Annotated in this window: 41 protein-coding genes, 1 tRNA gene and 1 pseudogene; 23 read left to right on the forward strand and 20 right to left on the reverse strand. The window is 63.6% G+C overall.

The genetic code is table 11. The features are described 5' to 3' along the window. Positions 1 to 145: 145 nt before the first annotated feature. Complete coding sequence (sciP, locus tag HNQ95_RS29160; RefSeq protein ID WP_013529904.1) at positions 146 to 421, reverse strand: CtrA inhibitor SciP; 276 nt, start codon at positions 419 to 421, stop codon at positions 146 to 148. A 268-nt stretch (positions 422 to 689) separates the two neighbouring features. Between sciP and mnmA the strand changes: the two genes are divergently transcribed. Further along, complete coding sequence (mnmA, locus tag HNQ95_RS29165) at positions 690 to 1,880, forward strand: tRNA 2-thiouridine(34) synthase MnmA (RefSeq protein WP_067959147.1); 1,191 nt, start codon at positions 690 to 692, stop codon at positions 1,878 to 1,880. Positions 1,881 to 1,891: 11 nt separating this feature from the next. Further along, on the forward strand, positions 1,892 to 2,266 hold the full coding sequence (locus HNQ95_RS29170; RefSeq protein WP_154386842.1) for a YkvA family protein: 375 nt from the start codon (positions 1,892 to 1,894) through the stop codon (positions 2,264 to 2,266). Between the two features lie 138 nt (positions 2,267 to 2,404). Here HNQ95_RS29170 and HNQ95_RS29175 read toward each other — a convergent pair whose 3' ends face one another. Further along, positions 2,405 to 3,358: a Gfo/Idh/MocA family protein gene (locus tag HNQ95_RS29175; protein WP_182575869.1), complete on the reverse strand. Its 954-nt coding sequence runs from the start codon at positions 3,356 to 3,358 to the stop codon at positions 2,405 to 2,407. A gap of 285 nt (positions 3,359 to 3,643) precedes the next feature. Between HNQ95_RS29175 and HNQ95_RS29180 the strand changes: the two genes are divergently transcribed. Beyond that, positions 3,644 to 3,720 (forward strand) — tRNA-Met (locus HNQ95_RS29180). Positions 3,721 to 3,888: 168 nt separating this feature from the next. Here HNQ95_RS29180 and HNQ95_RS29185 read toward each other — a convergent pair. Beyond that, positions 3,889 to 4,818, reverse strand: a complete 930-nt coding sequence (locus HNQ95_RS29185; RefSeq protein WP_182575868.1) for a sugar phosphate isomerase/epimerase family protein — start codon at positions 4,816 to 4,818, stop codon at positions 3,889 to 3,891. Positions 4,819 to 5,040: 222 nt separating this feature from the next. Here HNQ95_RS29185 and HNQ95_RS29190 point away from each other — a divergent pair, with 222 nt between their 5' ends. From HNQ95_RS29190 to ugpC, 5 genes are all read left to right on the forward strand, one after another. After that, positions 5,041 to 5,388 (forward strand): hypothetical protein, encoded by a 348-nt coding sequence (locus HNQ95_RS29190; RefSeq protein WP_154386845.1) that lies wholly within the window; start codon positions 5,041 to 5,043, stop codon positions 5,386 to 5,388. Positions 5,389 to 5,548: 160 nt separating this feature from the next. Beyond that, complete coding sequence (locus HNQ95_RS29195) at positions 5,549 to 6,880, forward strand: extracellular solute-binding protein (RefSeq protein ID WP_182575867.1); 1,332 nt, start codon at positions 5,549 to 5,551, stop codon at positions 6,878 to 6,880. Positions 6,881 to 6,956: 76 nt separating this feature from the next. Beyond that, a complete protein-coding gene (locus HNQ95_RS29200; protein WP_067958858.1) occupies positions 6,957 to 7,841 on the forward strand; it encodes a carbohydrate ABC transporter permease in 885 nt (294 codons plus the stop codon). A gap of 14 nt (positions 7,842 to 7,855) precedes the next feature. Beyond that, on the forward strand, positions 7,856 to 8,752 hold the full coding sequence (gene ugpE, locus HNQ95_RS29205) for a sn-glycerol-3-phosphate ABC transporter permease UgpE (protein WP_067958855.1): 897 nt from the start codon (positions 7,856 to 7,858) through the stop codon (positions 8,750 to 8,752). A gap of 12 nt (positions 8,753 to 8,764) precedes the next feature. Further along, on the forward strand, positions 8,765 to 9,904 hold the full coding sequence (ugpC, locus tag HNQ95_RS29210; protein WP_182575866.1) for a sn-glycerol-3-phosphate ABC transporter ATP-binding protein UgpC: 1,140 nt from the start codon (positions 8,765 to 8,767) through the stop codon (positions 9,902 to 9,904). A gap of 181 nt (positions 9,905 to 10,085) precedes the next feature. On the opposite strand, the gene HNQ95_RS29215 is transcribed toward ugpC, so the two are convergent. The 4 genes and pseudogenes from HNQ95_RS29215 to HNQ95_RS29230 all read right to left on the reverse strand — a co-directional run bounded on the left by HNQ95_RS29215 (position 10,086) and on the right by HNQ95_RS29230 (position 17,123). After that, positions 10,086 to 11,012, reverse strand: coding sequence for a LysR family transcriptional regulator (locus tag HNQ95_RS29215; protein ID WP_182575865.1), 927 nt, complete (start codon positions 11,010 to 11,012; stop codon positions 10,086 to 10,088). Between the two features lie 282 nt (positions 11,013 to 11,294). Next, entirely contained in the window at positions 11,295 to 12,914 is a 1,620-nt protein-coding gene (locus HNQ95_RS29220; protein ID WP_246787040.1) for a TadE/TadG family type IV pilus assembly protein, read from the reverse strand. 97 nt (positions 12,915 to 13,011) lie between these two features. Continuing rightward, positions 13,012 to 14,634: a peptidoglycan D,D-transpeptidase FtsI family protein gene (locus HNQ95_RS29225; protein ID WP_182575872.1), complete on the reverse strand. Its 1,623-nt coding sequence runs from the start codon at positions 14,632 to 14,634 to the stop codon at positions 13,012 to 13,014. A 49-nt stretch (positions 14,635 to 14,683) separates the two neighbouring features. After that, positions 14,684 to 17,123: pseudogene (locus HNQ95_RS29230) on the reverse strand (penicillin-binding protein 1A). 205 nt (positions 17,124 to 17,328) lie between these two features. Here HNQ95_RS29230 and HNQ95_RS29235 point away from each other — a divergent pair. Next, positions 17,329 to 18,210, forward strand: a complete 882-nt coding sequence (locus HNQ95_RS29235) for a LysR family transcriptional regulator (RefSeq protein WP_067958837.1) — start codon at positions 17,329 to 17,331, stop codon at positions 18,208 to 18,210. 93 nt (positions 18,211 to 18,303) lie between these two features. Here HNQ95_RS29235 and HNQ95_RS29240 read toward each other — a convergent pair whose 3' ends face one another. From HNQ95_RS29240 to phnF, 10 genes are all read right to left on the reverse strand, one after another. Further along, the gene (locus HNQ95_RS29240; protein ID WP_182575864.1) at positions 18,304 to 19,383 is read right to left on the reverse strand and encodes an NAD/NADP-dependent octopine/nopaline dehydrogenase family protein; all 1,080 of its coding nucleotides are present in this window, start codon (positions 19,381 to 19,383) and stop codon (positions 18,304 to 18,306) included. A 70-nt stretch (positions 19,384 to 19,453) separates the two neighbouring features. Beyond that, positions 19,454 to 20,068 carry a helix-turn-helix domain-containing protein gene (locus HNQ95_RS29245; RefSeq protein WP_067958831.1) on the reverse strand — a complete coding sequence of 205 codons (615 nt, stop codon included), beginning with the start codon at positions 20,066 to 20,068 and terminating at the stop codon, positions 19,454 to 19,456. 30 nt (positions 20,069 to 20,098) lie between these two features. Next, positions 20,099 to 20,674 carry a peroxidase-related enzyme gene (locus tag HNQ95_RS29250; RefSeq protein ID WP_067958829.1) on the reverse strand — a complete coding sequence of 192 codons (576 nt, stop codon included), beginning with the start codon at positions 20,672 to 20,674 and terminating at the stop codon, positions 20,099 to 20,101. Continuing rightward, positions 20,671 to 21,171: a CMD domain-containing protein gene (locus HNQ95_RS29255; RefSeq protein WP_067958823.1), complete on the reverse strand. Its 501-nt coding sequence runs from the start codon at positions 21,169 to 21,171 to the stop codon at positions 20,671 to 20,673. Before HNQ95_RS29255 ends, HNQ95_RS29250 begins: the two co-directional genes overlap by 4 nt. A 10-nt stretch (positions 21,172 to 21,181) precedes the next feature. Beyond that, positions 21,182 to 22,681 carry an NAD(P)-binding domain-containing protein gene (locus HNQ95_RS29260; RefSeq protein WP_182575863.1) on the reverse strand — a complete coding sequence of 500 codons (1,500 nt, stop codon included), beginning with the start codon at positions 22,679 to 22,681 and terminating at the stop codon, positions 21,182 to 21,184. Positions 22,682 to 22,791: 110 nt separating this feature from the next. Beyond that, a complete protein-coding gene (locus tag HNQ95_RS29265) occupies positions 22,792 to 23,877 on the reverse strand; it encodes an ABC transporter ATP-binding protein (RefSeq protein WP_067958817.1) in 1,086 nt (361 codons plus the stop codon). Beyond that, positions 23,877 to 24,671 (reverse strand): ABC transporter permease, encoded by a 795-nt coding sequence (locus tag HNQ95_RS29270; RefSeq protein ID WP_067958813.1) that lies wholly within the window; start codon positions 24,669 to 24,671, stop codon positions 23,877 to 23,879. Before HNQ95_RS29270 ends, HNQ95_RS29265 begins: the two co-directional genes overlap by 1 nt. Further along, positions 24,671 to 25,660, reverse strand: coding sequence for an ABC transporter permease (locus tag HNQ95_RS29275; RefSeq protein ID WP_115731047.1), 990 nt, complete (start codon positions 25,658 to 25,660; stop codon positions 24,671 to 24,673). The genes HNQ95_RS29270 and HNQ95_RS29275 overlap by 1 nt, the downstream gene beginning before the upstream one ends. Positions 25,661 to 25,904: 244 nt before the next feature. Beyond that, a complete protein-coding gene (locus HNQ95_RS29280) occupies positions 25,905 to 27,014 on the reverse strand; it encodes an extracellular solute-binding protein (protein ID WP_067958797.1) in 1,110 nt (369 codons plus the stop codon). A gap of 418 nt (positions 27,015 to 27,432) precedes the next feature. Beyond that, positions 27,433 to 28,218: a phosphonate metabolism transcriptional regulator PhnF gene (phnF, locus tag HNQ95_RS29285; RefSeq protein WP_154386853.1), complete on the reverse strand. Its 786-nt coding sequence runs from the start codon at positions 28,216 to 28,218 to the stop codon at positions 27,433 to 27,435. An 86-nt stretch (positions 28,219 to 28,304) separates the two neighbouring features. Between phnF and phnG the strand changes: the two genes are divergently transcribed. From phnG to HNQ95_RS29320, 7 genes are all read left to right on the forward strand, one after another. Then, positions 28,305 to 28,769 carry a phosphonate C-P lyase system protein PhnG gene (gene phnG / locus HNQ95_RS29290; RefSeq protein WP_067958793.1) on the forward strand — a complete coding sequence of 155 codons (465 nt, stop codon included), beginning with the start codon at positions 28,305 to 28,307 and terminating at the stop codon, positions 28,767 to 28,769. Beyond that, positions 28,769 to 29,374: a phosphonate C-P lyase system protein PhnH gene (gene phnH, locus HNQ95_RS29295; protein WP_154386854.1), complete on the forward strand. Its 606-nt coding sequence runs from the start codon at positions 28,769 to 28,771 to the stop codon at positions 29,372 to 29,374. Before phnG ends, phnH begins: the two co-directional genes overlap by 1 nt. A 1-nt stretch (position 29,375) precedes the next feature. Beyond that, the gene (locus HNQ95_RS29300; protein WP_067958786.1) at positions 29,376 to 30,485 is read left to right on the forward strand and encodes a carbon-phosphorus lyase complex subunit; all 1,110 of its coding nucleotides are present in this window, start codon (positions 29,376 to 29,378) and stop codon (positions 30,483 to 30,485) included. A gap of 234 nt (positions 30,486 to 30,719) precedes the next feature. Beyond that, positions 30,720 to 31,601: an alpha-D-ribose 1-methylphosphonate 5-phosphate C-P-lyase PhnJ gene (locus HNQ95_RS29305; protein ID WP_154386855.1), complete on the forward strand. Its 882-nt coding sequence runs from the start codon at positions 30,720 to 30,722 to the stop codon at positions 31,599 to 31,601. Further along, positions 31,598 to 32,374 carry a phosphonate C-P lyase system protein PhnK gene (phnK, locus tag HNQ95_RS29310; RefSeq protein WP_182575862.1) on the forward strand — a complete coding sequence of 259 codons (777 nt, stop codon included), beginning with the start codon at positions 31,598 to 31,600 and terminating at the stop codon, positions 32,372 to 32,374. The genes HNQ95_RS29305 and phnK overlap by 4 nt, the downstream gene beginning before the upstream one ends. Before the next feature lie 66 nt (positions 32,375 to 32,440). Beyond that, on the forward strand, positions 32,441 to 33,148 hold the full coding sequence (gene phnL / locus HNQ95_RS29315) for a phosphonate C-P lyase system protein PhnL (protein WP_067958777.1): 708 nt from the start codon (positions 32,441 to 32,443) through the stop codon (positions 33,146 to 33,148). After that, complete coding sequence (locus HNQ95_RS29320; RefSeq protein WP_067958773.1) at positions 33,145 to 33,762, forward strand: DapH/DapD/GlmU-related protein; 618 nt, start codon at positions 33,145 to 33,147, stop codon at positions 33,760 to 33,762. Before phnL ends, HNQ95_RS29320 begins: the two co-directional genes overlap by 4 nt. 7 nt (positions 33,763 to 33,769) lie before the next feature. On the opposite strand, the gene gltS is transcribed toward HNQ95_RS29320, so the two are convergent. From gltS to HNQ95_RS29335, 3 genes are all read right to left on the reverse strand, one after another. Continuing rightward, positions 33,770 to 34,975, reverse strand: a complete 1,206-nt coding sequence (gltS, locus tag HNQ95_RS29325) for a sodium/glutamate symporter (RefSeq protein ID WP_376769279.1) — start codon at positions 34,973 to 34,975, stop codon at positions 33,770 to 33,772. Between the two features lie 200 nt (positions 34,976 to 35,175). Continuing rightward, the gene (locus HNQ95_RS29330; RefSeq protein WP_182575860.1) at positions 35,176 to 36,198 is read right to left on the reverse strand and encodes a Tim44 domain-containing protein; all 1,023 of its coding nucleotides are present in this window, start codon (positions 36,196 to 36,198) and stop codon (positions 35,176 to 35,178) included. Between the two features lie 227 nt (positions 36,199 to 36,425). After that, positions 36,426 to 36,860 carry a GFA family protein gene (locus HNQ95_RS29335; protein WP_182575859.1) on the reverse strand — a complete coding sequence of 145 codons (435 nt, stop codon included), beginning with the start codon at positions 36,858 to 36,860 and terminating at the stop codon, positions 36,426 to 36,428. A 227-nt stretch (positions 36,861 to 37,087) separates the two neighbouring features. On the opposite strand from HNQ95_RS29335, the gene HNQ95_RS29340 reads away from it, so the two are divergent. The 7 genes from HNQ95_RS29340 (at position 37,088) to HNQ95_RS29370 (ending at position 43,863) form a co-directional block, all read left to right on the forward strand. Next, positions 37,088 to 37,426, forward strand: coding sequence for a winged helix-turn-helix transcriptional regulator (locus tag HNQ95_RS29340; protein WP_182575858.1), 339 nt, complete (start codon positions 37,088 to 37,090; stop codon positions 37,424 to 37,426). Positions 37,427 to 37,647: 221 nt separating this feature from the next. Beyond that, positions 37,648 to 38,490: a phosphonate ABC transporter ATP-binding protein gene (gene phnC / locus HNQ95_RS29345; RefSeq protein ID WP_182575857.1), complete on the forward strand. Its 843-nt coding sequence runs from the start codon at positions 37,648 to 37,650 to the stop codon at positions 38,488 to 38,490. A 91-nt stretch (positions 38,491 to 38,581) separates the two neighbouring features. Further along, positions 38,582 to 39,493 (forward strand): phosphonate ABC transporter substrate-binding protein, encoded by a 912-nt coding sequence (gene phnD / locus HNQ95_RS29350; protein ID WP_182575856.1) that lies wholly within the window; start codon positions 38,582 to 38,584, stop codon positions 39,491 to 39,493. 75 nt (positions 39,494 to 39,568) lie between these two features. Further along, positions 39,569 to 40,522, forward strand: coding sequence for a phosphonate ABC transporter, permease protein PhnE (gene phnE, locus HNQ95_RS29355; protein ID WP_246341037.1), 954 nt, complete (start codon positions 39,569 to 39,571; stop codon positions 40,520 to 40,522). A 4-nt stretch (positions 40,523 to 40,526) separates the two neighbouring features. Continuing rightward, the gene (gene phnE, locus HNQ95_RS29360; protein ID WP_182575855.1) at positions 40,527 to 41,918 is read left to right on the forward strand and encodes a phosphonate ABC transporter, permease protein PhnE; all 1,392 of its coding nucleotides are present in this window, start codon (positions 40,527 to 40,529) and stop codon (positions 41,916 to 41,918) included. Between the two features lie 99 nt (positions 41,919 to 42,017). Next, a complete protein-coding gene (locus tag HNQ95_RS29365) occupies positions 42,018 to 42,725 on the forward strand; it encodes a DUF1045 domain-containing protein (RefSeq protein WP_182575854.1) in 708 nt (235 codons plus the stop codon). Between the two features lies 1 nt (position 42,726). Further along, a complete protein-coding gene (locus HNQ95_RS29370) occupies positions 42,727 to 43,863 on the forward strand; it encodes an alpha-D-ribose 1-methylphosphonate 5-triphosphate diphosphatase (protein WP_182575853.1) in 1,137 nt (378 codons plus the stop codon). The last annotated feature ends 95 nt before the right edge of the window (positions 43,864 to 43,958 follow it).

The raw sequence follows: 43,958 nt of genomic DNA on the forward strand, positions 1-43,958 counted from the left end.
TCTCAAGTGCGGTTTGTTCAGGGCCGGCTCGCTTCAACATCACCCACTGAATCACAAACCCCCAACTCTCGCCAGGGGTTTGTCAGCAGTCTGAAGGGTGCGGCAAGCCGCACCCTTTTCTGTTGGTTGGCCGCAACGGCCGGTGTCAGTGGCGGTATTGCTGGATGCGCGTGGTGCGCAGGCCGGCAAGGCCGTATTCGTCAATGGAAGCCTGCCAGGACAGGAACTCCTCGGTCGTCAACTTGTAGCGTTGGCACGCTTCGTCAAGACTGAGCAGTCCTCCCCTGACCGCGGCGACCACTTCCGCCTTGCGGCGGATAACCCACCGGCGCGTGTTGGTCGGGGGCAGATCGGCAATCGTAAGCGGGCTGCCGTCCGGCCCGATAACATATTTGACACGCGGTCTAACCAGATCGGTCATCGTACTCTCTACTAAAAACTCAAAGACCCAATCACCTGTCACACTAGCGCCACAGCTTTAAAAATTGCCTAAGCGTACACTAAGAGCTAAGTAACGAACGTGAACAGAACGTTAGACTCTCAATCCGCAATTTAACCACCTGCCCAGTTGGCTGGTTTCTCGCCGAAAAAGGTGGGCCAGCGCGCTCCGGGTGGCACTGCGATGAGGCTTGACCTATATTGCAGCCATTGGCATGCAGCCGACCTATAGACAGCGGAACGCAATCCCGATGAACAGCCTGGACCTGCCCGGACGCCCCGAAGACACCCGCGTGGTTGTTGCCATGTCGGGCGGTGTCGATTCTTCAGTCGTGGCCGGCCTGCTGAAACAGGAAGGCTATGACGTCGTCGGCGTCACGCTGCAGCTCTACGACCATGGTGCCGCAACCCACCGCGCTGGCTCCTGCTGCGCCGGTCAGGACATCGCCGACGCTCGCCGCGTCTCCGAGACGCTCGGCATTCCACATTACGTGCTCGACTATGAAGAGCGCTTCCGCAAGGCCGTCATCGACCCCTTCGCCGAAAGCTATGTCGCGGGCGAGACGCCGATCCCCTGCGTTTCGTGCAACCAGACGGTCAAGTTCGCCGACCTGCTCGCCACCGCGCGCGAGCTCGGCGCCGATGCGCTCGCCACCGGCCACTACATCCGCTCCAAGCAGAACGGTGCCCACCGCTCCCTGTACCGCCCCGTCGACGCCGATCGCGACCAGAGCTATTTCCTGTTCGCCACCACCCAGGAGCAGATCGACTATCTGCGTTTTCCCCTTGGCGGCATGTCCAAGCCAGACGTGCGCGCCGCTGCCGAGCGCATGGGCCTGACGGTTGCCGCCAAGCAGGACAGCCAGGACATCTGCTTTGTGCCGCAGGGCAAATATTCCGACATCATCGCCAAGCTCAGACCTTCGGCCGCCAATCCCGGCGACATCGTCCATATCGACGGCCGTGTGCTTGGCCGCCATGAAGGCATCCTGCGCTATACCATCGGCCAGCGCCGCGGCATCGGCATCGCCTCGGGCGAGCCGCTCTACGTCGTCCATATCGACGCCGAGCGCGCGCGTGTCGTCGTCGGCCCGCGCGAGGCGCTGGAGACGCACAAGATCTTCCTGCGCGGCATGAATTGGCTCGGCGATGACGCCCTGTCGGCGGTGCCGGCCAGCGGCCTCGAGCTTTATGCCAAGGTGCGTTCGTCGCGTCCGCCCCGCCCCGTCGTGCTGCATCACAAGGACGGCACCACCTGGGTCGAACTCGTCGATGGCGAGTCGGGCATAGCACCGGGTCAGGCCTGCGTGCTCTATTCCGATGAAGGCAACGAAGCCCGCGTCTTCGGCGGCGGCTTCATCGAGCGTTCCGAGCGCCACGCCGACGCCGAGGCGATGCTGTCGCGGCTGGCGGCAACGCCGGGGTCGATCGCGGCAGAATAACCGCCACTTCGATGCTGGAAGCGGCCAAGCGCTGGGCCCGACTTCTGAAGCGCGACGTCGTGGCGCTGTACCTGGCAGCGCGCAGCCCGCTGACGCCGTGGCTTGCCCGCGTGGCTGCTGCCTGCGTCGCAGCCTACGCGCTGAGCCCCATCGACCTCATTCCCGATTTTGTACCGGTGCTCGGTTATCTCGATGACCTGCTGATCGTGCCCCTGGGCATCTGGGTGGTGATCCGCATGATCCCGGCCGAGCTGATGGCAGGCTTCCGCGCCCAGGCGGCCGAAATCACAGCCAAGCCGCGCAGCATGGCTGGTCTGGTGTTCATCATTGCTGTGTGGCTGGCCGTCCTGGCTCTCGCGGGATGGTGGGTGCTGCGAAGGGAGTAAGGGAGTAAGGGAGTAAGGGAGTAAGGGAGTAAGGGAGTAAGGGAGTAAGGGAGTAAGGGAGTAAGGGACGGAGCAGACGTCGCCAACGGCGGGCAAGCCCTTTTTCCCCTACTCCCTTACTCCCTTATTCCCCTATCCTCAGTCGTGCGTGACAGTACCTGCCCTGAGAATCCTGAGCACGCCGAGCGCTTCCTCGGCACCGGTGCGCGGCTCTTGGCGCGTCTGGATGCAGTGGATGAAGTGCTCGAGCTCGCGCGTCAGCGGCATGGCGTTCTCGATCGGAATGTAGGTCGGCTCGTTCATCGTCGACGTCCACTGCCCCTCGTCCTGCCAAACGGCGTGGCGATAGAGCGCCAGTTTGCGCTCCTGCGGCTCGACGTCGTCGAACACCGCCATGCCCTTGGTGCCGACGACGGTCAGCCGCCGCTCGCGGTAAGGGTTGAGCCGCGAGGCGAACAGGTGCCCGCGCAGGCCGTTGGGGAAGCGCATGTGCAGATGGGCGAAATCGCTGAGGTGGTTGAGCACGGCAGCCCCCTCGCCGCGCACCTCGATCGGCGCCGTGCCGGTGATCGCCAGGATCATCGACAGGTCGTGAGGGGCCAGATCCCACAACGCGTCGTTCTCGGCGTGGAATTTGCCAAGGCCGAGGCGGTGCGAATGGATGTAGCCGACATCGCCGAGCTCGCCCTTGTCGACAAGCGCCTTGAGCCCTTCGAAGGCCGGGTGAAAACGCAGCACGTGGCCAGTCATGAAGACGCGGCCATTGTCGCGCGCGGCCTTCACGGCGCGCTCGGCATCAGGCACGGTTAGCGCGATCGGCTTTTCGACCAGCACGTCCTTGCCGGCCGAGACGGCACGCACGGCAAAGTCGGCGTGGAACTGCGGCGGCAACGCCATGACGATCGCATCAACATCGTCGCGGGCGAACAATTCGTCTGGGGTCAGCGCGATGCAGCCATGTTCGCCGGCAAAGCGTTCGGCCCGCGCCGAATCGACGTCGGAAACGGCATGGAGGGCGCCAAGCGACTTCAGGGTGCGGATGTGGTTACCGCCCCAATAGCCGCATCCAAGGACTGCAATACGCGGTTTCATCAGGCTCTTTCCAAGGAGAATTACGCCGGCAGACATAGTCCCGGCACCTCGCCAACTCAACCCCGCGTGTTGCGCCATAAGCGCCCGGCGCGTCCGCGAAGGCGGTGGAATGGCGCTTTCCGCGAGCTGCCCAAGGGTCAGCCGATGCGTCAGACATTTATCCTGAAACGCCCGATCTCACTGCTTGACAGGCTCGCCATCGAGACATTATATCCGCCCAACCTTGGCGAACGCATCGACGCCTGCCTCTCACAGAGACAGTGATTTCGGGCCTTCTCCAACCCTGGCGGGATAGCTCAGTTGGTTAGAGCACGGGAATCATAATCCTGGGGTCGGTGGTTCGAATCCACTTCCCGCTACCACTTCCTCACCTCAAGACAGCATGCAGCCGGCGTAGCAGATGCCGCTTTCGGGGTTCGTCCCCACGAGCGCTCGTCGTTGTTGAGGCATTTTGCTGCCTGCCAGACGCGCCTCATTGACGCGCGGCGCCGGGAAGCTCGGCGCCGCAGAGATGGATGTTGGACGCTCGATCAGGCGGCGCGGGCCTGACCGATGACCTGGGCCTTGTCGGCCAGCGCCTTGGTCGCATCGACGGTTTCCTGAGCGGCGTACCAGTAGCGTTGCTTGAGCTCGATATTGAACAGCACGCCCTCCGGGAAGCTGCATTCGGCCATCAGCGTTTCCCAGGGGATGTCGCCCCAACCGACCGGCAGGTGCAGGTCGCCATGGCCGTAGGCGAGGCGCTCACCCTCGGTAAACATCCAGATGTCGTCCTGGCGGCCGAAGCTGTCATGCATGTGGAGATGGCGGGCATACGGCGCCAGCGCCTTGATCTCCCCGACGAAATCATCGCGGCGGCCGTCGAAGTCGAGCTTGAGATAGGCGTGGCTGAAGTCGAGGGTCGCGACGACATTGGGGTGGGCGATGGCCTCCAGTTCGCGGGCGAGGCGCGACGGCGACGAAGCATGGATCTTGCCGTCATAGCCTGCAAACAGCGTCTCGACGCAGAGAAAAAGGCCGTGCTGGCGGGCTATCTCGCCAGCCTTGGCCAGCCATTCGCGCTGGCGGCCATAGGCGGCCTCGATGCCATGGCCCTGCTGCAGCGGTGTCAGGCCGGAGTGCATGACATAGTTTTCGGCGCCGACCTCAGCCGCTATTTCAAGCGAGGCCTCGAGCACCTCGAGGTGGCGCGGCAAGCGAAATACCTCGTCCATGAAGTTGATCGCCAGCGGGCCATGTACCGAGAAGCCGACGTCGCGGCCGGCAGTGGCGCGCTTCAGCGCCTCGAGCTGCGGCCTGCGGATCCTGCCACCGACCACGAGGTCCATGTCATATGTGGGCAGCTCGATCGACTCGACGCCCAAGGCTTCAATCATGTCGAGCTCGTCGCTGAAGTCGGAAAGGTCGTCGGCGCGCTTGTGCGCTGAAATGCCGGTGCCGGCGGTGCCATTGGCAAGCATGGTCTGTTCCTAGTCTTGGAGAATGGCGGGGCATCGCCCCTCGGGTGAAAACCGTGGGCAGACTGGCCCGGCTACGTGTCAGCCGTTTTGCGTGAGCGTGACGCTTTGCTGACAGTGCACGGGCGCCATCGGCCATGGACATTGGCCGGCAAATGTCATTGAATCGTCATCGCAACGTCATGAACGGGTACCGCGATACGACGCTTCCTGCAGGTGCTGTTGATGCTGTCGGCCGCGTTTCCGCCGATGTCGGCCGCTCTCGCGGGCGAGCTCAGTTCGGGCGAAATCCGCAGCGAACTCGTCGGCCGTTCGATCTCGTGGTGGGAACAGGGCGGCTGGTTCAGTGGACAGATGATGCTTTTGCCCGACGGCCGCGCCGAGATCAGCATCGATGCGCCGAAGCGGGCCGGCGATAGCGGCCGCTGGATGGTGCGCGGCGACCAGCTCTGTACCGTCTGGGGCGATTTCCGCTCCGGCCAGGAGAAATGCTACTCGCTCCAGCGCGGCGCGGCCGGCCGCTTCGAGACCAGCGGCGGCAACGTCTTCGAAGTCAGGGAAGCCGGCGTCTGACAGACTGCGTTCTTGGATGAGAGCAGCTGCGCGGCCGCCATTCCACGCTGTCGTTGATTGTCGTCATTCTGTCACCGGATCAAGACGTGCCTGTCATCCCGTCAGGGTACGGGCTGCAGCGAGCATTGTGCTCGCACCAGCTTCCTGAGGGAGACGACGGATGAAACGACTGTTCCTGCTTGCAACTGCGGCAAGCGCCATTGCGACGGCCGCCGGTGCGGCCGAGCGCACCAAATTCGATTTCTGGTACGGCCTGACCGGCGACCTCGGTGAGGTCGTAGCCAAGCACTGCCAGCTGTTCAATGAATCGCAGGACAAGTACGAGGCGGTCTGCACCGGTCAGGGCGGCTACGACAAGGCCGAGCAGAACACGATCGCCGCTTATCGCGCCAAGCAGCAGCCGACGATCGTCCAGATCTATGACGCCGGTACCGTCAACTTCATGCTGTCGGGCGCCATCTATCCGGCCAATAAGTTTACCGAGGAGCACAAGCTCGACATCGACTGGAAGGGCTATTTCCCCGGCATCGCCAACTATTATGCCACCTCCGGCGGCGACATGTGGTCGTTCCCCTACAATTCGTCGACGGCCGTGTTCTACTGGAACAAGGATGCCTGGGCGAAGATCAACAAGACCAGCGCCCCCCAGACCTGGGCCGAGCTCGGCGAGGACCTCAAGGCCATGAAGGCCGCCGGTGTCGAGTGTGGCTTCGCCTTCGACTTCGACACCTGGATGAACCTCGAGCAGTTCTCCGCCACCAACAACCTCCCCGTTGCCTCGATGGACAACGGTTACGGCGGCCTCGGCGCCGAGCTGGTCTTCAACAAGACCGCCTTCGTCGACCACATGAAGGACTTCAAGATCTGGCTCGACGCCGGCTACGCCAAGATCCAGACCACCCAGGTGGGCAAGAACCTTGTGCAATCCTTCGCCGACGGCAGCTGCGCCTCGACAATCACCTCGATCGCCAACCACGGCACGGTCAAGAACACCCAGGTCGCCGGTCTCAACTGGGACGTGGCGATGCTGCCGGTGATCGACACCACCAAGCGCACCAACTCGCTGGTCGGCGGCGCCTCGCTGTGGCTGATGCAGGGCAAGACGGATAAGGAATACGAAGCTGCCGCCGCATTCCTGAAATATGTGACGGCTGCCGACACCGGCGAGAAGTACATCGCCGAGAACACCGGCTACATCCCTGTTACCACCAAGGGATTCGACCTGCTCAAGCAGGAAGGCTTCTACAGCGACCCCAAGCATACCGGCCGTGAGGTCGCCATCGCCTCGCTGACCGCTTCCGACGTCGGCCCGCTGTCGCGCGGCATTCGCCTCGGCAACTTCACCTCGATCCGCGCCGAAGTCCGCGCCGAACTCGAGGCCGCCTTCACCGGCCAGAAGGACATGCAGACGGCCATCGACGCGGCCGTCGAACGCGGCAACCAGATCCTGCGCCGCTACGAGCAGACCTACAAGGGCGCTGCCCTGCCCTGATCCTCAGGCTCGGGACCAGTCGGGCGCCGCTCTCCGCGGCGCCCATTTTTCAGCATAGCGGACCGGGAGACGTTGCTTGGAAAAGCGCGCCACTTTCTCCAACCTGTGGCTGGCGGCAGCCTTCATCGCGCCGCAGATGCTGCTCATCTTCGTCTTCTTCTACTGGCCTTCGGGCGAGGCGCTCTACTGGGCGGTCACACTCGAGCCGCCATTCGGCGGCAGCAACGACTGGGTCGGCCTGCTCAATTTCCAGACCGTCTTCGCCGATCCCAAATATTGGAGCTCGGTGCGGATATCGCTCGCCTTTGCCGGCATAGCCACCGCGCTGTCGTTGGTCATCGCCGTTATCCTCGCGCTGTTCGTCGACAGACGGTTGCCCGGACACCAGGTCTACAAGTTCACCTTCTTCCTGCCCTACGCGCTGGCAGCACCCGCCGTCGGCCTTGCCTTCCGCTTCATCTTCTCGCCGGATGCGGGCTTCGTCTCGGCCATCAACCGGGTCTTTCCCGACATCTGGAATCCGGCGCTCGATGGCTATGACGCCTTTGCCCTGATTGTCTTTGCCCAGAGCTGGAAGATGGTCGGCTACAACTTCATTTTCTTCCTGGCTGCACTCCAGTCGATACCGCGCTCGGTGATCGAGGCTTGCGCCATGGACGGCGCCGGCGTGATGCGCCGTATGCGCGACGTGCAATTGCCGCTGATCGCGCCGACGCTGTTCTTCCTGATCGTCATCAACATCACCGACAGCTTCGTCGACAGCTTCGGCATCGTCGACATCACCACCGGCGGCGGCCCGGCCCGCGCGACCGACCTGATGGTCTACAAGATCTATGCCGACGGCTTTCAGGGCAAGGACTACTCGCTCGCTGCCGCCCAGTCGATCGTGCTGATGCTGCTGGTCATCGCCCTCACAGTCATCCAGTTCCGCTACGTCGAGCGGCGCATCCACTACAGCTGACCGGAGCGCCAACCGTGATCGAACGTACTCCCATCCTCGACTTCGCCACCCACGCGCTGCTGATCTTCAGCCTGGTCGCACTGCTGATCCCGCTGTGGATCGTGTTCGTGGCGGCGAGCCACGACTTTCACACCGTCAACCAGGTGCCGATGCCGCTCTGGCCCGGCGGCCACCTGTTCGAGAATCTGTCCGCCGCCTGGGAGCGGGGTAACTTCGACCGGGTGATGCTGAATTCGCTGATCGTCGCAGGCGGCGTCACCATCGGCAAGATCTCCATCTCGGCGATCTCGGCCTTCTCGATCGTCTACTTCAACTACCGCCTGCGCATGGTTTTCTTCTGGCTGATCTTCATCACACTGATGCTGCCGCTGGAGGTGCGCATCGTGCCGACCTACGCGGTTGCAGCCGATGCGCTGAGGCCGTTCCAGTCGATGCTCGATTTCGTCGGCATCAGCGTCAATCTGCCGGAGTGGAACCTGCTCAACTCCTATTCGGGTCTGATCCTGCCGCTGATTGCCACCGCCACCGGCACGTTCCTCTACCGCCAGTTCTTCCTCACCGTGCCCGACGAGTTGACCGAAGCCGCCAAGATGGACGGCGCAGGCCCGGTACGCTTCTTCTTCGAGGTGCTGTTGCCACTGTCGCGAACCAACATGGCAGCGCTCGCCACCATCATGTTCGTGTGGTCTTGGAACCAATATCTCTGGCCGCTGCTCGTCGTCACCGACCACCAGAACTACGCCACCGCCACCATGCAGTTGCAGAAGGTCGTGCCCGGTCCGTTGTTTGGCGAGCCGCCGGTCTGGAACATCGCCATGGCGGCCAACCTGATCGTCCTGGCCCCGCCGGTGCTGGTGACCATTCTTCTGCAGCGCTGGTTCGTGCGCGGCCTCATCCAGACCGACAAGTAAGGAGACCAGACCATGGCCCAGATCGCCATTCGCGGCGTGCGCAAGACCTACGGCAAGAACGAGGTCGTGCACGGCATCGACCTAGACATCTCCAGCGGAGAGCTGGTCGTCATCCTCGGCCCGTCCGGTTGCGGCAAGTCCACGCTGCTGCGTATGGTCGCCGGACTTGAAGCGATCTCCGACGGGGACATCTCGATCGCGGGCAAGATCGTCAACAAGCTCGAGCCGCGCGAACGCGGCTGCGCCATGGTGTTCCAGAACTACGCGCTCTATCCGCACATGACGGTCGCTGACAACATCGGCTACGCGCTCAAGATCGCCGGTATCTCGAAGACCGACCGCCGCGAGCGTGTGAAGGCGGTGGCGACATCGCTCGGCCTTGGCGAGTTCCTTGACCGCAAGCCGGGCCAGCTGTCCGGTGGCCAGCGCCAGCGCGTGGCCATGGGCCGGGCGATGATCCGCGAACCCAAGGTGTTCCTCTACGACGAACCGCTGTCGAACCTTGACGCGCGGCTGCGCGTGGCGATGCGCGTCGAGATCCGCAAGCTGCACCAGCGCCTGGGCGCAACCACCCTGTTCGTCACCCACGACCAGATCGAGGCGATGACCTTGGCCGACCGCATCGTTGTCATGAACAAGGGCGTCATCGAGCAGGTCGGCGCGCCTGTGGAAATCTACCAGCGCCCGGCGACAACCTATGTCGCCGGCTTCATCGGCACGCCCGGTCTCAACCTGCTGCCCGGCACCATCGATCCGGCCAAGGGCATCGTCACGCTCGAGGACGGGCAGGAACTGGCCTATGACCGTGGCCGCTGGCCCGCGGCGGTTCCTGGGCCGATCACCGCCGGCTTCCGCGCCGAGGCAGTGGAACTCGGCTCGGGCGGACTGTCGGGAACCTACGAATTCTCGGAAGAACTCGGCGCCGCCCAACTGGTCCACGGTACGGTGGCGAAGTCGATCGTCATCGCCCACATCGTCGGCAGCAGCCGGCGCAAGGCGGGAGAGCCGCTGTCGTTCCGGGTCGCGCCGCAGCATCTCCAGCTGTTTGACCAGCGCAGCGGCCGCCGGTTGAGCGGCGAAAAGTGCCCTGAAGTTTCGCTGGACGCCGCGTCCGACATCGTTGCCGAGCGACCGATGCTGATGCCCGCCTGACAGGTGAGAACGACGAAGCCATTGAGCCCAAGCCATTGGCTTGACTTGTGCCTCTGTGAGGCCGGCCCCGCCCCCTCTCGCCAGGCCTTTTTTTGCTTGGACTTACGGATGCGCGTATCCAACTTCCGCTACCGGTTCCTCACTTTGAGACGGCATGCGGCCGGCGAAGCAGACCTTCCTGCTAGCCCGTCATCTGCTGGATGATCCATTTCCTGAAGGCGATCACGCCTGGGCTTCGCCTTTGTGCCGGCGACGTCACCAGGTGGTACTGCAGGTCCGACGGGATGATCTCGTCGAAGCATTTGACCAACCGCCCCGCGGCGAGGTCGTCGGCGACAAGCGAGGACCGTACCAACGCCAGCCCAGCATCCTGCCGGCACGCCGCGATCATGTCGGAGAATGTCGGGAAGCTCGGCCCGGCCTGAAAATCGAACGGTCCCTCCACGCCGTCGACAGCAGGAAACTGCTCCTTCCCGTCGTAGATCTGCCCATGCCAGCGCTCCCAATCCAGCACCGTGTGCCGGGCGCCTTCATAGCGCAGCAAGGGTGCCGCGCGCAGTGCCTGGCGACTGGGCAGAGCCCTGGCAACGGCCGGTGACGAGACGGCGAATTCGTAGTCCTCGGTAAGGCGGAAGGCTTCGGTGCCCGGCAGTGTCCCCGCCAGCCAGATCGCAACGCCGATTTTGTCGATGTCGAAGCGGGCGCGCCGGTATTCGATGGTCACGCTGACGTCGATCTCTGGGTGGGCGACGCAGAAGCCGCCGAGCCGCGGCTGCAACCACTGGCTGGCGAATTCCGGTGTCGTCGAGATGCTGAGCTGTTCGCTCCGGAGGCTCGGGCGCGCCGTCTCCAGCACCGCCTCCAGCGCCGACAGCGCCGCGACGATATCAGGTATCGCCTTGTCGGCCAGGACTGTCAGTTCGACACCCTTCCTGCTGCGCACGAACAGCGGCGTGCCCAGCCAGGCTTCGAGCTGCGCGATCTGATGGCTGATGGCCGTCTGGGTCAGCCCGAGCTCCTCGCCCGCTTTGGTGAAGCTGCGTGTGCGCGCCACCGCTGCCATGGCGCGGAGCGTCTGCAGCGGCGGCAGGCGGGAGCCCTGTTGCATGAAATTCCTTCATGTCAAGAGTGACGGTACTTCATTGTACCCGACGCATGGCGGCATGCAAATCGTGGAGAGCTATGAAACAGCTGCCGGTCGTTTCTATGAAGAAAATCTCTGATACAGTCAGGCGCGTGTTGCGGCGCTTTCGCCGCCATGGTCGCCCGTCTTCACTCCCGAGTTATCTCCAGCGCGATACAGGCCAGCCGCACAAGCCTGATCGGCCACGCCATTGGGCCGACTTTCTCTAACGCCCGACGGCTTGTCCCATCGCATGATCGAGCAGTCTCAATGGGTGATCAGCAGCGGCGAGATCGAGTTCGCGATGGTCTGGAACGCCGCCTTCAGCTCGGCGATGTTCTTGGTCGGGAAGTAGTAGCCCGGACCCGTCGCGCAGGTGCTGTAGAGATCGCGATTGGCCGGGGTGTCGGCACCCAGCACCACCGTGTAGACGACGACATCCTGCTTCTTCAAATCGGCACAAACGGTCTTCGTCGCCTCGTTGACCTTGCTGAGCGCACCGCTACGACTGGTCGAGCCCATGCGCCCCGTGTCGAGGTAACTGTAGGCGCCGTAGTCCGACTTGTTGATGGCTTCCGAAGACGCGCCGAAGACGTTGTTTTCGCCGTCGGTGAAGACGACGACAACCTTGGTGGTATCGGGCGCCTTGAAGGCATCGCCCTCGGTGAACGGCGCGCCCGGCGAAAGCACGCGATACCCCCAGGCGAGGCCCTCGGACACGTTGGTCCCCGAACCGTACCAGAAGTTCATGTTGTCGAGCTCGCCCTTGGTCTTCTTGACCGGATCGCCGCCAATCTTGGCGAGGTCCTCGGTCAACGGGACCACAGGCGTCGCGCAGCCATAATTCGGGCCGTTGGTGTCGTTCGGGGTTTCCTTGAGAATGGAACTGTCCCGAATTGTCTTGTCCCGATACTTGTCCCAGGATTGCTGCTTTGCGCGGTCGGTGTCATTCTTGCCGACCAACTTCTCGTTCAGATAGCTGTTGTTGTATTTGTTGCCATTGTTGCCGGTCTTGACGGCGTCGCCCGGCTCGTCGGGCGCAAAATAGGGCACGAACAAGGTTTCCGGAATGCTCAGGTCGGGCGGCGTGTCGTCAAGCGCATAGCTGCCACTGCGGGCTTCGACACAACCCTTCCATTCACCGGTCGGGCCGCTCTTCCAGTTGTCCTTCAGGTACTTGAAGAGCTTCCAATGGCCAATGCGATTCTTTGGGTCGTAGTTGTTGAAGTTCTTGCCGTTCCACGACTTGTCATCCAGCGGGATGAGCTCCCTGGTATCGATCCACGACTGACTGAAACCCTTGTCGCTCTTGATGTTCACGGCAGTCACGAACGGCACCAGTGCTGCCCGAATCTGGCGCTCAGGCCGGTCGGCCTTGACCTTCTGCAAGGTCCTGATGATCTCCTTGGAGCCCTCGATCAGCGCCGCCATGTTGGCCGCGCCCATCGAGCCGGTGTTGTCGAGCACCAGCGCGACTTCGAGCTTGGAATTCGATTCAAACGCATTGGCCGTGGCGGCGACGGCCGAGCTCTGTCCGAAGATGAAGGAGAAGTTCAACTTGATGTTGGAATCGGCGGTGGCGGTGGTCTTTATTTCGTTGACAGTCTGCTCAACGACGAGCTTGGCCTTGGCGTTGACCAGCGCCGGCTTGTTGGCAACGTTGGCGGCAAAGAAAGCGTCAAAGGTGGCCTGGCGAGTGCCGGTCTGATCGCTCAGTCGCGACGCCGCCAGCACCGCAGAATCGAGCGCGTTCTGCAGGTCCGATCTGGCCTTCATCAGATTGGCGATATCGAGCGCGAAGCCGACGGCGGCCAACAGCACAGGCAGCAAGATCGCGAACATCATCGCGAAATTACCGCTTCTCGACAGCCAGAAGCGTTTGAGCACGACAGCCTCCCCGAAATCCCGCAGAGGCTTTTGCATACAAACAATTTAAATTGAGTTTAGCGGATTTCATACAACCGCAAGATGGCCTGCATGGCACTCAGAGGTCTCCCGCAGCGTCAATTTCCTTGCCGTCACGATAGGCCACGCCAGTCCCCAAGGACTGCGGCTGCAAACCAAGCATCGGCAGGACGCGCCGGAGGATGGCGCCGCCAAGGGGAACGGCATTCCACCCTGAAGTCCTGAAGCCGTATGTCTCGGGCAGACCCTTGGGTTCATCCAGGATCGTCAGCAAAAGGTATCTCGGCTTGTCGGCCGGAACCACGGCCATGAGCGAGGTCATCACCAGGTCCTCGACGTATCGGCCGTTGACGACCTTCTCCGCCGTGCCCGTCTTGCCACCGACGAGATAGCCTGCGACGGCTCCGTTCCTGGCGGAACCGACCTCGGCGTTGTAGCGCAGCAGGTAACGCATGGCGTCCGCCGTGGCAGGCGAGACGAGCCCCGAGCCGACGACGCGGCCGGCGACCGGGGCGCCCTTGATGAAGGTCGGGGTGATCAGGCGGCCGCCATTGACCAGCGCTGCGATGCCCATGCTTGCCTGCAATGGCGTCACCGCAATGCCATGACCGAACGAGACGGTTGCCGTCGTCACATCGCTCCAGCTTCGCGGCAGGATCGGGGCGGCGCTCTCCGGCAGTTCGGTGCGCAGTCGCGACATCAGGCCGAAGCGCGTGAGGTAGGCCCGCTGCGCTTCACCGCCCAAGGTCATGGCAATCCTCGCCGTCGATATGTTTGAGGAGTAGATGAAGACCTCCGGGATGGTCAGCATGCGGTACTTGCCGCGATAATCGTGGATCATCTGCCGCCCGAACTGCAGCGGCTTGCGCGCATCGATGACCGACTTCAGCGTGAACTGTCCGGAATCGAGCGCCATCGCAGTTGTCAGCGCCTTGAATGTCGAGCCCATTTCGAACGCGCCGGCACTGATGCGGTTGAGCCGCTCGGGCTTCAGCGCATCGATGGGCACGTTGGGGTCGAAATCGGGAAACGAGGCCAGCGCCAGCACCTCGCCATTGTCGACGTCGAGCAGCAGGCCGGCACCTGCCTTGGCCTTGAAGCGTGCCATCGCCTTGAGGGTTTCGTCGGCAAGGGCGTGCTGGACGCGGACATCGATCGTCAGAGCTACCGGCTCCAGCTTCCTGGCATCGCCGGCCATGCCGGCGAGATTGAGCTCCTGCAGACCCTGACCGTCGATCCACTTCTCGATACCCGAGATGCCTATGTTGTCGAGATCGACTGCGCCGAGCACATGAGCGGCCAGCGGACCGTTGGGATAGATGCGACGCTTCTCCGGGCGGAGCCCGATGGCCGGAAGCCCGGCGTTCCACAGAGCCTGTTTCTGCGCCGGCGTTACCTGACGCTTGAGCCAGGCGAAGGCGGCATCGCTTTTCAGCCGCTGATGCAACTGGCGCGCATCGAGGTCTGGAAAGATGGCCACCAGTTTTTCGACTGTCTCGTCGACGTCGGGCACGTAACGCGGCTCGGCATAGACAGACGCGCTCGGCAGGTCGGTTGCCAAAAGCACGCCATTGCGGTCCAGGATCTGCGGCCTGGCATTGGCCACCCCCCTGAAGGCATAGGCCGGTCGCTCGTTGCCGGCCAGGCCAAGCTGCACCAGTCGTCCACCGATGGCTGCGAACAAGAGGGCAAACGCCGCCATGACAAGCCGGATGCGGCCTCCGGCATTTCTCGCGCCACGCCTCTGCATCTCAGTAGAGCCCGCCGGTGCTGTTGAGGAGCCTGTCGCGCAGCGCGGGCGAAATGCCGCCAATGGCAGGAACCGTCGTCGTGACGATGTCAGACGCTTCAAAACCGTCGATGACAGGGCAGTCGCCGATGCAGGGCGAGGTGCCAGGCTTGAAGGCTTTCACGAATCGAGTCCGGAGTGCCGGCAGCGACGCGCCTTCCCGTACGTCGGTCGACGCTTTCGAATGTCATCCCTTCGGGCACAGGAAACTCGGCAGCCAGCTTGCCCTCGAGGGCAACCTTCATGAAGTCGATGAAGACGGGTGCCGCCAGCCCACCGCCGGATTCGCCATATCCCATCGGCTTCGGCGTGTCGTAGCCCAGGAACACGCCGGTGACGACGTTGGGCGTGAAGCCGACGAACCAGACGTCCTTCTCGTCATTGGTGGTTCCGGTCTTGCCCGCGACCGGCACGCCGAGCGCCGATACGCTGGTTGCCGTGCCACGCTCGACAACGCCACGCATCATCGAGGTGATCTGGTAGGCAGTCATCGGGTCGAGCACGTGTTCGCTGACGTCACGCAGTTCAGGTTCCCGCTGGTCCTGCCATGCCTCGACATTGCAGGCGTCGCAGTCCCGGCCGTCGTGGCGGAAGATGGTCTTGCCGTGACGGTCCTGGACACGGTCGATCATCGACGGCTGCACCGATTTGCCGCCGTTGGCGATGACAGCATAGGCCGAAACCAGGCGCATCAGCGTGGTCTCGCCAGCACCGAGCGACATCGGCAGGTAGGGCTTGAGCTTGTCATAGATGCCGAAGCTCTGTCCGTATTGCGCCACCACATCCATGCCGACATGGCGCGCGAGACGCACCGTCATCAGGTTGCGGCTTCGTTCGAGCCCGGTGCGCAAGGTCGAGGGACCGCTGAAGCGGCCGTCATAGTTCTTCGGTCTCCAGACCCGCCCCGCACCATCGGGAAGTGCGATCGGCTGGTCCATCACCAGTGCTGCCGGCGTGTAGCCGATGTCGAGGGCCGCGGCATAGACGAAGGGCTTGAACGCCGATCCCGGCTGCCGATAGGCCTGCGTGGCGCGGTTGAACTCCGACTGGGCAAAGGAGAACCCGCCGACGCTCGCCAGCACCCGGCCGGTATGCGGATCCATCGAGACGAGCGCGCCCTGCACTTCCGGCACCTGCCGCAATACATAGCCGTCGTGCTGCTTCTCAACATAAACGACATCCCCGGCCGCAAGCGCGCCTGCCGATGTCTTGCCCGCCTTTGGGCGCCTCAGTGCCCAGCGCATCGAGTGGGTGCTGATGTGGGCGATTTCTCGCGCCTGCCGGCTGCCTGAAGCCTGGCGAAGGCCAATCCTGATGCCCTCGTCGGCCGCGCCGAGCACGACCGCCAGGCGCCATTCCGGCACGTCGGCCAGTGGCACGATGCCATCAAGTGCTTGTTGCCAATCGCCTTCGGTCGCGATGCGGGTCACCGGTCCGCGAAAGCCCCTGCCCTGATCATAGTTGACGAGACCGCGCCGCAGCGCTCTGACCGCTGCTGCCTGCAGCTTGGGATCGAGCGTCGTGCGCACGGCGAGGCCGGCGGTGTAGAGCGCAGCGTCGCCATATTGCTCGGCGATCTGTCTGCGCACCGCCTCGGTGAAGTAACTGGCATCAGCAACCAGCAGGTTCGGTGCGCGCGTCTTCGTACCGAGCGGCAAGGCCGCCGCAGCGCGCGCTTCATTCCGGTCGACAAATCCGTTGCGCAGCATCTGGCCGATCACCCAGTTGCGTCGTTCGACGGCTCGCTCGGCGTTGAGATAGGGATTGTAGTTGTTCGGCCCCTTGGGCAGCGCGGCAAGATAAGCCGCCTCCGCAACCGAAAGATCGCCGACCGGCTTGTCGAAATAGGTCAGTGCCGCCTCGGCGATGCCATAGGCGCCGAGCCCGAAATAGACGTCGTTGAAATAGAGCTCGAGGATCTCGTCCTTGGAAAAGGCGCGTTCGATGCGAACGGACAGAACCGCCTCGCGGACCTTGCGTTCCAGCGTGCGGTCCGAGGAGAGCAATAGATTCTTGGCGATCTGCTGGGTGATCGTCGATCCGCCGATCATGCGCTGACCAGAACCGAAGTTGGCCATGTTGGCCCAGACCGCGTTGACGAGCCCGGACATGTCGATGCCGGAATGGCTGTAGAAGCCCTTGTCTTCCGCCGACAGGAACGCCTGCCGGACACGATCGGGCACGGCGGCGATCGGCAGGAAAAGCCGCCGCTCGCGCGCATATTCCGCAAGCAATGCGCCATCATAGGCATAGACCCGGGTCATGACAGCCGGCTCCCAATCCGCCAGTTCGCGGTAGTCGGGCAGATCCCTGGTGATGTCGGCGACCAGCAAAGCCAGGCAGCAGGCGGCCGCAAGCCCGGTCAGGACGAGGAATGAGAACAGATGGCTGATGAATTTCATGATGGGCAGCTTGTCAGTTGGAAGCAGGCCCCAGGAAAATGGGCGAACGACTACAGCTCACAGGCTCCACCCCAGCCCGCGAACAGGTCATAACCTGCAGGTTTTGTTCGATAACGGCCGCAACCTGGCAAAATCCCGTGACCTCGACAAACACTCAATATTTTGGTTACCCATGAGAAAAATATGGGCATAGGACCAAAACCACGTGGAAACGTCGCAATTGCCGCTGAACGCGCTGCGAGCCTTCGAGGCTTCGGCGCGCCATTGCAGCTTCACCCGGGCCGGCATGGAGCTGTTCGTGTCGCAGACCGCAGTCAGCCATCACGTGAAGTCGCTCGAGGACCTGCTCGGGGTGAAACTGTTCCGTCGGCTGCCGAGGGGACTGGCGCTGACCGACGAGGGCGCGGCCCTGGCGCCTGTGCTGACAGACGCCTTCCGGCGCGTCACCGCGACGATGAGCCGGTTCGAGGAGGGGCACTTCCACGAAGTGGTGACTGTCGGCGTGGTCGCGACCTTCGCCGTCGGCTGGCTGATGGAACGACTGCCGGCGTTCCACCAGGCGCACCCCTATCTCGACCTCAGGATCATGACCAACAACAACCGTGTCGACCTCGCCGGCGACGGTCTCGACCTGGCGATCCGCTTTGGCGACGGCTCATGGCGTGGAACCGAGGCGATGCAGCTGATTGCCTCGCCATTGTCGCCGGTCTGCTCGCCCGTGATGGCGGCGCGGCTGACACAGCCGGCGGACCTCGCGCGCGTCGAACTGTTGCGCTCCTATCGCGCCGACGAATGGACGCGCTGGTTCGAGGCGGCAGGTGCGCCGCAGCCGGTGTTGCGCGGTATGATGTTCGATTCGTCGCTGGCCCTTGCCGAGGCTGCTGCCCGCGGCGTCGGCGTAGCCCTGGTGCCGATCAACATGTTCGAGCGCAATCTCGACGACGGCCGCCTCGTCCAGCCGTTCGAGACGACGGTTTCAACCGGCGACTACTGGCTCACCCGGTTGAAATCCCACCCGGTGACAGCTGGAATGCAGGCCTTCGAGAACTGGTTGCTGCAGCAGTTCGGCGCTCCGGGCGCAGCCTGACCCTTACCCCGAGGCAGCGGCCAGCTGCCGCCGGAGCAACAAAAAAGCGGCGCAGCGACCCGCCAGGAGCGCCGCGCCTGCGGTGCCCAGACCTTAAGCTATCGCATATCCGTCACGGCAAAGGCTGTTGAGCTCGGCCAGCGACATGGCGTCGAGGTCGAGCGCGGTCAGCAGGTCGTTCTCGGCAGTAAAGTCGCGGCCATACATGGCCGAGAAGATGCGCACGCCGGCTTCGTGCAGCTCGGCGGGGTAGCCTGCCAGACGGCCGATCTTGGCGGTCATGACCAGGCCGAAAGGCACGTCTTCGGTAACATAGCGGCTGTCGGCAGTGGTCGGGCCCTGGCCGCCATTGCCGGCCTCGTGCATCTCCTGGTTCATCTCAGAGATCGAGCTCATCGGCACGTGGAAAGACAGGTGGAAGTGCTGGAAGATGTTGCGCACTTCGAGGCCGAGCTTGGTGGCAATGGCGATGCGTTCCTCGTCGAGCTGCTCGAGCAGGCGGCCGACATTCGGCGTCACGTTCTGGCCCTGGCTCCAGGTTTCACCGCGCTCCATGCGCGTCATGTTGCCGAGCGCGATGCCCATGTGGTTCTGCGGGTTGAGGTTGGACAGCGCGATCGCCATCAGGCTGCCGCGGTCGACGAAGCGGTCGCCGAACAGCGTCTGGCAGACGGCAAGGCCGTCGGCGCTGCGCGATGCCGGAACGGTGGCGAGATCGACCTTCTTGCGCACGGTGTTGACGTTGACCAGCGTCGGGCTGAGCTGGCGACCGGATACGACAGTCGTGCCCCAGCCTACAACAGGCGCGACGACACCGCGCGCAGCCAGCAGGCGCGACAGATAAAGCGCGCCGAAGGATGCGTGCGAGCTGATGATGACGGTCTGGTCGGCCCTGACGTAAGGCGCGATGGCGTCGAGAACGACCTTGTGGCCATAGGCCGGCAGCGCGATCACGATCGCTTCGGCGCCGGCGACGAGCGCTTCGGCGCTCGGAGCAGCAGCCGGATGGAAGGTGCCTTCGACGGCGCCCTGGGCAACCAGAGCTTCGCCCTTGGCCAGCGCCTTGGTGCGCTCGCCCGACGGCGACCACAGCGTTGCCTTGTGGCCCTGCTGTTCCAGAAACACCGCCGTGCCAAAGGCGATCGAACCCGCGCCGACAATACCTACCTTCATTTTCAACATTCCCTTTTGGATCAAATTCATTTCAGCCCCGGCGCTCCCATTGCGGGCGCACCGGGGTCGTTCATTTCGGGCGAATCAACGCCCGGGTCGTGCTGCTGCCGACCTCCCCCGATGCCACCACCAGGAAAGCCCGTGCACCGGCCGGGCCAACACTGGTCAGCGAGTGTGCGACGTCGGCCGCATAGCGCGCCGTCTCGCCGGCGCGGACGATCATCTCGTTGCCGGCGCTGCGCACCACGATCTCGCCTTCGGTGCAGTGCAGATGCTCGATCGTGCCTGTGCCGTGGGGATCGCTGATCAGCTTGCCCTTGAGTTCGAAGCTCAACAGATACCATTCGATCAGCGGCACCATGCCGGCCGGCGACAGGATCTGCAGCGTGCAGCTGCCGTCGGCGCTGCGGATGGTCGGCGTCAAATTCTCCGGCTGCAGGTCGATGCGGTCGCCACGCTCCTCGCTGGCGCCGCTGATCAGGCTGTTGAGGTCGATGTTGAGCGCGCGGGTGAGATGCCACAGCGTGCCATAGGTCGGGTTGGCGTTGCCGCGCTCGATCTCCGACAGCATCGAGCGCGAGACGCCCGATCTGGTCGCGAGGTCGGCAAGCGTCAGGTTCTGCTGCTTGCGATATGCCTGCAGGCGCGGCCCGATTTCCGGCGGATTGACCGAATGTATGTTCATTCCGATTCTCCATTCCGACGCCACGGGCAACTATTCGGCGAGCGGTTCTCCAAGCGTGTGCATCAGCCGGTTGGCCCAGCCGAACAGCGACGACGACAGGATCAGGTCGAGGATCTCGTCCTTGCCGAGACCGGCGTCGACAAGCGCCTGCATGTCGGACGCATCGGCGTCCGAGGGGCATTTCGACAGCTTGACCGAAAAGTCGAGGATCGCCTTCAGCCGCGGCGAAATTACCGCTTCGACACCGTCGGCGAAGATCGCGGCAATGACGGTCTCGTCCTTGGCCAGCTGGTTGTAGCGGCTGGCATGCACCGCCGCACAGTAGATGCAGCGGTTGACGATCGACGCGCCGACGGCGCCGATCTCGCGCTCGGCGCGCGACAGGCCGCCCTTGTTGTACATCACCCCGTTGAACAGCGGCGAGCGGTGAGTCAGCGTCTCGACGTCATGGGCCAGCACCAGCACATAGTCCGACACCTTGGTGTTGGACGGCGTGATCTTCAGCGCCTCGAGCTGTGCCGGAGTGGCATCCGCGAGATCGAGCGGCTTGACGTATGGCTTCCACTCGGGGACCGCGGTGGTGAATTCGTGAACGACCTTGCTCATGCCAGTCCCCGCATCAGCCGCAGCCCGGCGGCAACCCTGATCTGATAGCTGACGAAAGCGACGAGCTCGGACAGGCGCACGATGTCGGCGTCGGTTAGCCCGGCTTCCTGCAGCAGTTCGATATCGCGGCGCGTCGCATCCTTGGGCGCATGTGCCACGAGATCGACATGGCGGATCAGGGCCTTGAGCCTGATGTCGCCGCCGCCGTCGAACCAGATGTCGGCAATGCGCGCGGTGTCGCCTGAGGCGCCCGAGCTGTCGAGCAGGGTTTCGAAATGCGCCTCGAAATCGCCGGCGTCGTTGATCTTGGCGATGCGGCAGGCCAGGGCTGCGCGCTCGGCATGGGTCAGACCGCCGGGTTCAGCGGGCGTCAGCGCCGCATCATGGGTCTGCTGGGTCAGCGCCATGATGTCGGCGCGGCCGGCGACGACCGCCGCCAGTTCGCTGCCCGGCGCTATGCCGACGATCGCGGCGATCACGTCTATGGTGTCAGTCATGCCGTTCCTCTTATGCCTGCTTGCGGGCGGCTGCCGGCGCTTCGTCCGGCAAGGGCGATGCCGTCCACTCGTCACCGCGCAGTTCGGGCGTGTCGTAGTCGAGCAGGAGCTGCCAGTACTGGCCGAAATTCTCGCTGTAGAGCTTTGCGGCGATCTCGCGCGCCAGCCACGCCGCACCTTCGCTGATGCCCGGTATGTCGCCGCTCATCTTGCCAAGGCTGGCGGCCGCCCCGGAGTTGAAGCTGTGGATGTTGGCCAGCCACGGTGCCTGTCCCGGCTCGCGTTCGAGAAAGGTGAAGTCGTTGGCAAGATAGGGGTAGTTGCCAAGCTCGGTGTTTTCCTGGCCTTCAGGTGGCGTGAAGCGGTCCTGCCACAGCAGGATCTTGTCGGCGTAACCGTCGAGCTCCTTGCGCGCCAGCGGATCGACGCCGAAGCCAGTGCCGAGGATCAGGAAGTCGCAGCGGACCGCCTTGCCCTGCGAGGTCGAGATGACGATCTCGTCGCCGTCGAGCTCGGCCTTCTCGACCGCCGCATCGAAATGGAACCAGGCATTGGGATGCCGGCTGACACGCATCGTCGAGCCACGCGGCGCTGGCGTCTGGGTGCGCAGCGAATAGTTCATGATCTGCCAGCGCCGGGCATCGCCGAGCTGCGGGAAGGCAGCGGTGAAGCCGAACGAGCCGATGCCCATCAGCTTGTTGATACAGGGCATCTGCTTGCGGCGGATGAGATGGCGGACTTCCGCCGCTCCTGCCTCCAGCGCCTCGGCGGAATTGTCGACGGCAGATGCGCCGACGCCGACAACGACCACGCGCTTGCCGCGCAGGGCGGCGAAGTCGATTGCATCGGAGGAATGCGCCCAATAGTTTCGCGGCAAGCCGTCGACAAAACCGGGAATGCTTGGATGGCCCATGCCGTCACGGCCGGTCGCCATCACCACCTTGCGGGTCAGCACCGATTTTTCCCGAGCGCCCTCGCCCGACAGCGTCAGCCGCATCAATTCGCCTTCCGGCACGATCGTCTTGACCTCGACGCCGTTCTCGACCGGCAGGTCGAGCACCTTGCGGTACCAACGCAGATACTCCATCCACATCGGCCGGGGGATCTTGTCGAGTTCAGCCCAGGTATCGTTGCCGAACTGGGCGACATACCATGCACGAAAGGTCAGCGACGCCATGCCATAGGCCGGGCCGGTCAACTGCTTGGGCGAGCGCAGCGTCTCCATCCGGGCATAAGTCAGCCACGGCCCCTCGAAGCCCGTCGGGCTGCGGTCGAAGATGCGGATGTTCTGGATGCCGGCACCGAAGAGGGCGAAACTCGCGACCAGGCCGCACATGCCGCCGCCAATGACGACGACGTCATGGACCTTTTCTTCCCCCTCGGCTGATGTCGGCACCACCCAGTTCGACGGCGGGTAGCACAGGCAGGCCAGCTCGTCGCGAACACGCTGTTCGAGCTCGGCGAGGCCGGCGGCGGCCGCTTGCAACGGCGCTTGTACGTCAAACGCCATAGGTCGCCCCTGGTGTCCGGTCGAATTCGTCATGTCGCATGTCCTGCCCTGCCTGCTGTCGGCCCGCACCGGTTCTCGACGCGGGCCGCCCTTGTCGCCTGTTTGTCGTCTCAGTTGTGCGCGTGGCGGTCGGGGATGACCGTCGTCGTCTCTGGCTTCCAGCCGACCCAGATTTCCTCGCCATTGAGCTGGCTGACGTCGGCGGGATGGACCAGCGCATTGAGCATGGTCCCGTCGCCGACCTCGACCGAAAGCGAGGTGTGGTTGCCCTTGAACACGCGCTGGCGGATCTTGCCCTTGATGCGGTTGCCACTCTCCGGCTCGGCGGCCGAGCAGTGGATCGCCTCGGGGCGCAGCACGACATAGAGGTGGTCACCGGCCTTTGGCGTAAGCCCGCCCTGTGCTGCCTTGATGGTGACGCCGTTCCAGTTCAGCGCTGCCTGGTCACCTTCGGTGCCGACGACCGTGCTGCGCAAAAGATTGGTCTCGCCGATGAAGTTGGCGACGAACACAGAGCCTGGACGGCCATAAAGCGTGTTCGGGTCACCCATCTGCTCGATGCGGCCCTTGTTCATGACCACGATCGTGTCGGACATGGTCAGCGCCTCTTCCTGGTCGTGGGTCACGAACATGAAGGTCTTGCCGGTCTTTTCCTGGATCGACTTGAGCTCGATCTGCATCTGCTGGCGCAGCTTGGCGTCGAGCGCCGACAGCGGCTCGTCGAGCAGCAGCACCTCCGGATCGGGAGCCAAGGCGCGCATCAGCGCGACGCGCTGGCGCTGGCCGCCCGACAGCTCCGACGGCAACCGCTTGGCATAATCCTGCAGTTGGACAAGCTCGAGCAGCTCCGAGACGCGGCGGTGGATGTGCTGGTTGTCAAACCCCTTGAGCTCGAGGCCGAAGGCAATGTTCTTGGCAATGCTCATATGCGGAAACAACGCGTAGTCCTGAAACACGATGTTGACGTTGCGCTTGTTGGGCGGCACGCGCGTCACGTCCTTGCCGCCGAGCAGGATGCGGCCGGAGTTCGGCGTCTCGAAGCCGCCGAGCATGCGCAGCGAAGTCGACTTGCCGCAGCCGGACGGGCCGAGCAGCGTGACGAACTTGCCCGCCTCGATGCTGAGGTTCAGGTTCTCGACGGCAACATGCTTGCCGTAGCTCTTGGTGACATTGTCGAACTGGACGACGGGTTGCATCAGCGGGTCCTCGCGCGGCGGGTCATGTATTCGGCGTAAAGTCCGACGGCGGCGGTAACCACCAGGACGAGTGTCGCCATTGCGTTGATTTCAGGAGACATGCCGCCCTGCACCTTGGCGAAGATCAGCATGGGAAGGGTCGGACGATAGCCGCCCAGGAAGAAGGTGCGCACGAAGTCGTCGATCGACAGAAGCACGCAGAAGATCATGCCGCCGACAAGCGCCGGCCCGAGATAGGGCAGCGTGACGCGGAAGAAGGCAACGATGCTGTCGGCACCGAGGTCACGCGCGGCATCGACGAGATTGCCCGGCATCGAGCGCAGGCGGGTCAGCGCCATCACCACCACGAAGGGCACTGCATGCACCGTGTGGCCGAGGATGATGGCCGCGGTTCCCGTCGGCATGTCGATTGTCGAGATGAAGATGCGCAGCGAGATGGCCGAGATCATGCCTGGCACGACAGCCGGAAGGCAGGCGAGCGCGAAGATGATGACCTGGCCCTTGATGCCTTCGGCGACGATCAGCATGGCGATCCAGGTACCGAGCGTGGTTGCGGCGAGCGTCGAGGCGGCGGCGATCATCACCGAGTACAGGCAGGCTTCCAGGAACTGCTTGTCCTGCATCACCTTGGCATACCAGTCGAGGGTCCAATCGCCGATCGGGAAGGCGACGAAGTTGGCGTCCTTGAAGCTCATCGCCATCATCAGCGTGAGCGGCAGGAGCAGGTAAAGCAGGAAGGCCCAGTAGATCGCCGTCAGCGACGTGCGCGGAGCGTCTGCAAACATGTTGCGCATCAGAATGCACTCCTTTTCTTGCCGCCGACGAGGCGCATGAAGATGCCTGCGGTGATCAAGGCGGTGACCAGCATGATCAGCGCAAAGGCGGCGCCGACCGGCCACTTGTCGCTGGCGCCATGGAAGAAGCCGCTGATGGTTTCAGGAAACAGCACGGTGTTGGGTCCGCCGAGCAGCATCGGGGTCGCGAAGACGCCGATGCAGGTCAGGAACACCAGCGAGCAGCCCGAGACGATGCCGTCCTTGGACAGCGGCAGGATGATCCGGCGGAAGCGGGTGAACGGACCGGCGCCCAGATCGGCAGCCGCATCCAGATATTGTCCCGGGATCTTCTCGATCGCCGAATAGAGCGGCAAAAGCATGTAGAGGCAGATCAGGTAGACCAGGCCGAAGCCGAGCGAGAACGAGGTGTAGAGCATCGGGATCGGCCGGTCGATCAGGCCGATCTCGCGCAAGAGCACGTTGACCGCGCCGCGGTTGGCAAGAAGCATGATCACCGAGAAGGTGCGGATCAACTCACCGGCCCAGAACGGCACCAGCAGCAACAGCAGCGCCTTGGAACGGCCCTCCGGCTTGACGACCTTGGCGACGTAGTAGGCCACCGGGTAGACCACAACCAGCGTCACCGCCGTCGCTGCCGTGGCGAAGATGAAGCTCTTGATCAGCGGCGTGAAGTAGAGCGATTCCTTGAAGAAGATCGCGTAGTTGTCCAGGGTGAAGTGCGATTCCACACCCGGCAGCACCGGGTAGTGGGACATCAGGCTGATCTTCAGCATCTGATAGATCGGCCCGACATGCAGCATGATCAGCCAGACCAGCGGCACCCCGGCCAGAAGGATGATCCGGCCGATCCGGGACTCGACAGCGGCCCCCAGCGTATGCCGGTAGAGCGCGGAATTGACCACCTTGGCGATGCCGGTCGAATATTTGGGCACCGGCGCGTCGCCGCGCCCTGCCGCATAGCCGGCTGTCGTGTTGCTACTCACCATCAAACAATCTCGGTTGGCGCAGCCCAACTTGTACCGCCAGGCATTGCCGGCAGGTCAGTCATCGCGCGTTGTGGGACTACAGCGCCTCGCTCAGAACGCTGTAACTCTCTGAACCGGTGCATGAGCCCACCCGAAAACCGTGCCCGATTTTCGAGGGTCATGCACATGACAGGCCGGCAGCCTGTCCCGGAGATCGTCGCAGCGCTCCGGGACAGGCGATGGGCCGTGCGAGGCTTTCGCCTCGTCAGGCCGCTTTGACCTCAGCGGTCGCCCGGTCGATCATCTCGTTCTTCATGTCGCGATTGACCGACGAGAAGAAGACGATGCGCTCAAGCTCTTCCTGGGGCAGCGTCGAGGCGAGCTTTTCGCGGTCGTTGAGCAGGTCGGCGACGCCGTTGATCGTCGAGCTGTAGCCCGACTGGCGGGTCATTGCGGCCCCCACCTCCGGGCTTGCCAGCACGGCATCGAGCAGCTTGTAGGCGTTCTCGGCGTTGGGCGCGTTGTTGACGACGTTGAGCGTATAGCAGAAGCCGAACGTGCCTTCCTTCGGCACCGACAGCTTGATCGGATGACCGTCCATGATCAGCTTGGCAGCCGGACCCGACCAGGAATGGCCGAGATAAATGTCCTCGTTGATGAACATCTGCTGCACTTCCGAGCCGGCGTCATAGTACTTGCGCACCATGTCCTTGTGCTTGATGAGGAAGTCGCGCGCTTCGTTGGTCGCCTTCTGCGCCACGTCGGCCTTGTCGACATAGCTGACGAAGTCGCCGTCATGGCCGAGATACTGCATGACGATGGTCATGAAATCGCTGACGATATAGGAGGTCTGCCCCTTGTACTGCGGGTCGAACATGATCTCCCAGCTCGGCGCTTCCTTCACATAGTCGACATTGCGGGCGAGCCCCTCATAGCCGGCGAGGATCGGCAGGCCCCAGAGATTGTCGTCGACGCGCGCCCAGGCAGCGTTCTGGTAGGCCGGGTTGAGGTTCTTCCAGTTCGGAATCTTGCCGGTGTCGAGCGGCTGCAGCAGCTTCGAGGCGATGAACTGCGAATAACGATGGCCGGCGACGGTGACGATGTCGGTCGAGGGATTTGCGCCCTCGGCGGTGAGCAGATTGTATTGCTTGCCCTGGTCGTCGGTCAGCCGGATGTTGACCTGAATTCCACTGTCCTTCTGGAACTTGTCGAGGAATTCCTGCGGCAGGAATTTGTCGTAGGTGGTGATGTTCAACACGCCGTTCGCAGCCCAGCCGGGGGTCGGGCGGATCACGGCGGGCATGGCAAGGACGGCGGCGCCACCACCAAGCATCTTCAGCGCGGTACGGCGGTTCGGTACCAGAATATTGTTCATTATGTTCCCCATTTGGATAATATCGATCACGCGCACGGCTTTCGCCGCGCAATAAAACCCGCCCTCACGCAGTCGAAAGGACTGCGCGACCGACAAGCCGGCGAAGAGGTATTCTCAGCGGTGTTTTACAGACTACTAATGAACTGGCGCAAAGTCCTCCACCAAGCCAGTCCTGAATTCCGACATTCCGTCCGCAAATTCCACTAAACTGGAATTTTTCTCTAAACCGGACAAATGTCAAGCATTGTTAGAAAGAATCTTGTTTGCCCACCAACATATGCAGCCAGCAGACCCCGCATAGGTTGCGCTGGCAGCCAACTAAGCACGGCCATGGGAATCGCATCCAAACGCCAGGAATCGACGATACGCTGAGATGAACCGCCATGCGCCTTGGCGGCCGCGGCAAATAGCTGGAACCTCAGGCCTCCGTCGAGACGCTGAGCTCGACCCTGTCGGCGACAAAGCGGGTTTCAGCGTACTGGACCGACACGCCTGCGGTGTCGACGTTGATCGCCCTGGCGACGAGTACGATGGCGCCGGCGGACAGCTTGAGATCGGTCAGGTCGGCGGCATCGGCATGGCGCGCCGAAACCAGTGTCGACTTGCGGAAATAGTCCTCGATTCCAAAATGCTGGAAAGCGAGCGTGATCGACGCGGTCTCGGCGTAGACCCGTGCGAAGTCGGGGAAGCGCTCGGCGTCGAACCAGCTCGTCGCGCGCGACACCGGCCGGCCGTCGGCCTCGCTCAGCGTTTCCAGCCGGAGCACCGGCGCATCCGGCGCAAGCCCCAGGGCTTCGGCGACACGGCTGAGGGCAGGCTCTATGGCGTCGGCCAGGAGGATGCTGCGGCGCTCGCGTGTCTGCTCGCGCAGCCCTGTGGAAAAGCGCGTCCGCGCCGAAATTGGGTAGGAGAGCTTCTGGCGGCTCTCGACGAAAGTGCCGCGCCCCTGCTCGGCGCGCAACACACCTTCCTGGACAAGCGCGGCAATGGCGCTGCGCAAGGTATGGCGATTGACGCCGAAGCGTTCGGACAGGATCATTTCGGGCGGCAGCTTGCCATCGGCGCCCAGAGTTCCAGCCGATATCGCCTGCCTGATCTGGTCGGCGATCTGGCGCCACAGCGCCACCCCGCTCTTGCGTGTCACCGCCTGCTCTCGTCCCTGCCCGCTCAAATCCACCGTCCCAGTTTGCGACTTGTCATGCATCCGTCACGGAGCCTCGCTACAAGCCCATTGTAAGTTGTTCGATTGTATAGAACAATAGACAAATGTGAAGTGGAGCAGCGAAAGCGATGGACCGACGGCAGGAAAGAGAACTGGAGACGGCGCGCAAGACGGCCATGGCGGCGCTTTCGCTAGCACCAGTGGACGAGTTGAAGCGGCTGTGCGCGGCGGCAGGCATTTCTGGCGAAGCCGAGATGCTGCGCGGACCGGAGACCGGCCTCGTGTCGGTTCGTGGCCGTATCGGCGGCGGCGGCGCGCCGTTCAACTTCGGCGAGGCGACGGTGACCCGCGCCACGGTGCGTTTGCCGAGCGGCGAGATCGGCCATTCCTATGCGCTCGGCCGCGACAAGGACAAGGCCCGCCTTTCGGCCATCACTGATGCCCTTTGGCAGAATGCCGACCGCCGCGCCGACATCGAAGAGAAGGTCATCGCACCGTTGCGTGCCGCACAAGCCGAAGCCGATGCGACCAGTCGTGCCGAGACGGCAGCGACCAAGGTCGACTTTTTCACCATGGTGCGTGGAGAGGACTGATGGATCAGATGGATGTGATTGACGGCGGCTTTGCCGCCCCGGTTTTTAATGCCCAGACGGTATTCCGCGCCGTCATGGACGCCATGGCGCGTCCCGGAACGGTCCAGCAGGTAGCTGGCCTGGCACAGCCGCCTGCACCGCTGGCGGCAACCGCAGGCGCGGTGGCGTTGAGCTTGTGCGACCACGACACTCCGCTCTGGCTCGATGCCGGGCTGCAGGTCTCGTCGGCAAAGTCCTGGCTCGGCTTCCACACCGGCGCGCCGCTGGCCGCGACACCGGCCGACGCGCATTTCGCCCTTGTCGCCAACCCGGCCAACCTGATCTCGCTCGAAAACTTTGCGCAAGGAACGCAGGAATATCCCGATCGCTCGACGACACTGATCCTGCAGGTCGACAGCCTGACCGATGGCGCGCCGCTGCATCTCGAGGGCCCCGGCATCGAGACGACTGACAGCATCGCGCCGACGCCTCTGCCGCGCCATTTCGTCGAGCAGTGGAAGCAGAATGGCGCCCGCTTCCCGCGCGGCGTCGACGTGATCCTGGCGGCGCCCGGAGCGGTCGCCTGCCTGCCCCGCACTGTCCGCGCAAAGACGATGGAGGCCTGATATGTATGTTGCTGTCAAAGGCGGCGAAGCCGCCATCGCCAACGCCCATCGCCTTCTCGCCGACCGCCGCCGCGGTGACCGCTCGGTGCCGTCGCTGCGCATCGAGCAGATCGTCGAACAGTTGGCGCTCGGCGTCGACCGCGTCATGTCGGAAGGCTCGCTCTATGACCGTGAGCTTGCCGCGCTCGCCATCATGCAGTCGCGCGGCGACCTGATCGAGGCGATCTTCCTCGTCCGCGCCTATCGCACCACCTTGCCGCGCTTCGGCTACACGAGGCCGATCGACACGGCTGCCATGCAGGTCGAGCGCCGTGTCTCGGCGACCTACAAGGACCTGCCCGGCGGCCAGCTGCTCGGCGCGACCTTCGACTACACCCACCGCCTGCTCGACCCGGAACTCGCCACCGATGCCGAAGTGGCTACTCCCGAGCAGCGCGAAGGCGACGGCCAGCGTATGGCGCGTGTGTCCGAGATCCTCGCCCATGAAGGGCTGATCGAGGCCGACGGCGAGCTGCCCGAGGACCACCTCACGGGTGACATCACCCGCGAGCCGCTCGAGTTTCCGATGGAGCGCGACATCCGCCTGCAGGCGCTGTCGCGCGGCGACGAGGGTTTTCTTTTGGCGCTCGGATACTCGACGCAGCGCGGCTATGGCCGCAGCCATCCCTTTGTCGGCGAGGTCCGCATCGGCGAGGTCGAGCTCGAGCTCGACGTACCTGAACTGCCCTTCCCCATAAGCCTCGGCCGCATCCGCGTAACCGAGTGCCAGATGGTCAACCAGTTCAAGGGCTCGGCCAAGGCGCCGCCGCAGTTCACCCGCGGCTACGGGCTGGTCTTCGGCCAGTCCGAGCGCAAGGCCATGGCAATGTCATTGTGCGACCGCGCGCTGCGCGCCGGCGAACTGGGCGAGGACATCACCGCCCCCGCGCAGGACGAAGAGTTCGTCATCTCGCACTCAGACAACGTCCAGGCGACCGGCTTCGTCGAACACCTGAAGCTGCCGCACTATGTCGACTTCCAGGCCGAACTCGACCTCGTCCGCCGCATGCGCGGCGAGCATGAAAAGCGTCAAGCTACAGATCAGACCGAGACAAGGGAGGCAGCCGAATGAGTTCTCCCAACTCAATCGCCCAAATGTCAGGAGCCGAGGTCGCGTTCCGGAGCACCATCATTCTCCCAGGCTCGCTTTGTCGGCTTTGGCTTGCTCCGCGCGAAAAATGCGACAGCAGTTACAGCAAGGGCCACCAGCACCAAGACACGAATCCACCCCGAAGAATCCATGCGGCTCCCCCTCGTTGCGATGGTCAACGCGGCAAAGAGTTAGCGCAAATCGGATCTGCCTGCCATGTCTGACATCGCAACCTACAACTTCGCCTATCTCGACGAGCAGACCAAGCGGATGATCCGCAGGGCGATCCTCAAGGGCATTGCCATTCCCGGCTACCAGGTGCCGTTCGCCAGCCGCGAAATGCCGATGCCCTATGGGTGGGGCACCGGCGGCGTGCAGGTGACCGCCGCGATCATCGGTCCTGAGGACGTGCTCAAGGTCATCGACCAGGGCGCCGACGACACGACCAATGCCGTCTCGATCCGCGCCTTCTTCCAGAAGGTCGCCGATGTCGCAGTGACCACCGAGACGGCGAAGGCGACGATCATCCAGACCCGTCACCGTATCCCGGAATATCCGCTGACCGAGGGTCAGACGCTGGTCTACCAGGTTCCGATCCCCGAGCCGCTGCGCTTCCTCGAACCGCGAGAGACCGAGACACGGAAGATGCACGCGCTCGAGGAATACGGGCTGATGCACGTCAAGCTCTACGAGGACATCGCCAGGCACGGCCGCATCGCCACGACTTATGCCTATCCGGTCAAGGTCGAGGGCCGCTACGTGATGGACCCCTCGCCGACACCGAAGTTCGACAATCCCAAGATGCACATGTCGCCCGCGCTTCAGCTGTTCGGCGCCGGCCGCGAGAAGCGTATCTATGCCGTGCCGCCCTTCACCAGGGTGGTCAGCCTCGATTTCGAGGACCATCCCTTCGAGATCCAGACCTTCGACCAGCCCTGTGCGCTGTGCGGGGCCGCGCAAGTCTATCTCGACGAGGTCATCCTCGATGACAAGGGCGGGCACATGTTCGTCTGTTCCGACACCGACCATTGCGAGACGCGCCAGGCCTGCGGCCATCGCGGCCACCTCTCGCCCGATATCCTGGAGCCTGCCCAATGACCGATGAACCGCTTCTGCGCGTTACGGCGCTGTCCAAATATTACGGTTCGCGCATCGGCTGCGAGGACATCTCCTTCGACCTCTGGCCGGGCGAAGTGCTGGCCATCGTCGGTGAATCCGGCTCGGGCAAGACCACCTTGCTCAACTGCCTGTCGACGCGGCTGCTGCCGACGTCGGGCACTGCGAGCTACCGCATGCGCGACGGCCAGTGGCGCGACCTCTACCGCATGAGCGAGGCCGAGCGCCGCTTCCTGATGCGCACCGACTGGGGTTTCGTCCACCAGAACCCGGCCGACGGGCTGCGCATGACGGTGTCGGCCGGCGCCAATGTCGGCGAACGGCTGATGGCCGTCGGTGACCGCCACTATGGCAACATCCGCGCTACCGCAGTCGATTGGCTCGGCCGCGTCGAGATCGACGAGGCGCGCATCGACGACGAACCCCGCGCTTTCTCGGGCGGCATGCGCCAGCGCCTGCAGATCGCCCGCAACCTCGTTACCGGCCCGCGGCTGGTGTTCATGGACGAGCCGACCGGCGGGCTCGACGTTTCGGTGCAGGCGCGCCTGCTCGATCTGTTGCGCGGACTGGTCACCGACCTCGGCCTCGCGGCCATCGTGGTCACGCATGACCTCGCCGTCGCACGGCTGCTGTCGCAGCGCATGATGGTGATGAAGGACGGCCATGTCGTCGAAGCCGGCCTCACCGACCGTGTGCTCGATGATCCGCGCGCGCCCTACACCCAGCTCCTCGTCTCCTCCATCCTGCAGGTCTGAGCATGGTCCCGAAAAGTGGTTCCCGGTTTTCGGGCAAGATCATGCTCATCAAGGAAAGATTCTGACATGGCCACTCCCCTCATCGTCTCGGAGGTCTCCAAGGCCTTCACCATGCATCTGCGTGGCGGCATCCGCCTGCCGGTGGTCGCCAATGTCTCGTTCTCGGTCAGGGCTGGCGAATGCGCCGTGCTCGGTGGCCCCTCTGGCGCCGGCAAGAGCTCGATCCTGAAGATGGTCTACGGTAACTACGGCGTCGACCAGGGCCAGATCATCGTCGATCACCATGGCCAGCTTGTCGATCTTGCCACTGCCAATCCGCGCACCGTGCTTTCGGTGCGCCGCGACACCATCGGCTATGTCAGCCAGTTCCTGCGCACCGTTCCGCGCGTCTCGGCACTCGGCGTCGTCGCCGAGCCGCTGGTCGCCCGCGGCACCGAACGCTCCGAGGCTCATGCCCGCGCCTCGGAACTGCTCGGCCGGCTGAACCTGCCGGAACGTCTGTGGAGCCTGCCGCCCGCCACCTTCTCCGGCGGCGAGCAGCAGCGCGTCAACATCGCCCGTGGCTTCATCACCGACCATCCGGTGCTCCTGCTCGACGAGCCGACGGCATCGCTCGACGCCACCAACCGCGAGGTGGTGATCGGACTGATTGAGGAGAAGAAGCTGAAGGGTGTGGCCCTGCTCGGCATCTTCCACGACGCCGACGTGCGCGAGGCGGTCGCCGACCGCATCATCGACGTCACCACATTTGCCGCCGGAAAGGTCGCAGCATGAGCCGCAAGCTGTCCGAACAGCCCTGGATCCACCCATCGGCCGAGGTGACGCAGTCGACGCTCGGCCGCTGGACCGAAGTCTCCGAGCGCACCCGCATCAGCGAAAGTTCGCTCGGCGACTACTCCTACGTCATGCAGGACTGCAGCCTGTGGTGCACGACGGTCGGCAAATTCTCCAACATCGCAGCAAGCGTGCGCTGCAACGCCACGAACCATCCGACCTGGCGGCCGACGTTGCATCACTTCACCTACCGCGCCTCGGACTATTGGGAAGATGCCAGCCACGAGACCGAGTTCTTCGAATGGCGCCGGTCGAACGCGGTGACCATCGGCCACGACACCTGGCTTGGCCACGGCTCGACGGTGCTGCCGGGCGTTACCGTCGGCGACGGCGCGGCGGTCGGCTCGGGCGCTGTCGTCACCAAGGATGTCGCGCCCTACACCATTGTCGCCGGCGTGCCCGCCAAGCCGCTGCGCGAGCGCTTCGACCGCACGACAGCGGATCGCTTCCAGGCGCTGGCTTGGTGGGACTGGGACCACGCCAGGCTGCGCGTTGCCCTCGACGATTTCCGCAACCTCTCGGCGGAAGAGTTCCTGGAAAAGCACGGCGGCTGAGGAGCCCTCACCCCGCCAGGAAAAACTGGATCGCGATCATGTTGACCAGGTCGACGAAAAACGCCGAGACCAGCGGCAGGATGATGAAGGCGTTCGGTGACGGGCCATAGTGCCTGGTCACCGCCGTCATCGACGCGATGGCGGTGGGCGTGGCGCCGAGCGAAAGGCCGGTAAAGCCGGCGCTCAGCACCGCCGCCTGGTAGTCTCTTCCCAAAAGCGGGAACAGCACGATCAGGATGAAGGCCACAGCGAGCAGCGCCTGCATGGCAACGACGACCAGCAGCGGGCCGGCAACCCCGGCAAGCGTCCAGAGCTGCATGCTCATCAGCGACATGGCGAGGAAGGCCGAGAGCGAATAGTCGGAGATCAGCGACATTGCGGGCGAGCGCGCTGGCCATGGCATGCGCGGAAAGATGTAGGGGATCGTGTTCGACAGGACGACCCCCATGATCAGGCAAGGCACGAACAATGGCAGCTTCACGCCCATCGCCGTGACCGGGCCGTGAACCAAATAGCCGAGCACCACGGCGACGTTGACCAGCAAAAGCGCCTGCATGAAGTTCGACTTGTCGATCGGCGCGGCCTCCGCCCGGGCGACGGCCGATTCCCCGTCGGGTCCGCTCGCGTCGGCGGTTAGCTTGCCACGCTCGATGAGGAACTTTGCCACCGGCCCGCCGAGGACGCTGGCGACGATCAGCCCGAGCGTCGCCGCGGCGGTGCCGACTTCAAGGGCGGCCGGAAAACCGTGCTCTGCGGCGATCGCCGGCGCCCAGGCAATCGTCGTGCCATGGCCACCGACAAAGGCGATCGACCCCATGATGACGCCTGCAGCAGAGGGCAGGCCGAACAGCCAGGCTCCAAGCGTGCCGACGCCATTCTGCAGAAAGACGAAAAGCACGGTCAGCACGCACAACACCGCCAACGCCCGTCCCCCGACCAGCAGGTCGACCAGCCGCGCATTGACGCCGACGGTGGCAAAGAAGATGACCAGCAGCCTGTCGCGCGTGGTCATCTCGAAGACGATCTCCGTGCCTGACAATTGGTAGAACGCCAAAACGGCCACGGCCGCGAGAAACCCGCCGGTGACCGGCTCTGGGATGTTGTAGTTGCGCAGGAAAGCAATGTGACGGTTGAGCAGCACGCCGACGAAATAGACGATGATGCCGAGCGTGAGCGTCAGGAAATCTGGCGAAACGAAAACATTGTCGGCCATGGCCATCCGAGCTTCGCCTGGACACCCGAACGAAGGTGCCGGATCGGATGATCCCGATCTCCCGAGCTCTCAACCTTGCCCAGAATAATTTCGAGAGCAATTGGATTTGCGGCGCAACCGAGCAGGCACCGCCCGACGCGGAAACGCCCGCGCCTCCCTGAAAGGGAAGACCGCGGGCGTTGTAATCAGTCTGAAACGGTTCAGGCGTCCTGGATAGCCGAGAGCTGCCAGTCGCCGCCGTTCTGGCGGACGAAGGTCCACAGCTCGGTCGTCTCGCTCGGCTCGTTTGCGTCGCCGTCCACCACTTCGCCGGTCGTGCGGTTGCGGGTCACGTCGATCGACGAATAGTTCATTGCCGCAGTGGCGTAGTCGCGGTCGCCTTCGTTCCAGCTTTCGGCAATGTCGGCCTGCAGGAGCTGGACGTTGGTCACGTCGTTGCGGACGCCGTTCTGAGCGTTGTCGGCCAATTCTTCCGAGAGATAGGACACCATCTCCGGCGTCACCAGGCGACGCAACGCCTTGTGGTCCTCGCGGCCAAACGCTTCCTGGACCTCGGTCAGCAGGCGCTGGAACGTGTCGAGATCTTCGCCCGACACGGTAATGTCCTTGCTGGCAGGCTGCTGCGGCGCGGCCTCGGCGCGGCTGCTGCCGATGCTCGGAATGCTGAACGAACGGCTGCCGCCATTGGCCTTGCCGCTGTCTCCAGACGGTGCCGCGTCGCGGTAGTTGAAGTTACCGCCGCCGGCACCCGCGCCGGCCATCGCCGGACCGGTGGCTTGGCGCGAACGGAAGAAGCGCAGGGCGAGCCAGATGGCGCCGCCGATCAGCAGCAGTTGCATCAGCATGCCGAACATGCCGGCGATGCCGCCAAAGCCTTGGCCCATCATCATGCCGAGCAGGCCACCCATCAGCAGGCCGCCGATCATCGCGCCGCCGAAGCCGCCCATGAAGCCGGGGCGCTGCGGTGCAGTCGCGCCAGGACGGGCTGCACTGGTGGCGGCCGGGTTGGTTGCCTGACCGGTGTTGGGCGTCATCGAACGCTCGACCGGCGCGGTCGGCTGCGGCGCGGTGCGGGTCGGCGGCGCCGACTGGAAGGTACGCGTACCCCTGCTGCCGAAGCTGCCGCCGCGCCGTGCATCGGCGTGGTCGACGGCAATCATGGAGAAGGCGAGGAACAGGCCCGCGAAAAGCGTGGCGAAGCGGGTCGTTCGGGACAATTTCATCAGCGGATCCTCAAAGTGTCGTCCGCCCTCATATAATGACTAACAACTGTAGTGTCAGGGTTTGCAGGCCAAGTTTTGGCAGATTCTTGCCGAAATTCGGCAAAATATTGATTCGTCATGCTTTTTCCAGGATTTCCGCAAGTGGACCTTATGTCCGACCGGCAGCTGCGGCCGTCAGCGGGCTGCGCTTGAGTACAATGCTGACAGCCAGCTGCCTGGTTTTCGTACTACTCCTTGTGATTTCCCTTTCGAGGCGAGCCCGCCTCGGGCACACCTTCGAGACAAAGCCAATCGTGCTTGCTGTTCGGCCAGTGGAGCACGACCGGCGCCGGGAACCCCTGATCCTCCAGGCAGCCAACCGAGACCGACAGCGCCGCCGTCAACGCTTCCGCCCGCATGAAGACGACCGATCCACAGGTGGTGCAGAATGTCTGCTCCAGCCATTGTCCCGACGCGCCGGCTCGCCGCCACGACCTGGTCTCGCCTTCCTGGCTAACGACGGCGGAATCCGCATAGATGGCGCGGTAGGAGAATGCCGTCCCGGTGCATCTCTGGCACTCGGTGCAACTGCAAGCATAGACTCGTCTCGGCTCCCCGGCGAGGACGAGTTTCACGCCGCGACACGAACAGGTGGCGGTGCGTTTCGTCTCCCCGTCATGCATGCTGGTAGCCCTGGTCGAACAAAGTTCGGACAATGGACGAGCCCATACGGCCCGTGCCGAGCACGCAGACATCTATATTCACGATTTTTCTCCGAAATGCGAAGGCCCCTTGCGACGAGGGGCTGGTTCATGTTTGGCGCGCGCTCGGACCAAACATATGTACCGTCACTGCATTGAGAAGTACGCACTTTGAAGTAAGCCGTTGATATCATGACAGGAGCTGGAAGATGAGGCACAAGGAACCGGACAGCTGCGGTTTTGCCGCAGCCATGCAGGCCATCGGCGGCAAGTGGAAAACCGCGCTGCTGTGGCAACTGCACCTGCGGCCCCATCGCTTTGCCGAACTGCGCCGCTTGCTGCCGGGCATCAGCGAGAAGGTGCTGACGCAACAATTGCGGCAGATGGAGACCGACGGGCTGATCAGCCGGCATGCATATGAAGAGGTGCCGCCGCGCGTCGAATATTCGATCACGCCGCTGGGCTTGAGCCTGAACGATGCCGTGACAGCAATGTCGGCATGGGGCAAGCAGCACGAGAACTGGAAAGACCGCCAACAGGCGGCCTGACACAGGCAGAGATCACAGCGGGCCATCGCGGTTCGCGAAAGCCGATTTCAGAAACGGGATTCCAAAAAGCAGCGATATTTGCCCTCAAAAGCCGTGTTTTTCGCGCTTCGGCCTGTGCATCGTAACAAAACTGACATGGTCCCGACATTGCAGCTTCACGTCCCGGGTCTAGGCCCATCGCAGACAAGGGCGAAAAGGCCCGACGGGACAGGGAAGCCAAGATGCTCGAAATCCGCAACGTGACGCGCCGCTTCGGCAAGAATGTCGCCGTCAACGGCGTCAACCTCAAAATCCAGCCGGGCCAGATGGTCGGCATCATCGGCCGCTCCGGCGCCGGCAAGTCGACCCTGCTCAAGACCATCAACCGCCTGATCGACCCGAGCGAGGGCTCAATTTCCTTCGACGGCACCGAAGTGTCGTCGCTGCGCGGCACGCAGCTGCGCCGATGGCAGCGCGACTGCGCCATGATCTTCCAGCAGTTCAACCTGGTCCCGCGCCTCGACGTCTTGACCAACGTCCTGCTCGGCCGCCTCAACCACCGCTCCACCGCGCTCAACCTGCTCTCGATCTTTACGCGTGAAGAGCGCATCCGGGCGATCGCCGCACTTGAGCGCCTCGACATCGCCCGCACCGCCCTCCAGCCGGCTGGAACCCTGTCCGGTGGCCAGCAGCAGCGCGTCGCCATTGCACGTGCCCTGATGCAGGAGCCCAAGCTGATCCTCGCCGACGAGCCGATCGCCTCGCTGGACCCGCTCAACGCCAAGGTGGTGATGGACGCGTTGCGCGACATCAACCTGCGCGACGGCATCACCGTCATCACCAATCTGCACACGCTCGACACCGCACGCACCTACTGCAACCGCATCATCGGCATGCAGGGCGGCGCTGTGGTCTTCGACGGCGCGCCCGAAGACCTCACCATCGAGGCCGTGCGCCTCGTCTACGGTGCCGACGCCGACGGCACTGAAATTTCCGAAGCCATCACCTCGACCAGCATCCGCCCGGTCAAGGTCAGGGTTCCCGTATCCGCCGCACCTCTCGAACCGGCCTACGCCCCGGCCTGAGGCTGCTCGCGTTCGTCTCGCCCACGTCAAGGGCCGGTAATCATCAACTGCAATGACCCGGCAAGGTGCTGGGCCAAACTGGAGAACTGTGATGTTCAAGAAAGCACTTCTGGGTGCCGCTTCGCTCGCCGTGCTGGCGATCGGTTCGGCCAATGCAGCCGACCTCAAGGAATTCCGCATCGGCCTGATCGGCGGCGAAAACGAAGCCGACCGCCTGCGCAACTTCCAGTGCCTCGTCGACCAGCTGCCCAAGGCCATCGGCGTCGAGAAGGTGTCGCTGTTCCCGGCCGCTGACTATGACGGCACCATCCAGGGACTGCTCGGCGGCACGCTCGACTACGCCGAACTCGGCGCTTCGGGCTACGCCAAGATCTATCTGCAGAACAAGGATGCGGTCGAGCCGATCCTGACCACCGTCCAGACCGACGGCGCCACCGGCTACTACACCATCATGGTCGCCAAGAAGGATTCGGGCATCACCAAGCTCGAAGACCTCAAGGGCAAGAAGCTCGGCTACGCCGATGCTGACTCGACCTCGGGCTACCTGATCCCCGTCACTGCGCTGCCCAAGGATCTCGGCGGCGTCGCCGTGAAAGACTATTTCGCCGAGACCGGCTTCGGCGGTGGTCATGAAAACCTCGTCCTTGAAGTGCTCAAGGGCACCTTCGACGCCGGCACGACCTTTGGTTCGGGTGTCGGCGAATTCACGGATGGCTATACCTCCGGCAATCTCCGTAAGATGGTCGACAAGGGCATCCTCGACATGGACGACCTGGTCGAAGTCTGGAAGTCGCCGCTGATCCCGAACGGTCCGATCGTCGTTCGCACCTCGCTCGACGCCGGCATCAAGAGTAAGTTCAAGGATTACATGGTCAAGCTGCCGGAGACCGATCCGGCTTGCTTTGCGGCCATCCAGGGCGGCGACTTCAAGGGCTTCACCGAAGTCACCCCTGAGTTCTACCAGCCTGTGATCGACGCCCGCAAGGCGCAGATCGGCAGCTAAACCCCAAGCCTCCCGGACGCGCCGCGAGAAACACGCGGCGCGTCCCTTTTTTGTCCGGGATCGAACGGAAACCTCATGACAATGCCCCTCTCGGAAGCCGGCCTCGCGGTCGAGCAGCACTGGCGCGAACTCGCCAGCCGCCGCCGCCTCTATACGGCGGGCGGCCTGTTCATCCTCTTCATCGCGCTGTCCGGATCGCTCTGGTTCGCCAATGACAGCAATGCCGGCAAGTTCTTCGATCGGCTGCCGCATTTCTTCGACTTCGTCGACCAGATGATCCCGCGCGACGTCTTCGATGTCTGGCGCGCCATGTTCGACCTGCCTTCGCCCTATGCCGACGGCAGCCTGAAGTTCGACTACCCCGAAGGTCGGATGTATCTGTTCGGCTCGTTCTATTTGCCCGAATACGTCTACAAGATGCTGGAGACGATCAACATCGCGCTCGTCTCGACGCTGATCGGTTTCGCCTTCGGCTTCCTGCTCTGCTTCCTCGCGGCCTCCAACCTGGTGACCCAGCGCTGGCTGCGCTTCTTCGTCCGCCGTTTCCTCGAAATCCTGCGCGCCTTCCCCGAGATCGTCATCGCCGGCTTCTTCCTCGCCGTGCTCTCGATGGGCGCCATCCCGGCGATCATCGCGGTGTCTCTGCACACCATCGGCGCGCTCGGAAAGATGTTCTTTGAGGTCGTCGAGAACGCCGACATGAAGGCCGACGAAGGCCTGCGTGCTGTCGGCGGAAACTGGCCCGAGCGCGTCTGGTTCGGCATCGTGCCGCAAGTGATGCCCAATTTCCTGAGCTACGGCCTGCTGCGCCTCGAGATCAATGTCCGCGCCTCGACAATCATCGGCGCTGTTGGGGGCGGCGGTATCGGCGAGGTGCTGCGCCTGTCGATCAGCCGCAACCACGAAGCCAAGACCATCGCCATCATCATCCTCCTGTTCTGCACCATCGTCGCGGTCGACCAGTTCTCTGCCTGGCTGCGCAAGAGACTGGTTGGCGAACAGGCCTTCGCCTTCGGCCGTGGGGACTAAGATCATGACCACCCTTTCCCTGACCGACATGCAGGCGATCTCCGAGCGCCATCCCGACGTTTTCGCCGGCTCCTGGCGCAAGGCCCTGACCGGCTGGGCCGTTGGTCTGGGCCTTGTCGCCTATCTCGCCTTCGCCTGGTGGTTCTTCGCCGTCGGTGCCGTGCTTGCCAGCGGCAACTGGGGCATCGCCGGCACCTACCTCGCCGACTGGGTTTCCTACGAGGTGCGGCCGCAGATCGACTTCAAGGACGACCGCCTCGATATCAGCTACCCCCGATTCTCGGCCTACCGAGCCGACCGGCATCCACAATGGCTGAGCTTCGAGCAGCAGTCGGCAACCGCTTCCGCCGCTTCGGCCAACAAGGCGCCGGCCAGCCGCGTGACCGTCGAGATCGACGGCAGCGACCGCATCGAGGTCACCCCGACCGGCGTCGTCGTGACAAACGGCGGCGAGACGCTTGATATCGCCATCGTACCGGCAAAAAGCATCACTGTTGCAGGCGAACTGCCGGCCTGGGCGACCCAGAAAAAACCGGGCGAAAAGATCACCGTCGATTTCGGCTTTGCCGGCAGCGCCCAGATCGACGCCGACGACGTCAACGTCCGTCATCGCTTCTTTGGCTGGGAAAACTTCTTCTTCGACGGCCATTCGCCCTATTGGGGCAAGTCGACCGGTGAGGTCTTGTCGCTGGTCTTGTCAGGCGAACGTATCGACCCGAAGATGTCGAACGCAGCCCTTGCCTGGGACAACATCGTCAACAACTCCGAATGGCAGCATGGCGATGTCTGGATCAAGATGCTGCAGACCATCGTCATGGCCTTCGTCGGCACGCTGTTTGCCAGCCTCCTTGCCTTCCCGCTGGCTTTCCTGGCTGCCCGCAACATCACCCAGAACCGCCTGATCAACCAGGTCGCCAAGCGCTTCTTCGACTTCCTGCGCTCGGTCGACATGCTGATCTGGGCGCTGTTCTTCACCCGCGCCTTCGGCCCCGGCCCGATCGCCGGCATCTCGGCGATCTTCTTCACCGACACCGGCACCTTCGGCAAGCTCTACTCCGAGGCGCTGGAAAACATCGACGACAAGCAGCGCGAAGGCATGCGTTCGGTCGGGGCTTCGCCTGTTTCAGTCCAGCGCTACGGCGTCGTGCCCCAGGTACTGCCGGTGCTGATCAGCCAGTCGCTCTATTTCTGGGAATCGAACACCCGTTCGGCCACCATCATCGGCGCCGTTGGCGCCGGCGGCATCGGCCTCAAGCTGTGGGAAGCGATGCGCACCAATTCGGACTGGGAAAACGTCGCCTATATGGTGCTGCTGATCCTGGTCGTGGTGTTCATCTTCGACAACATCTCGACTGCATTGCGCCAACGCCTGATCGGCAACAAGGCCAGTCACTGAACAAGTGTGGCCGGCCCTTGCAAAGGCAGCAAAGTCGGCCACTACTTCGTCAAACTGTCACGCAAATCATCTATCGCACGGCCTTCCAGGAACCTTTCCATGCGCTACGCCATCTATTTCACGCCTGAGCACGATGATCCGCTGTGCCGCATCGCGGCCGGGTGGCTCGGGCGCGATGCGTTTGGCGGCGCAGTCACGGCGGCAAAGGCGTTTGGCGCGCTGTCGGCCGCGGAGGTTGCGTTCCATACGGCGGCAGCCCGGCGCTACGGCTTCCATGCCACGCTCAAGGCACCGTTCCGCCTCGCCGACGGCATGACCGAGGCTGTCCTCATCGATGCGCTCGACGCCTTTGCAAATGCCACCGCGCCGTTCGACATACCGCGCCTGAAACTCGCCCAGATCGATGGCTTCTTCGCCCTCGTGCCGGCGGAGCCGCTGCCTGAGCTCGACCGCTTCGCCGGCGATGTGGTGATGGCGTTCGAGCCGTTCCGCGCACCGTTGAGCGACGCCGAGATCGCCCGCCGCAACCCCGACGCGCTGTCGCCGCGGGAATGCCGTAACCTTAGCCAGTGGGGCTACCCTTACGTTTTCGACACCTTCCGTTTCCACATGACCCTGACCGGCCGCATCGCGGCCGAAGAAGCCGCGCGCGTGCGCGTCGCAATCGAGGAATGCCTGGGCGACACGCTCGACAGGCCGGTGCCGGTGGATGGCCTGGCCGTGTTCGTCGAGCCGTCTCCGGGTGCGCCGTTCGAAGTGCGGACCTATCGCGCACTGGGCAAGCAAGCTGAAAGAAAGACCGCCTGAGATGACCGACCTTGTCCTGAAGAATGCCCGCATCGTCCTGGCCGACGAGGTGATCGACGGCTCGATCGTCGTCCGTGACGGCAGGATAACAGAGATTTCGACCGGCCCGAGCGCCATCGGCGAGGACATGGCCGGCGACTACGTCATTCCCGGCCTCGTCGAGCTTCACACCGACCACCTCGAAGGCCATTACGCGCCGCGACCGCGCGTGCGCTGGAACCCGATTGCCGCCGTGCTTGCCCATGACGCACAGGTGGCGTCGGCCGGCATCACCACCGTCTTCGACGCGCTGCGCGTCGGCATGGACGAGGATGCCGACATGACGGCCGCCGACATGCGCCTGCTTGCCGATGCGATCGAAGACAGCGTGCGCGCCGACCGCGTCCGCGCCGATCACTTCATCCACCTGCGCTGCGAAGTCTCCGCCGGCGACTGCCAGGACAGCTTTGCCGTCTTCGACGGCGACGACCGCGTCAAGCTGGCCTCGCTGATGGACCACGCGCCCGGCCAGCGCCAGTTCGTCAACCTTGAGACCTATGCCTACTACTACCAGCGCAAGCTGAAGCTGAACGACGTCGAGTTCCAGACATTCTGCGACAAGCGCATGGGCGATTCCGCCCGCAATTCGGCCCCCAACCGTGGGGCGATCTCGGCTGCCTGCCACGCGCGCGGCATCGTCTTGGCGAGCCATGACGACGCCACCACGGCACATGTCGATGAGGCGATCGCGCAAGGCATTCGCGTCGCCGAATTCCCGACCACGCTCGAAGCCGCCAACGCCTCGAAAGAGGCCGGCCTCGGCGTGCTGATGGGCGCACCCAACGTCATGCGGGGAGCCTCGCATTCCGGCAACGTCTCGGCCCGCGCCCTTGCCGAACATGGCCTGCTCGACATCCTGTCGTCGGACTATATCCCCTTCAGCCTGATCCAGTCGGCCTTCTTCCTCGGTGAAGTCGTCGACGGCATCTCGTTGCCGCAAGCGATGGCGATGGTGTCGAAGAACCCGGCAGACGCCGTCGGCCTGACCGACCGCGGCGTCATCGAAGCCGGGCGCCGTGGCGATCTGGTGCGAGTGCGGGTCGACGAGCATGTGCCGGTCGTGCGCACCGTCTGGCGCGAAGGCCGCCGCGTCGCCTAAGTGTCGTTTCCAAGAAGGTTGTTCAGTCTTTGGAACGGGCTGATGCCTCCAAGGGCCGAGTGTGGGCGTGCCAGGTTGTAGTTGGCTGCCCATTG

It is taken from the genome of Aminobacter ciceronei (genome assembly GCF_014138625.1).
In the GTDB taxonomy this organism is placed as follows: Bacteria; Pseudomonadota; Alphaproteobacteria; order Rhizobiales; family Rhizobiaceae; genus Aminobacter; species Aminobacter ciceronei.

Coding starts and splice junctions, on each gene's coding strand:
- sciP (WP_013529904.1), bottom strand. CDS start 421: ATGACCGATCTGGTTAGACCGCGTGTCAAATATGTTATCGGGCCGGAC.
- mnmA (WP_067959147.1), top strand. CDS start 690: ATGAACAGCCTGGACCTGCCCGGACGCCCCGAAGACACCCGCGTGGTT.
- HNQ95_RS29170 (WP_154386842.1), top strand. CDS start 1,892: ATGCTGGAAGCGGCCAAGCGCTGGGCCCGACTTCTGAAGCGCGACGTC.
- HNQ95_RS29175 (WP_182575869.1), bottom strand. CDS start 3,358: ATGAAACCGCGTATTGCAGTCCTTGGATGCGGCTATTGGGGCGGTAAC.
- HNQ95_RS29185 (WP_182575868.1), bottom strand. CDS start 4,818: ATGCTTGCCAATGGCACCGCCGGCACCGGCATTTCAGCGCACAAGCGC.
- HNQ95_RS29190 (WP_154386845.1), top strand. CDS start 5,041: ATGCTGTCGGCCGCGTTTCCGCCGATGTCGGCCGCTCTCGCGGGCGAG.
- HNQ95_RS29195 (WP_182575867.1), top strand. CDS start 5,549: ATGAAACGACTGTTCCTGCTTGCAACTGCGGCAAGCGCCATTGCGACG.
- ugpC (WP_182575866.1), top strand. CDS start 8,765: ATGGCCCAGATCGCCATTCGCGGCGTGCGCAAGACCTACGGCAAGAAC.
- HNQ95_RS29215 (WP_182575865.1), bottom strand. CDS start 11,012: ATGCAACAGGGCTCCCGCCTGCCGCCGCTGCAGACGCTCCGCGCCATG.
- HNQ95_RS29225 (WP_182575872.1), bottom strand. CDS start 14,634: ATGGCGGCGTTTGCCCTCTTGTTCGCAGCCATCGGTGGACGACTGGTG.
- HNQ95_RS29240 (WP_182575864.1), bottom strand. CDS start 19,383: ATGAAGGTAGGTATTGTCGGCGCGGGTTCGATCGCCTTTGGCACGGCG.
- HNQ95_RS29245 (WP_067958831.1), bottom strand. CDS start 20,068: ATGAACATACATTCGGTCAATCCGCCGGAAATCGGGCCGCGCCTGCAG.
- HNQ95_RS29250 (WP_067958829.1), bottom strand. CDS start 20,674: ATGAGCAAGGTCGTTCACGAATTCACCACCGCGGTCCCCGAGTGGAAG.
- HNQ95_RS29255 (WP_067958823.1), bottom strand. CDS start 21,171: ATGACTGACACCATAGACGTGATCGCCGCGATCGTCGGCATAGCGCCG.
- HNQ95_RS29260 (WP_182575863.1), bottom strand. CDS start 22,681: ATGGCGTTTGACGTACAAGCGCCGTTGCAAGCGGCCGCCGCCGGCCTC.
- HNQ95_RS29265 (WP_067958817.1), bottom strand. CDS start 23,877: ATGCAACCCGTCGTCCAGTTCGACAATGTCACCAAGAGCTACGGCAAG.
- HNQ95_RS29270 (WP_067958813.1), bottom strand. CDS start 24,671: ATGCGCAACATGTTTGCAGACGCTCCGCGCACGTCGCTGACGGCGATC.
- HNQ95_RS29275 (WP_115731047.1), bottom strand. CDS start 25,660: ATGGTGAGTAGCAACACGACAGCCGGCTATGCGGCAGGGCGCGGCGAC.
- HNQ95_RS29280 (WP_067958797.1), bottom strand. CDS start 27,014: ATGAACAATATTCTGGTACCGAACCGCCGTACCGCGCTGAAGATGCTT.
- phnF (WP_154386853.1), bottom strand. CDS start 28,218: ATGCATGACAAGTCGCAAACTGGGACGGTGGATTTGAGCGGGCAGGGA.
- phnG (WP_067958793.1), top strand. CDS start 28,305: ATGGACCGACGGCAGGAAAGAGAACTGGAGACGGCGCGCAAGACGGCC.
- phnH (WP_154386854.1), top strand. CDS start 28,769: ATGGATCAGATGGATGTGATTGACGGCGGCTTTGCCGCCCCGGTTTTT.
- HNQ95_RS29300 (WP_067958786.1), top strand. CDS start 29,376: ATGTATGTTGCTGTCAAAGGCGGCGAAGCCGCCATCGCCAACGCCCAT.
- HNQ95_RS29305 (WP_154386855.1), top strand. CDS start 30,720: ATGTCTGACATCGCAACCTACAACTTCGCCTATCTCGACGAGCAGACC.
- phnK (WP_182575862.1), top strand. CDS start 31,598: ATGACCGATGAACCGCTTCTGCGCGTTACGGCGCTGTCCAAATATTAC.
- phnL (WP_067958777.1), top strand. CDS start 32,441: ATGGCCACTCCCCTCATCGTCTCGGAGGTCTCCAAGGCCTTCACCATG.
- HNQ95_RS29320 (WP_067958773.1), top strand. CDS start 33,145: ATGAGCCGCAAGCTGTCCGAACAGCCCTGGATCCACCCATCGGCCGAG.
- gltS (WP_376769279.1), bottom strand. CDS start 34,975: ATGGCCGACAATGTTTTCGTTTCGCCAGATTTCCTGACGCTCACGCTC.
- HNQ95_RS29330 (WP_182575860.1), bottom strand. CDS start 36,198: ATGAAATTGTCCCGAACGACCCGCTTCGCCACGCTTTTCGCGGGCCTG.
- HNQ95_RS29335 (WP_182575859.1), bottom strand. CDS start 36,860: ATGCATGACGGGGAGACGAAACGCACCGCCACCTGTTCGTGTCGCGGC.
- HNQ95_RS29340 (WP_182575858.1), top strand. CDS start 37,088: ATGAGGCACAAGGAACCGGACAGCTGCGGTTTTGCCGCAGCCATGCAG.
- phnC (WP_182575857.1), top strand. CDS start 37,648: ATGCTCGAAATCCGCAACGTGACGCGCCGCTTCGGCAAGAATGTCGCC.
- phnD (WP_182575856.1), top strand. CDS start 38,582: ATGTTCAAGAAAGCACTTCTGGGTGCCGCTTCGCTCGCCGTGCTGGCG.
- phnE (WP_246341037.1), top strand. CDS start 39,569: ATGACAATGCCCCTCTCGGAAGCCGGCCTCGCGGTCGAGCAGCACTGG.
- phnE (WP_182575855.1), top strand. CDS start 40,527: ATGACCACCCTTTCCCTGACCGACATGCAGGCGATCTCCGAGCGCCAT.
- HNQ95_RS29365 (WP_182575854.1), top strand. CDS start 42,018: ATGCGCTACGCCATCTATTTCACGCCTGAGCACGATGATCCGCTGTGC.
- HNQ95_RS29370 (WP_182575853.1), top strand. CDS start 42,727: ATGACCGACCTTGTCCTGAAGAATGCCCGCATCGTCCTGGCCGACGAG.